Origin of the sequence: Klebsiella sp. KE9456 (genome assembly GCF_043832615.1) — a bacterium.
Classification (GTDB): Bacteria; Pseudomonadota; Gammaproteobacteria; order Enterobacterales; family Enterobacteriaceae; genus Klebsiella; species Klebsiella indica.
In genome coordinates, this window is sequence record NZ_JBDYQK010000001.1 from 345,227 (window position 1) to 402,897 (window position 57,671).

54 protein-coding genes and 1 CRISPR repeat array (1 of these 55 cut by a window edge) are annotated in these 57,671 nt (G+C 52.6%); of the genes, 40 read left to right on the forward strand and 14 right to left on the reverse strand.

The window, feature by feature from the left end; translation table 11 throughout:
• Positions 1 to 27 precede the first annotated feature (27 nt).
• The gene (gene queE, locus ABK821_RS01555) at positions 28 to 699 is read left to right on the forward strand and encodes a 7-carboxy-7-deazaguanine synthase QueE (RefSeq protein ID WP_138360064.1); all 672 of its coding nucleotides are present in this window, start codon (positions 28 to 30) and stop codon (positions 697 to 699) included.
• Between the two features lie 86 nt (positions 700 to 785).
• Here queE and queD read toward each other — a convergent pair whose 3' ends face one another.
• A complete protein-coding gene (queD, locus tag ABK821_RS01560; protein ID WP_138360063.1) occupies positions 786 to 1,148 on the reverse strand; it encodes a 6-carboxytetrahydropterin synthase QueD in 363 nt (120 codons plus the stop codon).
• A gap of 436 nt (positions 1,149 to 1,584) precedes the next feature.
• Between queD and cysJ the strand changes: the two genes are divergently transcribed.
• The 11 genes from cysJ to cas2e all read left to right on the forward strand — a co-directional run bounded on the left by cysJ (position 1,585) and on the right by cas2e (position 14,589).
• On the forward strand, positions 1,585 to 3,384 hold the full coding sequence (gene cysJ, locus ABK821_RS01565) for an NADPH-dependent assimilatory sulfite reductase flavoprotein subunit (RefSeq protein ID WP_138360062.1): 1,800 nt from the start codon (positions 1,585 to 1,587) through the stop codon (positions 3,382 to 3,384).
• Positions 3,384 to 5,096, forward strand: coding sequence for an assimilatory sulfite reductase (NADPH) hemoprotein subunit (gene cysI, locus ABK821_RS01570; RefSeq protein ID WP_138360061.1), 1,713 nt, complete (start codon positions 3,384 to 3,386; stop codon positions 5,094 to 5,096). Before cysJ ends, cysI begins: the two co-directional genes overlap by 1 nt.
• A 101-nt stretch (positions 5,097 to 5,197) precedes the next feature.
• Positions 5,198 to 5,932, forward strand: a complete 735-nt coding sequence (gene cysH, locus ABK821_RS01575; protein ID WP_138360059.1) for a phosphoadenosine phosphosulfate reductase — start codon at positions 5,198 to 5,200, stop codon at positions 5,930 to 5,932.
• A 72-nt stretch (positions 5,933 to 6,004) separates the two neighbouring features.
• Entirely contained in the window at positions 6,005 to 8,662 is a 2,658-nt protein-coding gene (gene cas3 / locus ABK821_RS01580; protein WP_395033808.1) for a CRISPR-associated helicase Cas3', read from the forward strand.
• 151 nt (positions 8,663 to 8,813) lie between these two features.
• A complete protein-coding gene (gene casA, locus ABK821_RS01585; protein ID WP_142502533.1) occupies positions 8,814 to 10,373 on the forward strand; it encodes a type I-E CRISPR-associated protein Cse1/CasA in 1,560 nt (519 codons plus the stop codon).
• Positions 10,370 to 10,921 (forward strand): type I-E CRISPR-associated protein Cse2/CasB, encoded by a 552-nt coding sequence (casB, locus tag ABK821_RS01590; protein ID WP_142502532.1) that lies wholly within the window; start codon positions 10,370 to 10,372, stop codon positions 10,919 to 10,921. Before casA ends, casB begins: the two co-directional genes overlap by 4 nt.
• 14 nt (positions 10,922 to 10,935) lie before the next feature.
• Positions 10,936 to 11,991: a type I-E CRISPR-associated protein Cas7/Cse4/CasC gene (gene cas7e / locus ABK821_RS01595; RefSeq protein ID WP_138360056.1), complete on the forward strand. Its 1,056-nt coding sequence runs from the start codon at positions 10,936 to 10,938 to the stop codon at positions 11,989 to 11,991.
• Between the two features lie 9 nt (positions 11,992 to 12,000).
• Positions 12,001 to 12,747 carry a type I-E CRISPR-associated protein Cas5/CasD gene (gene cas5e / locus ABK821_RS01600; protein ID WP_395033802.1) on the forward strand — a complete coding sequence of 249 codons (747 nt, stop codon included), beginning with the start codon at positions 12,001 to 12,003 and terminating at the stop codon, positions 12,745 to 12,747.
• Positions 12,729 to 13,379, forward strand: coding sequence for a type I-E CRISPR-associated protein Cas6/Cse3/CasE (gene cas6e, locus ABK821_RS01605; protein ID WP_138360054.1), 651 nt, complete (start codon positions 12,729 to 12,731; stop codon positions 13,377 to 13,379). Before cas5e ends, cas6e begins: the two co-directional genes overlap by 19 nt.
• The gene (cas1e, locus tag ABK821_RS01610; RefSeq protein WP_395033803.1) at positions 13,376 to 14,296 is read left to right on the forward strand and encodes a type I-E CRISPR-associated endonuclease Cas1e; all 921 of its coding nucleotides are present in this window, start codon (positions 13,376 to 13,378) and stop codon (positions 14,294 to 14,296) included. Before cas6e ends, cas1e begins: the two co-directional genes overlap by 4 nt.
• Complete coding sequence (cas2e, locus tag ABK821_RS01615; protein WP_138360052.1) at positions 14,296 to 14,589, forward strand: type I-E CRISPR-associated endoribonuclease Cas2e; 294 nt, start codon at positions 14,296 to 14,298, stop codon at positions 14,587 to 14,589. The genes cas1e and cas2e overlap by 1 nt, the downstream gene beginning before the upstream one ends.
• A 96-nt stretch (positions 14,590 to 14,685) precedes the next feature.
• Positions 14,686 to 16,728: direct repeats of the CRISPR family, unit length 28 nt; unit sequence GTGTTCCCCGCGCCAGCGGGGATAAACC.
• Positions 16,729 to 16,763: 35 nt separating this feature from the next.
• On the opposite strand, the gene ABK821_RS01620 is transcribed toward cas2e, so the two are convergent.
• Positions 16,764 to 17,852, reverse strand: coding sequence for an aminopeptidase (locus ABK821_RS01620; protein ID WP_138359865.1), 1,089 nt, complete (start codon positions 17,850 to 17,852; stop codon positions 16,764 to 16,766).
• 245 nt (positions 17,853 to 18,097) lie between these two features.
• Here ABK821_RS01620 and cysG point away from each other — a divergent pair, with 245 nt between their 5' ends.
• From cysG to rpoS, 13 genes are all read left to right on the forward strand, one after another.
• Entirely contained in the window at positions 18,098 to 19,504 is a 1,407-nt protein-coding gene (cysG, locus tag ABK821_RS01625) for a siroheme synthase CysG (protein ID WP_343178627.1), read from the forward strand.
• A 155-nt stretch (positions 19,505 to 19,659) separates the two neighbouring features.
• Complete coding sequence (cysD, locus tag ABK821_RS01630; RefSeq protein ID WP_015369979.1) at positions 19,660 to 20,568, forward strand: sulfate adenylyltransferase subunit CysD; 909 nt, start codon at positions 19,660 to 19,662, stop codon at positions 20,566 to 20,568.
• 9 nt (positions 20,569 to 20,577) lie between these two features.
• Positions 20,578 to 22,005: a sulfate adenylyltransferase subunit CysN gene (cysN, locus tag ABK821_RS01635; RefSeq protein WP_138359863.1), complete on the forward strand. Its 1,428-nt coding sequence runs from the start codon at positions 20,578 to 20,580 to the stop codon at positions 22,003 to 22,005.
• Positions 22,005 to 22,610 (forward strand): adenylyl-sulfate kinase, encoded by a 606-nt coding sequence (cysC, locus tag ABK821_RS01640; protein ID WP_138359862.1) that lies wholly within the window; start codon positions 22,005 to 22,007, stop codon positions 22,608 to 22,610. Before cysN ends, cysC begins: the two co-directional genes overlap by 1 nt.
• Positions 22,611 to 22,663: 53 nt before the next feature.
• A complete protein-coding gene (locus ABK821_RS01645) occupies positions 22,664 to 22,990 on the forward strand; it encodes a DUF3561 family protein (protein WP_138359861.1) in 327 nt (108 codons plus the stop codon).
• Between the two features lie 140 nt (positions 22,991 to 23,130).
• Positions 23,131 to 23,448: a cell division protein FtsB gene (gene ftsB, locus ABK821_RS01650; RefSeq protein ID WP_138359860.1), complete on the forward strand. Its 318-nt coding sequence runs from the start codon at positions 23,131 to 23,133 to the stop codon at positions 23,446 to 23,448.
• A 19-nt stretch (positions 23,449 to 23,467) separates the two neighbouring features.
• On the forward strand, positions 23,468 to 24,178 hold the full coding sequence (gene ispD / locus ABK821_RS01655) for a 2-C-methyl-D-erythritol 4-phosphate cytidylyltransferase (protein WP_138359859.1): 711 nt from the start codon (positions 23,468 to 23,470) through the stop codon (positions 24,176 to 24,178).
• Positions 24,178 to 24,657: a 2-C-methyl-D-erythritol 2,4-cyclodiphosphate synthase gene (ispF, locus tag ABK821_RS01660; RefSeq protein ID WP_138359858.1), complete on the forward strand. Its 480-nt coding sequence runs from the start codon at positions 24,178 to 24,180 to the stop codon at positions 24,655 to 24,657. Before ispD ends, ispF begins: the two co-directional genes overlap by 1 nt.
• On the forward strand, positions 24,654 to 25,703 hold the full coding sequence (truD, locus tag ABK821_RS01665) for a tRNA pseudouridine(13) synthase TruD (protein WP_138359857.1): 1,050 nt from the start codon (positions 24,654 to 24,656) through the stop codon (positions 25,701 to 25,703). The genes ispF and truD overlap by 4 nt, the downstream gene beginning before the upstream one ends.
• Positions 25,684 to 26,445 carry a 5'/3'-nucleotidase SurE gene (surE, locus tag ABK821_RS01670; RefSeq protein WP_138359856.1) on the forward strand — a complete coding sequence of 254 codons (762 nt, stop codon included), beginning with the start codon at positions 25,684 to 25,686 and terminating at the stop codon, positions 26,443 to 26,445. Before truD ends, surE begins: the two co-directional genes overlap by 20 nt.
• A complete protein-coding gene (locus tag ABK821_RS01675; protein WP_138359855.1) occupies positions 26,439 to 27,065 on the forward strand; it encodes a protein-L-isoaspartate(D-aspartate) O-methyltransferase in 627 nt (208 codons plus the stop codon). Before surE ends, ABK821_RS01675 begins: the two co-directional genes overlap by 7 nt.
• Before the next feature lie 123 nt (positions 27,066 to 27,188).
• The gene (nlpD, locus tag ABK821_RS01680) at positions 27,189 to 28,301 is read left to right on the forward strand and encodes a murein hydrolase activator NlpD (RefSeq protein WP_138359854.1); all 1,113 of its coding nucleotides are present in this window, start codon (positions 27,189 to 27,191) and stop codon (positions 28,299 to 28,301) included.
• Between the two features lie 157 nt (positions 28,302 to 28,458).
• Complete coding sequence (rpoS, locus tag ABK821_RS01685) at positions 28,459 to 29,451, forward strand: RNA polymerase sigma factor RpoS (RefSeq protein ID WP_138359853.1); 993 nt, start codon at positions 28,459 to 28,461, stop codon at positions 29,449 to 29,451.
• Positions 29,452 to 29,476: 25 nt separating this feature from the next.
• Here the strand turns inward: rpoS and ABK821_RS01690 are convergent, their stop codons facing one another.
• Positions 29,477 to 29,938, reverse strand: coding sequence for a MarR family winged helix-turn-helix transcriptional regulator (locus ABK821_RS01690; protein ID WP_395033804.1), 462 nt, complete (start codon positions 29,936 to 29,938; stop codon positions 29,477 to 29,479).
• Between the two features lie 171 nt (positions 29,939 to 30,109).
• On the opposite strand from ABK821_RS01690, the gene ABK821_RS01695 reads away from it, so the two are divergent.
• Genes ABK821_RS01695 through ABK821_RS01705 form a run of 3 tightly spaced genes read left to right on the forward strand, consistent with a single transcriptional unit; the run spans position 30,110 to position 32,377 of the window.
• Positions 30,110 to 30,703 carry a non-oxidative hydroxyarylic acid decarboxylases subunit B gene (locus tag ABK821_RS01695; protein WP_138359851.1) on the forward strand — a complete coding sequence of 198 codons (594 nt, stop codon included), beginning with the start codon at positions 30,110 to 30,112 and terminating at the stop codon, positions 30,701 to 30,703.
• Complete coding sequence (locus ABK821_RS01700) at positions 30,703 to 32,130, forward strand: non-oxidative hydroxyarylic acid decarboxylases subunit C (RefSeq protein ID WP_138359850.1); 1,428 nt, start codon at positions 30,703 to 30,705, stop codon at positions 32,128 to 32,130. Before ABK821_RS01695 ends, ABK821_RS01700 begins: the two co-directional genes overlap by 1 nt.
• Before the next feature lie 10 nt (positions 32,131 to 32,140).
• A complete protein-coding gene (locus ABK821_RS01705) occupies positions 32,141 to 32,377 on the forward strand; it encodes a non-oxidative hydroxyarylic acid decarboxylases subunit D (RefSeq protein ID WP_138359849.1) in 237 nt (78 codons plus the stop codon).
• Between the two features lie 97 nt (positions 32,378 to 32,474).
• On the opposite strand, the gene mutS is transcribed toward ABK821_RS01705, so the two are convergent.
• The 9 genes from mutS to ABK821_RS01750 all read right to left on the reverse strand — a co-directional run bounded on the left by mutS (position 32,475) and on the right by ABK821_RS01750 (position 43,662).
• Complete coding sequence (mutS, locus tag ABK821_RS01710) at positions 32,475 to 35,042, reverse strand: DNA mismatch repair protein MutS (protein ID WP_138359848.1); 2,568 nt, start codon at positions 35,040 to 35,042, stop codon at positions 32,475 to 32,477.
• Between the two features lie 869 nt (positions 35,043 to 35,911).
• A complete protein-coding gene (locus tag ABK821_RS01715) occupies positions 35,912 to 37,099 on the reverse strand; it encodes a YgeY family selenium metabolism-linked hydrolase (protein ID WP_138359847.1) in 1,188 nt (395 codons plus the stop codon).
• Positions 37,100 to 37,125: 26 nt separating this feature from the next.
• Positions 37,126 to 38,325, reverse strand: a complete 1,200-nt coding sequence (locus ABK821_RS01720; protein ID WP_138359846.1) for a diaminopropionate ammonia-lyase — start codon at positions 38,323 to 38,325, stop codon at positions 37,126 to 37,128.
• Positions 38,326 to 38,348: 23 nt separating this feature from the next.
• Entirely contained in the window at positions 38,349 to 39,080 is a 732-nt protein-coding gene (locus tag ABK821_RS01725; RefSeq protein ID WP_138359875.1) for an amino acid ABC transporter ATP-binding protein, read from the reverse strand.
• 8 nt (positions 39,081 to 39,088) lie between these two features.
• Positions 39,089 to 39,745 carry an amino acid ABC transporter permease gene (locus tag ABK821_RS01730; protein ID WP_206665966.1) on the reverse strand — a complete coding sequence of 219 codons (657 nt, stop codon included), beginning with the start codon at positions 39,743 to 39,745 and terminating at the stop codon, positions 39,089 to 39,091.
• Between the two features lie 23 nt (positions 39,746 to 39,768).
• On the reverse strand, positions 39,769 to 40,545 hold the full coding sequence (locus ABK821_RS01735) for an ABC transporter substrate-binding protein (RefSeq protein WP_138359845.1): 777 nt from the start codon (positions 40,543 to 40,545) through the stop codon (positions 39,769 to 39,771).
• A gap of 32 nt (positions 40,546 to 40,577) precedes the next feature.
• Positions 40,578 to 41,525, reverse strand: coding sequence for an N-carbamoyl-D-amino-acid hydrolase (locus ABK821_RS01740; protein ID WP_138359844.1), 948 nt, complete (start codon positions 41,523 to 41,525; stop codon positions 40,578 to 40,580).
• 17 nt (positions 41,526 to 41,542) lie between these two features.
• Positions 41,543 to 42,421 carry a MurR/RpiR family transcriptional regulator gene (locus ABK821_RS01745; RefSeq protein WP_138359843.1) on the reverse strand — a complete coding sequence of 293 codons (879 nt, stop codon included), beginning with the start codon at positions 42,419 to 42,421 and terminating at the stop codon, positions 41,543 to 41,545.
• Positions 42,422 to 42,819: 398 nt separating this feature from the next.
• Positions 42,820 to 43,662: a MurR/RpiR family transcriptional regulator gene (locus ABK821_RS01750; RefSeq protein WP_138359842.1), complete on the reverse strand. Its 843-nt coding sequence runs from the start codon at positions 43,660 to 43,662 to the stop codon at positions 42,820 to 42,822.
• A gap of 156 nt (positions 43,663 to 43,818) precedes the next feature.
• On the opposite strand from ABK821_RS01750, the gene ABK821_RS01755 reads away from it, so the two are divergent.
• Genes ABK821_RS01755 through ABK821_RS01775 form a run of 5 tightly spaced genes read left to right on the forward strand, consistent with a single transcriptional unit; the run spans position 43,819 to position 48,877 of the window.
• Positions 43,819 to 44,877, forward strand: a complete 1,059-nt coding sequence (locus ABK821_RS01755; RefSeq protein WP_241675611.1) for a spermidine/putrescine ABC transporter substrate-binding protein — start codon at positions 43,819 to 43,821, stop codon at positions 44,875 to 44,877.
• 35 nt (positions 44,878 to 44,912) lie between these two features.
• Entirely contained in the window at positions 44,913 to 46,049 is a 1,137-nt protein-coding gene (locus ABK821_RS01760) for an ABC transporter ATP-binding protein (protein ID WP_138359841.1), read from the forward strand.
• A complete protein-coding gene (locus ABK821_RS01765; protein WP_138359840.1) occupies positions 46,042 to 46,932 on the forward strand; it encodes an ABC transporter permease in 891 nt (296 codons plus the stop codon). Before ABK821_RS01760 ends, ABK821_RS01765 begins: the two co-directional genes overlap by 8 nt.
• The gene (locus tag ABK821_RS01770; protein WP_138359839.1) at positions 46,922 to 47,764 is read left to right on the forward strand and encodes an ABC transporter permease; all 843 of its coding nucleotides are present in this window, start codon (positions 46,922 to 46,924) and stop codon (positions 47,762 to 47,764) included. Before ABK821_RS01765 ends, ABK821_RS01770 begins: the two co-directional genes overlap by 11 nt.
• Positions 47,765 to 47,776: 12 nt before the next feature.
• The gene (locus ABK821_RS01775) at positions 47,777 to 48,877 is read left to right on the forward strand and encodes a P1 family peptidase (RefSeq protein ID WP_343178623.1); all 1,101 of its coding nucleotides are present in this window, start codon (positions 47,777 to 47,779) and stop codon (positions 48,875 to 48,877) included.
• A gap of 273 nt (positions 48,878 to 49,150) precedes the next feature.
• Here the strand turns inward: ABK821_RS01775 and ABK821_RS01780 are convergent, their stop codons facing one another.
• Complete coding sequence (locus ABK821_RS01780; protein WP_308564485.1) at positions 49,151 to 50,389, reverse strand: MFS transporter; 1,239 nt, start codon at positions 50,387 to 50,389, stop codon at positions 49,151 to 49,153.
• A 150-nt stretch (positions 50,390 to 50,539) separates the two neighbouring features.
• On the opposite strand from ABK821_RS01780, the gene ABK821_RS01785 reads away from it, so the two are divergent.
• The gene (locus tag ABK821_RS01785) at positions 50,540 to 51,181 is read left to right on the forward strand and encodes a TetR/AcrR family transcriptional regulator (protein ID WP_241675610.1); all 642 of its coding nucleotides are present in this window, start codon (positions 50,540 to 50,542) and stop codon (positions 51,179 to 51,181) included.
• Between the two features lie 438 nt (positions 51,182 to 51,619).
• On the opposite strand, the gene ABK821_RS01790 is transcribed toward ABK821_RS01785, so the two are convergent.
• On the reverse strand, positions 51,620 to 52,942 hold the full coding sequence (locus ABK821_RS01790; protein ID WP_343178621.1) for a CapA family protein: 1,323 nt from the start codon (positions 52,940 to 52,942) through the stop codon (positions 51,620 to 51,622).
• Between the two features lie 198 nt (positions 52,943 to 53,140).
• Here ABK821_RS01790 and ABK821_RS01795 point away from each other — a divergent pair, with 198 nt between their 5' ends.
• From ABK821_RS01795 to ABK821_RS01820, 6 genes are all read left to right on the forward strand, one after another.
• Positions 53,141 to 53,932, forward strand: coding sequence for a transporter substrate-binding domain-containing protein (locus ABK821_RS01795; protein ID WP_138359835.1), 792 nt, complete (start codon positions 53,141 to 53,143; stop codon positions 53,930 to 53,932).
• 6 nt (positions 53,933 to 53,938) lie between these two features.
• Positions 53,939 to 54,607 (forward strand): amino acid ABC transporter permease, encoded by a 669-nt coding sequence (locus ABK821_RS01800; RefSeq protein ID WP_343178620.1) that lies wholly within the window; start codon positions 53,939 to 53,941, stop codon positions 54,605 to 54,607.
• 11 nt (positions 54,608 to 54,618) lie between these two features.
• Positions 54,619 to 55,350: an amino acid ABC transporter ATP-binding protein gene (locus tag ABK821_RS01805; protein ID WP_138359833.1), complete on the forward strand. Its 732-nt coding sequence runs from the start codon at positions 54,619 to 54,621 to the stop codon at positions 55,348 to 55,350.
• A 686-nt stretch (positions 55,351 to 56,036) separates the two neighbouring features.
• Positions 56,037 to 56,564, forward strand: a complete 528-nt coding sequence (locus tag ABK821_RS01810; RefSeq protein WP_138359832.1) for a fimbrial protein — start codon at positions 56,037 to 56,039, stop codon at positions 56,562 to 56,564.
• Positions 56,565 to 56,645: 81 nt separating this feature from the next.
• Positions 56,646 to 57,200, forward strand: a complete 555-nt coding sequence (locus ABK821_RS01815; protein ID WP_343178619.1) for a fimbrial protein — start codon at positions 56,646 to 56,648, stop codon at positions 57,198 to 57,200.
• A gap of 75 nt (positions 57,201 to 57,275) precedes the next feature.
• On the forward strand, positions 57,276 to 57,671 hold the 5' portion of the coding sequence (locus ABK821_RS01820; protein WP_138359830.1) for a fimbria/pilus outer membrane usher protein. 2,079 nt of this gene lie beyond the right edge of the window; the window shows 396 of its 2,475 coding nt (coding positions 1-396); the start codon lies at positions 57,276 to 57,278; its stop codon lies off the right edge, out of view.

Genomic DNA, 57,671 nt, shown 5'->3' on the forward strand with positions numbered 1-57,671 from the left:
CGCTCATAACCCCAGACAGAGATGATTATGCAGTACCCGATTAACGAGATGTTCCAGACCTTGCAAGGCGAAGGTTACTTTACCGGCGTTCCCGCCATTTTTATTCGTTTACAGGGATGCCCGGTTGGTTGCGCCTGGTGCGATACCAAACATACCTGGGATAAGCTTGCCGATCGGGAAGTGTCGCTGTTCAGCATTCTGGCGAAGACCAAAGAGAGCGATAAATGGGGCCCGGCAAGCGGCGAAGATCTGCTGGCGATTATTGGGCGTCAGGGCTGGACGGCACGTCATGTGGTGATTACCGGTGGCGAACCCTGCATTCATGATTTAACGCCGTTAACTTCTCTGCTGGAGCAAAACGGTTTTAGCTGCCAGATAGAAACCAGCGGCACCCATGAGGTGCGCTGTACGCCACATACCTGGGTGACGGTATCGCCAAAGGTCAATATGCGCGGCGGCTATAATGTGCTGTCACAGGCGCTGGAGCGGGCTAATGAGATCAAGCACCCGGTTGGTCGCGTGCGTGATATTGAAGCGCTGGATGAACTACTGGCGACGCTGAACGACGATAAGCCGCGCATCATTGCCCTGCAGCCTATCAGCCAGAAAGAAGAGGCGACCCGCCTGTGTATTGAAACCTGTATCGCGCGGAACTGGCGCTTATCAATGCAGACGCACAAATATCTGAATATTGCGTGATAAAAAATCGTTCCCGGCCTGCAACTGTTCCCATTTGTGTGCAGGCCGGATAAGACGCAGCGCGTCGCCATCCGGCAAACCCAAAATCACTCGCCGCGATAGACGCAGCCTGCGGTACAGGTTTCTTTAATCATTACCGCGCTGAGCAGCGGAACCACCGGTTTGACCTGCTGCCAGATCCATTTTGCCAGCACCTCGCTGGTTGGATTGGACAGACCGGGAATGTCATTCAGATAGTAGTGATCCAGACGATCGTAAGTCGGCTTAAAGGCGGCTTTAAGCTCGGCGAAATCCATGATCCACCCGGTATGGGGATCGACCTCACCGGTAATCTCCAGACGCACCATAAAAGAGTGGCCGTGCAGGCGACCGCACTTATGGCCTTCCGGTACATGCGGCAGACGGTGAGCGGCTTCGAAGGTGAAATCTTTAAACAGCGTGGTGGACATCTTTTATTCTCAATATGGCAAAAAACCGCCGTAGGGTACCGGAAAGCACATTTTTTATCATTAACTAAAATGTCCCTGAGCAGAAAGTCATCGCGTTTACGCGGTTTTATTGAAATAACTCTTTATATTTCATGTTGTTATTTAATCGATTTTGTTGTTAATAACTATAACTAAAACAGGTTAGTCCATTTGGTTATTTGTTATTTCCATCCCTTCTTTAATTGTTACTATCAGCACCGTTAACCTTATTGCTCGTCATACTTCGAGCTGCATGTGCGTTGGCAATAATTCGACCCATCTCAGGGCCTCGCCCGGACGACGTTGCCACAGTATCGCTGCCTGCAACCCGAATTATTTAGAGTAAATATATTCTCTTCTGTTTTATCGCGCTGACAGGGCGCGAATCACAGCTTTGCTTACTGGAACATAACGACGCATGACGACACAGGCCCCACCTTCCAATTTGCTACCGCTGAGTCCGGAGCAAATGGCTCGCCTTCAGGCGGCCACGACTGACTTCACGCCTGCCCAGTTGGCCTGGGTTTCTGGCTACTTCTGGGGGGCGCTGAACCAGCAGCCCGGCGCGGCGGTTGTCGCTCCAGCCCAGGCGGCAGAAGTGCCATCCATCACCCTTATTTCGGCATCGCAAACCGGTAACGCCCGCCGCGTCGCCGAAGCGCTGCGTGACGATCTGCAGGCCGCACAGCTCAATGTTAAACTGGTCAACGCCGGCGACTATAAATTCAAACACATTGCCGCCGAAAAACTGCTGGTCGTAGTGACGTCAACACAAGGCGAAGGTGAGCCGCCGGAAGAAGCCGTCGCGCTGCACAAGTTCCTGTTCTCGAAGAAAGCGCCGAAGCTGACCGATACGGCATTTGCCGTGTTTGGCCTGGGCGATACCTCCTATGAATTTTTCTGTCAGTCCGGTAAAGATTTTGATAGCAAACTGGCCGAACTGGGGGGCGAACGCCTGCTTGACCGGGTTGACGCTGATGTGGAATATCAGGCTGCCGCCGCCGAATGGCGCGCCCGCGTGGTTGAGGTGCTGAAGGCGCGCGCGCCTGCTGCTTCGCCGTCCCAACTGGCCACCAGCGGGGCGGTGAATGAGATCCACTCCAGCCCGTACAGCAAAGAAGCGCCGCTGACCGCGACCCTCGCGGTAAATCAAAAAATCACCGGCCGCGATTCAGAAAAAGATGTCCGTCATATTGAAATCGACCTCGGCGACTCGGGCCTGCGTTATCAGCCGGGCGATGCCCTGGGCGTGTGGTACCAGAACGATCCGGCGCTGGTAAAAGAGCTGGTGGAACTGCTGTGGCTGAAAGGCGATGAGCCGGTTACGGTAGAGGGAAAAACCCTGCCGCTTGCCGACGCGCTGGAGTGGCACGTCGAGCTGACGGTTAACACCGGTAACATTGTTGAGAGCTATGCCACCTTAACTCGCAGCGAGTCTCTGCTGCCGCTAGTGGGCGATAAAGCGCAGCTTCAGCATTATGCCGCGACCACGCCGATTGTCGACATGGTCCGTTTCTCTCCGGCACAGCTGGATGCTCAGGCGCTGATCGATCTGCTGCGTCCGTTAACCCCGCGGCTGTACTCTATCGCCTCATCCCAGGCGGAAGTGGAAAGCGAAGTACACATTACCGTTGGCGTGGTTCGGTATGATATTGAAGGCCGCGCCCGTGCTGGCGGCGCCTCCAGTTTCCTTGCCGATCGCGTTGAAGAAGATGGTGAAGTGCGGATCTTTATCGAACATAACGATAACTTCCGTCTGCCTGCCAACCCGCAGACGCCGGTGATCATGATTGGCCCAGGCACCGGCATCGCGCCGTTCCGCGCGTTTATGCAGCAGCGCGCGGCGGAAGGCGCAGAAGGCAAGAACTGGCTGTTCTTTGGCAACCCGCACTTTACCGAAGATTTCCTTTATCAGGTGGAGTGGCAGAGCTACGTCAAAGAGGGCGTACTGACCCGCATTGACCTGGCCTGGTCCCGCGATCAACAACAAAAAGTCTATGTTCAGGACAAGCTGCGCGAGCAGGGGGCTGAACTGTGGCGCTGGATTAACGATGGCGCCCATATTTATGTCTGCGGCGACGCGAATCGCATGGCAAAAGACGTTGAGCAGACGTTACTGGAAGTGATTGCCGAATACGGTGCGATGGACGCCGAAGCGGCGGACGAATTTTTAAGTGAGCTGCGCGTTGAGCGCCGTTATCAGCGAGATGTCTACTAATGAGCGAAAAACATCCAGGCCCGCTGGTGGTCGAAGGTAAACTGGCTGACGCCGAGCGTATGAAGCTGGAAAGCAACTATCTGCGCGGCACCATTGCAGAAGATTTGAACGACGGCCTGACCGGTGGTTTTAAAGGCGACAATTTTCTGCTGATCCGTTTTCACGGCATGTATCAGCAGGATGACCGCGATATTCGCGCCGAGCGTGCGGCGCAGAAGCTGGAGCCGCGTCATGCGATGCTCTTGCGCTGTCGCCTGCCGGGGGGCGTTATCACCACCAAACAGTGGCAGGCGATTGATAAATTCGCCGGTGAAAATACGATTTACGGTAGCATTCGTCTGACTAACCGCCAGACTTTCCAGTTTCACGGCATTCTGAAGAAGAACGTGAAGCCGGTACATCAGATGCTGCACTCCGTTGGGCTGGACTCGCTGGCCACCGCCAACGATATGAACCGTAATGTGCTCTGTACCTCTAACCCGTATGAGTCCCAGTTGCATGCGGAAGCCTACGAATGGGCGAAGAAGATCTCCGAGCACCTGCTGCCGCGCACTCGCGCTTATGCAGAGATCTGGCTGGATCAGAAAAAAGTCGCCACCACGGACGAAGAACCGATCCTCGGTCAGACTTATCTGCCGCGTAAGTTCAAAACCACCGTGGTGATCCCGCCGCAAAATGATATCGATCTGCACGCGAACGACATGAACTTCGTGGCGATTGCTGAAAATGGCAAGCTGGTGGGCTTTAACCTGCTGGTCGGTGGCGGCCTGTCTATCGAGCACGGGAATAAGAAAACCTATGCCCGTACGGCGAGCGAGTTTGGCTATTTGCCGGTGGAGCACACTCTGGCGGTGGCGGAAGCGGTGGTAACCACCCAGCGCGACTGGGGCAACCGGACCGACCGTAAAAATGCGAAAACCAAATATACTCTGGAACGCGTGGGCGTTGAGACTTTTAAGGCGGAAGTAGAGCGCCGGGCGGGCATCAAGTTTGAGCCGATTCGCCCGTATGAATTTACCAGCCGCGGAGACCGTATCGGCTGGGTGAAAGGCATCGACAATAACTGGCACCTGACGCTGTTTATTGAAAATGGTCGTATCCTCGACTATCCGGGGCGTCCGTTGAAGACTGGCCTGCTGAAAATTGCGAAGATCCATAAAGGGGAATTCCGCATTACGGCGAATCAGAATTTGATCATTGCCAGCGTTCCGGAAGAACAGAAAGCGAAGATCGAAAAGCTGGCCCGTGACCACGGCCTGATGAACGCCGTGACTCCGCAGCGTGAAAACTCGATGGCTTGCGTATCGTTCCCGACTTGTCCGCTGGCAATGGCCGAGGCAGAGCGCTTCCTGCCGTCATTTATTGATAAAGTCGAGGCGGTGATGAGCAAGCATGGGGTCGGCGATGAGCATATCGTTACCCGCGTCACCGGCTGCCCGAACGGCTGCGGTCGCGCGATGCTGGCGGAGGTTGGTCTGGTAGGGAAAGCGCCGGGGCGTTATAACCTGCACCTTGGCGGCAACCGCAGCGGGACGCGTATTCCGCGTATGTATCGGGAAAATATTACCGAGTCGGAAATCCTCGACTCTCTTGACGAACTGGTAGGGCGCTGGGCGAAAGAGCGCGAAGCGGGTGAAGGCTTCGGCGATTTTACGGTGCGTGCGGGCATTATTCGCCCGGTGCTCGACCCGGCCCGGGATTTCTGGGAATAACGTGCATCGCCGGATGGCGGCATAAATACCTTATCCGGCCTACGTAGACGGTAGGCCGGATAAGCGTAGCGCCATCAGGCAAGGCAAACAGTGAGGAACTTATGTCCGTACTCGATCTAAACGTGCTTAACGAATTACCGAAGGTCGATCGTGTTTTGCAACTGGCGGAAACCAATAGTCAACTGGAAAAACTGAGCGCGCAACAGCGTGTCGAATGGGCGCTGGAAAATCTGCCGGGCGAATATGTGCTCTCTTCAAGCTTTGGTATTCAGGCGGCGGTGAGCCTGCATCTGGTTAATCAGGTACGTCCGGGTATTCCGGTCATTTTGACCGATACCGGCTATCTGTTCCCGGAAACCTACCAGTTTATCGACGAGTTAACGGATAAGCTCAACCTGAATCTGAAGGTCTATCGGGCGAAGGAGAGCGCGGCCTGGCAGGAAGCGCGCTATGGTAAGCTATGGGAGCAGGGCGTTGAGGGCATTGAGAAATACAATGACATCAACAAGGTTGAGCCGATGAACCGGGCGCTTGCAGAGCTGAAGGCGCAAACGTGGTTTGCTGGCCTGCGCCGGGAGCAGTCCGGCAGCCGCGCGCATTTACCGGTTCTGGCGATCCAGCGTGGCGTGTTTAAAGTGCTGCCAATCATCGACTGGGATAACCGCACCGTTTATCAGTATCTGCAAAAGCACGGCCTGAAATATCATCCTCTGTGGGATCAGGGCTATCTGTCGGTGGGCGATACCCACACCACCCGCAAATGGGAGCCGGGAATGGCGGAAGAAGAGACGCGCTTCTTTGGTCTGAAAAGAGAGTGCGGATTGCACGAAGGTTAATGTGAGTCCCGGCGCTGCCGGGATTTTTTTGTGTATATTAAGGTCTTCCTGATTAATGGAGTGATCTTGATGATGTTTAATTATTGGGGGAAAGCCCGGCGAGGGGATGATGAGGGAGGTGATGATTATCACTTACTGTGCTGGCATTCTCTGGATGTGGCGGCAGTTGGTTACTGGATGGTGCAGCATAATATCCATAATATCGCTGATTATCTTAAGAAAATGGGCCTGGATGACAGGGCTCAGGCAGCGCAGTTTTTTGCCTGGTTATTATGCTGGCATGATATCGGGAAATTCGCGCATTCTTTCCAACAGCTTTATATTCATGACAATCTTAACTCGCAGAATGACAATATAAAAAATTATGAGGCCATCCCGCATGCCACCCTGGGATATTGGCTGTGGAATGATTATCTGAGCGGGTATTCTGAACTTCTCCCAACATCTTCTCTTGCAGCCCGCAAGTTGAAGCGCGTCATTGCACTTTGGATGCCGCTTACGACCGGGCATCATGGGCGTCCACCGGCTTTGGTCGCGGAGCTGAAAAATTTTCGTCAGCAGGATAAAGAGGCGGCACGCGATTTTCTTGCCAGCATAAAATCGTTATTTCCGCTGTTTGAGATCCCTGAATTTTGGGATGACGATGATAGTATTGCTCTCTTTAAACATCTGTCATGGTTTATTTCAGCGACGATAGTGTTGGCTGATTGGGTCGGTTCTTCAACCCGATATTTTCCACGAATCGCTAAACCGATGGCTATTGAGTCATACTGGCGGCACCATGCGCTGGTGAAAGCAAAAATAGCCATTTCTGTTTTCCCGCCTTCTTCTGAAGTCGCGCCTTTTTCTGGTGTAAATGCGTTATTTCCTTTTATCCGGCATCCAACCCCGTTACAACAAAAAGCGCTTGAGCTGGATATTAATCAACAAGGTCCGCAATTATTCATTCTTGAAGATGTGACCGGTGCCGGGAAAACGGAAGCCGCGCTTATTCTGGCTAACCGCCTGATGGCCGCAGGAAGGGCGCAGGGCCTCTATTTTGGCTTGCCGACGATGGCGACGGCGAATGCTATGTTTGAGCGTCTGGCGGAGAGCTGGCTGGCGCTATACCAACCACATTCACGGCCCAGCCTGGTCCTGGCGCATAGCGCACGTGGATTAATGGCGCGTTTTAATCAGTCAATCTGGTCGGGCGATTTATCGGGTTCAGAAGAACCTGATGATCTTCAGCCTGACAGTCAGGGATGCGCGGCCTGGTTTACTGACAGCAATAAAAAAGCGCTGTTGGCCGAAGTCGGTGTTGGTACGCTCGATCAGGCGATGATGGCGGTGATGCCGTTTAAGCACAATAACCTGCGGATGCTGGGGCTGAACAAGAAGATTCTGGTCGCCGATGAGATCCATGCCTATGACGCTTATATGTCGCGAATTCTGGAGGGATTGATTGAAAAGCAGGCCAGTGACGGCAATACCACTATTCTGCTTTCCGCCACCCTATCTCAGCAGCAGCGGGACCGGCTGGTTGCCGCTTTTGCTAAAGGAACAAAGCGTCAGATTGAAGCGCCATTACTGGGTTATAGCGATTATCCCTGGTTAACGCAGGTCTCTGGTTCGCAGGTGATTTCGCAATATGTGGAAACCCGTAAAGAGGTTCAGCGCAGCGTCAAAGTGGCCTGGATACATAGCGAACAGGAGTGTATTGAACACATTGAGAAGACCGTAAGTCAGGGGAAATGTATTGCGTGGATACGCAATTCCGTGGATGACGCGATCCGTATCTATCGTCAACTGCTTGGCAGGGGGGGTATTCCGGCCGAAAACCTATTGTTATTCCATAGCCGCTTTGCTTTTTATGACCGTCAGCGAATTGAAAATCAGGCGCTGGCTCAGTTTGGTAAAAAAGGTGGGACGCAACGTAGTGGAAAGGTGTTGATCGCCACTCAGGTTATTGAACAGAGCCTGGATATTGACCTTGATGAAATGATCTCTGATTTAGCGCCTGTGGACTTGTTGATTCAGCGGGCGGGACGATTACAGCGTCATATTCGGGATTGTCATGGCTTATTGAAATTATCCGGACAGGATGAACGTGATGCGCCGGAGTTGCTGATTCAGGCTCCTGAATGGAATGACTCGCCACACGAGGACTGGTTTTCCAGCACCATGCGTAACAGCGCTTATGTCTATCCCGATCATGGGCGCCTGTGGCTCACTCAGCGTGTACTGCGTGAACAGGGGGAAATTCGCATGCCTCAGTCTGCCCGATTGCTGATCGAGTCGGTCTACGGCGAAGAGGTCAATATGCCGGAAAGTTTTGTGCAGACAGAGCAGGTGCGGGAGGGAAAATATTACTGCGACCGGGCATTTGCCGATCAAAACCTTATCAACTTTGCACCTGGATATAGCCCGGAAAGCAGCGATTTTTTACCGGAAAAATTGTCGACGCGCCTTGCTGAAGAGTCCATCACCCTATGGCTGGCGAAAATTGTCGATGGCGTTGTTACGCCTTATGCGTCAGGCGAGCACGCCTGGGAAATGAGCGTGCTGCGGGTACGCGAGGGATGGTGGAATAAACATCGTGAAGATTTTACGTTGCTTGACGGTAAGCCGTTTCGGCAGTGGTGCGTTGAGCAGCATCAGAATCAGGAGTTTGCGATGGTGATTGTGGTATCTGATTCTGAGACGTGTGGTTATTCAATGCATGAAGGGCTGATCGGAAAGGCAGATTAACGACACAGAATTGCACTGACAGGCTTTCGTGATCTGTCGTTTGATGATTCACCTGGGCAACAAGCTGACAGTGAGTTTTCAACTGTCAGTCCGTTAAAACTCAAGGGAACACTTTTGCGCCATGGACTGGCGCATCAGGTAAGGAAAAGGCATGTTTCCGATAAATTTAATTTCAACACCCTGGCTTCCCGTTCGTTTCAAAGACGGTTCCATTGGCAAACTGGCGCCAGTCAATCTGACAGATGAAAACGTGGTAGATGTCGCCGCCACGCGAGCGGATTTGCAGGGCGCAGCCTGGCAGTTCTTGCTGGGATTATTACAATGCACTGTCGCGCCGAAAAACAGTGCTCGCTGGGAGGATATCTGGTTCGACGATGGATTGAGCGCAGAAAAACTTCGTCAGGCGCTGGAACCGCTAGAGTCTGCCTTTCAGTTTGGTGCCGATACACCCTCTTTTATGCAGGATTTTGAACCCATAGGTGGCGAGAAAGTTTCAATCGCCTCATTGCTGCCGGAAATTCCTGGGGCGCAAACCACCAAATTTAATAAAGACCATTTTGTTAAGCGCGGCGTCACGCAGCACTTTTGCTCGCACTGCGCGGCGCTGGCGTTATTTTCGTTGCAGCTTAATGCGCCATCGGGCGGTAAAGGTTATCGAACCGGGCTGCGAGGCGGCGGGCCGATGACCACGCTTATCGAATTGCAGGAGTATCAGAGTAACCGGCAAACGCCTCTATGGCGCAAGCTATGGCTCAATGTTATGCCGCAGGATAGCGGTGGATTACCTTTGCCGGAGCAGTGCGATGCATCAGTCTTTCCCTGGTTAGCCGCCACCCGCACCAGTGAACTGGCAAATGCCGTCACAACCCCAGAACAGGTCAATCCGCTGCAGGCCTATTGGGGGATGCCAAGACGTATTCGTCTTGATTTTGCATCCACTCATTCAGGCTCTTGCGATCTCTGTGAAACTCACAGTGATGAACTGCTGAGTTCGATGACCGTAAAAAACTACGGCGTTAATTACGCGGGTTGGGTACACCCACTGACACCTTATCGCCTGCCGTTAAAAGAAGGTAGTGAACGCTATTCCGTCAAACCGCAGCCGGGCGGCCTTATCTGGCGGGACTGGCTGGGATTGAGTCAGGAAGGTACATCAGAAAATAACCGAGAATACCCGGCTCAGGTTGTTAAAACGTTCGCTACGCATAACCTTAAGGATATCAGGATTGGATTGTGGGGCTTTGGCTATGATTTTGACAATATGAAAGCCCGCTGCTGGTATGAACATCACTTCCCGCTGTTATTAACCGAAAACATTATCCCCGATCTGCGGCAGGCGGCGCAAACGGCATCGCGTCACCTCGGCCTGCTGCGTAGCGCATTAAAAGAGGCCTGGTTCTCTGATGCCAAAGGCGCACGCGGTGATTTCAGCTTTATTGATATCGACTTCTGGCATCTTACTCAGGCCTCTTTTCTGGAACTGGTTCGCGATATTGAGAGCGGCCAGAGCACAGAAAAAAGACTGAGCCAATGGCAAAATGATATCTGGTTATTTACCCGCCGCTACTTTGACGATCACGTTTTTACCAACCCCTATGAGGGTACCGATCTCAAACGCATCATGACCGCGCGTAAAAAATATTTCACCAAGTCGGCGGAGAAGCTGAACGCGAAAGCCGCCAAAGCGAAAAAGCAGGAGGCTGCTGAATGAGTATTGTGGAAGACGACCATAAGGCCACGTTGCGCCGATGGCATGAAGAGTTACAGGAAAAACGCGGTCTGCGTGCCAGCCTGCGCCGCAGCAAAACGGTGAGTGAAGCCTGCCTGTCAGAAGGATTTCGTTCCCTGCTGATGCAGACTCACACGTTATGGAAAATAGAAGGGCAAGAGTGGCGTTTTACCGCGCTGGCGATAACCGCGGCGCTGGCCGCACATGTTAAATCTATTGTTAAAGAGCCGAATTTTGCTGCGCAGTTAGGCCAGATGACCGGCAATAACCCGGTGATGTCCGAACTGCGCTTTTCCCGGCTGTCTGCGGTGAAAACGCCTGATGAATTGCTGCGTCAGCTACTGCGTGCGGTTCGGCTGCTTAATGGCGCGGTGAATCTTCCGTCACTGGCAGATGACATCTTTTGCTGGTGTCGGGAAAACGACGAACTGCTTAACCATATCCGCCGCCGCCAGCGGCCAACTGAATTTATCCGTATCCGCTGGGCGCTGGAGTATTACCAGGCCGGTGATGCCAACAACGACGATTAATAAGGGACTCTCAGATGACCACGTTTATTCAACTGCATTTACTGACCGCATATCCGGCTGCCAACCTGAACCGTGATGACACCGGTTCGCCGAAAACGGTCGTGCTCGGTGGCGCGACGCGTCTTCGCGTTTCTTCACAAAGCCTGAAGCGCGCCTGGCGCACATCCGAACTTTTTGAACAGGCTCTTGCCGGAAATATTGGTATTCGTAGCGGACGTATTGCGCGTGAGGTGGCGAAAATCCTGACGGAAAACGGCATCGATGACAAAAAGGCCGTCGAGTGGGTAAAACCGATTGCGGACTATTTAGGTAAAGCTAAAACGGAGAAGAAACCGAAAGAACCATTGACCAATGCTGAAACCGAGCAACTGGTGCATATCAGTCCGGCAGAGTTCGATGCGGTCATGGCGCTGGCGCATCGCTTGGCTGAAGAAAAACGAGCACCGAAAGAAGAAGAACTTTTGCTGCTGCGTCGCGATCGCATGGCAGTCGATATTGCCATGTTTGGCCGTATGCTGGCAAATAAACCGGAGTTCAATGTGGAAGCCGCGTGTCAGGTTGCGCATGCATTCGGCGTCAGTGAAACCATCGTGGAAGATGATTTTTTTACCGCGGTAGACGATCTGCGTAAACCTTCTGAGGATGCTGGCGCGGGGCATCTTGGTGAAGCCGGTTTCGGCTCGGCTCTGTTTTATACTTATATTTGTATCGACAAAGACCTGCTACTGAAAAATCTGAACGGCAATGAAGAGCTGGCGAATAAAACGCTGCGCGCTTTTACCGAGGCCGTGCTGAAAGTCTCGCCAACCGGCAAACAAAATAGCTTTGCCAGTCGTGCTTATGCGTCCTGGATGCTGGCGGAAAAAGGAACCGATCAACCTCGTTCACTGGCGGCGGCGTTTTACAACCCGATCAACGGCACCAACCAGCTGGAGGCCGCGATAAAACGCATTACTGAAATGCGCGAGAATATAAATACGGTTTACGAACAACGGACAGAATCCGTCGGTTTTGATGTGATGAATGGAAAGGGAAGCATCAAAGAGGTGCTGGATTTTATCAGCGCGTAAGGGGCTACTATGAGCCAGTATCTGATTTTTCAGCTTCAGGGGCCAATGGCTTCATGGGGCGTGGATGCCCCCGGAGAGGTGCGCCATAGTCATGAGTTACCCACGCGTTCGGCGCTACTGGGACTACTGGCGGCAGCCCTGGGGATTCGTCGCGATGAAGAAAAACGTCTGAACGAGTTTAATCATCACTACGCATTTTTGTTATGTGCCAGCAGGGAGCCTCGTTGGGCGCGGGATTACCATACTGTCCAGATGCCGAAAGAAGTGCGTAAAGCCCGTTATTTCAGTCGTCGTGAAGAGTTAAGCGATCCTGAACTGCTGAGTGCGCTGATCTCCCGTCGGGATTATTACACCGACGCCTGGTGGATGGTGGCGATAGCGCAAACCTCCGGTGCGCCATATTCGCTGGAGCAACTACGAGATGCGTTACAACATCCGGTATTCTCTCTGTATCTGGGGCGTAAAAGCCATCCTCTGGCATTACCGCTTGCGCCCTTGCTGCTGGAAGGTTCCGCCCCGGATGTGCTGAGTGATGCGTATGATCAGTATCGGGAGAAGTTCAACAGGCTAAAAATTCCGTTAGCGGAATTACAGCCTCAGTGCTGGTGGGAGGGCGAACATGAAGGTCTGGAAGCCAATAAAGTCTTACGTCGTCGTGACAGGCCAATGAGTCGCCAGCAGTGGACGTTTGGCGAACGCACCGTTAATCAAGGCGTGCTGCTCATCAAGGAGGAACCGTGTATCTCGCAAAAATAACGCTGCATACCAGTAAGCTTTTACCATCACAACTGCTGAAATTAGTGGATCGCGGAGAATATGTGATGCACCAGTGGCTTTGGGAGCTGTTTCCCGGAAGAGGCGAACGGCAGTTTCTTTATCGTCGAGAGGAGCTTCAGGGAGCATTTCGTTTCTTTGTGCTTTCTCAACAACCACCGGCTGAGAGCGATATTTTCGATATCGAATATCGTTCGTTCTTAGCGACCTTAAGCCCGGGTCAAACGCTGCGTTTTAGCCTGCGAGCCAATCCAACGATTTGTAAAGCAGGTAAACGTCACGATCTGTTGATGGAAGCAAAACGTCAGGTGAAAGGGAAGAACGAGGACCTGGATATCTGGCAGCATCAACGGCAGACGGCGCAAGACTGGCTGGCGAAACAAGGGAAACAGAATGGATTTTCGCTCAGTGAAGTGAGTGTGGATGCGTATCGGCAGCAGCAGATTGTTCGGGCGAAGTCCCGGCAGATGATCCAGTTCAGCAGCGTGGACTATTCTGGCCTACTGGTGGTTAACGACCCAGCGTTATTTCTGCAGCGTCTGATTCAGGGATATGGGAAAAGCCGGGCTTTTGGCTGCGGGCTAATGCTGATTAAACCTGGAGACAAAGGGTGACTTATGTACCGCTCAGTCCCATTCCACTGAAAGATCGTACATCAATGATTTTCCTCCAGTATGGGCAGATTGATGTCCTGGATGGTGCATTTGTGTTGATCGATAAGACGGGGATACGTACTCATATTCCGGTAGGGTCTGTGGCCTGTATCATGCTGGAACCGGGGACTCGGATTTCTCATGCGGCAGTGCGCCTGGCGTCAACGGTAGGAACACTACTGGTGTGGGTAGGAGAGGCCGGTGTCCGGGTTTACTCTTCCGGGCAGCCCGGCGGTGCGCGGGCAGACAAACTGTTGTATCAGGCGAAATTGGCGCTGGATGATGATTTACGTCTGAAAGTCGTGCGTAAAATGTATGAACTCCGTTTTCGTGAGCCGCCGCCTGCGCGTCGTTCTGTTGAGCAGCTGCGCGGTATTGAAGGTTCTCGTGTTCGTCAGACTTACGCATTGTTGGCTAAACAGTACGGAGTGAAGTGGCATGGCCGTAATTATGATCCTAAGGACTGGGAAAAAGGAGATGTGGTGAACCAATGTATCAGCGCTGCAACTTCATGCCTGTACGGGATTTCAGAAGCGGCAGTATTGGCGGCGGGTTATGCGCCGGCGATTGGTTTCATTCATAGTGGCAAGCCCCTTTCATTTGTTTATGACATCGCTGATATCATCAAATTTGAATCAGTGGTCCCGAAAGCATTTGAAATTGCTGCACGTGCTCCTTCCGAACCCGATCGTGAAGTCAGACTGGCCTGTCGTGATATTTTTCGTAGTACCAGGCTCACCGGAAAGCTTATCCCTTTGATTGAAGAGGTTCTCGCTGCTGGTGAGATTGAGCCACCGAAACCTGCGCCAGATATGCTGCCTCCCGCAATTCCTGAACCGCAGTCACTTGCTGATAATGGGCATAGAGGGCACGGTTAATGAGTATGGTGGTTGTTGTAACGGAAAATGTCCCCCCACGTTTGCGAGGACGACTTGCTATATGGCTCCTGGAAATCCGGGCTGGCGTATACGTAGGCGATGTCTCAAAACGTGTGCGAGAAATGATCTGGCAACAGGTTACCCAGTTGGGAGGTATTGGAAATATTGTTATGGCCTGGGCAACAAACACTGAGTCTGGTTTTGAGTTTCAAACCTGGGGGGAAAACCGTCGTATTCCGGTAGATTTGGATGGCTTGAGGTTGGTTTCTTTTCTTCCCATTGAAAATCAGTAGGTTACCTGCTCTTTAATAAGGTGGAGTTGTTACTAATAGGTTGGTATATTGTTTATTTCTAAAAAATCCTATAGAAAACAGATATATAAATTTAGTGTGTTCCCCGCGCCAGCGGGGATAAACCGGTTATAGTTCAAAACGATATGATGAGTGAATCGTGTTCCCCGCGCCAGCGGGGATAAACCGGACGGTTGTTGTGCCGGGGCGGGCTGAACCGGCGTGTTCCCCGCGCCAGCGGGGATAAACCGTATGGCTGCCATTTTTCTGCATCAGCGCCTGGGTGTTCCCCGCGCCAGCGGGGATAAACCGGCCAGGTACTCCTCGCGGGAGTTGTATTGCGTGTGTTCCCCGCGCCAGCGGGGATAAACCGTTTATCTGTACAGTATAGCAGGCGAGTAAAGAGTGTTCCCCGCGCCAGCGGGGATAAACCGCGCATGAAGCCACAAAGCATGCAGAAGACAATGTGTTCCCCGCGCCAGCGGGGATAAACCGGATGGGGCAAAAAATTAGCGCAAGCTGGCATCGTGTTCCCCGCGCCAGCGGGGATAAACCGCTGTCAACGCGGGATCAGCCTTCAGTGACTCCGTGTTCCCCGCGCCAGCGGGGATAAACCGGGCACCCACGCCCGCCACCATCGCGCCCCCACGTGTTCCCCGCGCCAGCGGGGATAAACCGTTACTTGGTGCTTTGGTCACATGTATGAACAAGTGTTCCCCGCGCCAGCGGGGATAAACCGTGGTGACGCTGGAAGGGGAGGTTCATGCGGCAGTGTTCCCCGCGCCAGCGGGGATAAACCGGTGTAATTGAAGTTTGTCGCGGCAGTGCAGCCGTGTTCCCCGCGCCAGCGGGGATAAACCGTTGCCCGCGTGGTCCTCCAGTTCCATATCGAAGTGTTCCCCGCGCCAGCGGGGATAAACCCAGAGCATCTCTAATGGCTCCGATCCGCTACTGGTGTTCCCCGCGCCAGCGGGGATAAACCTTGCTCACGTTAGAACTGATCGTGTTAATCGCAGTGTTCCCCGCGCCAGCGGGGATAAACCGGATAAAGAGGTTAAAGAGGCCCTCAGCGGAATGTGTTCCCCGCGCCAGCGGGGATAAACCGTGTATATCCGAGTGGCCAGGAAAAACGGGAAAGTGTTCCCCGCGCCAGCGGGGATAAACCGCCGTTGATTCTCTGACGACGACCGTCAACCAAGTGTTCCCCGCGCCAGCGGGGATAAACCGGTTATCCGATTCAGCATACCAGCGCGATCCCGGTGTTCCCCGCGCCAGCGGGGATAAACCGTCGGTCAGCAGCCAGGGCAACACGTTCACCAAGTGTTCCCCGCGCCAGCGGGGATAAACCGGAGTATACTGGTAACGGCGTTTCGGCAGTATCGTGTTCCCCGCGCCAGCGGGGATAAACCGCCAGGCGAGGGAGTCGAGTGTTTTTGAGCGCAGTGTTCCCCGCGCCAGCGGGGATAAACCGGTGCGGCATGGTTTCTGATGAAGCTACAAACCGTGTTCCCCGCGCCAGCGGGGATAAACCGCTGCGACGATACGGCGCGTGGTGGTGTTCAGGGTGTTCCCCGCGCCAGCGGGGATAAACCGTATTGCGAAGTTCGTACCCAGGGAGCGCTCTCGTGTTCCCCGCGCCAGCGGGGATAAACCGGTTCAGCTCGCAAACTCGGGCACCGCACCAACGTGTTCCCCGCGCCAGCGGGGATAAACCGATTTTATCAAAAAGCGCATCTCTACTGAATGTGTGTTCCCCGCGCCAGCGGGGATAAACCGGCAGCATGAGATCGTCAATCTGGCCGGGGAAAGTGTTCCCCGCGCCAGCGGGGATAAACCGGCCAGCAAATCGGTGGAAGTGGCGCCGTCGTCGTGTTCCCCGCGCCAGCGGGGATAAACCGTCAGGTTTTTATATCATCCACACTGACGGCCAGTGTTCCCCGCGCCAGCGGGGATAAACCGGCAGTTCGAGGTGATTGTTTCATCCGGCCCGTGTGTTCCCCGCGCCAGCGGGGATAAACCGATATTGAGCGTGGTTATATATTCCGCGTATTGGTGTTCCCCGCGCCAGCGGGGATAAACCGGGCTGTACGTTCGTGGAGGATTTCTACGATGAGTGTTCCCCGCGCCAGCGGGGATTATAGTCGCAAGACAGCAGGGGGAGACGCGGATAGGGTTTATCATTCGCCTTTGCGGGCGGGCTTTGCTGATAGCCTGTTTTGAGACGTTTTTTTCTCCGCTTTCGCCAGTTCTTTAACCAACGGCAGCATAATCCTCATGACATCGCGGCTGCGCTGCGCAATTCGGCCCGGCAGCGCTTTATCAATATGCTGCTGGTTATCCAGTTGCACATTATGCCAACTGGTGCCATTCGGGAACGAACGGGATTTGGCGCGCTGCTGATAACCATCTTTTCTTCCTAACGACCAGTTAGTGGCTTCCACGGACAGCACCGGGATGCCGGCTTCATCAAACACGCTGGCATCGTTACAGCAACTGGTACCTTTTGGGTAGGCAGGATTCAAACCGGGATTGCTGAATGCGCTAATACCTTTACTGTGCGCGATAGCCAGCGCCCGGTCGCGGGTTAGCTTACGCACCGAAGCTGGCGTGTTGCGGCCACTATTAAAGTAGAGCTTATCACCCACCACCAGATTATCGAGATTAATCACCAACAGCGTGTTTTTCTTCTCCGCGTCGCTCATGCGTTTCAGCAGGTTTTGCGCGCCAAGACGGCCTTCCTCTTCGCCGCTGGTAGCGATAAAGCGAATACCGTAGCGAGTAGGGACATTTTTTAGCTTTTCGGCAAGTTCCAGCATTACGCCAATCCCCAGCGCATTATCATCGATACCCTGTAGCGTCAGGCCACCGAGGTTATTTTCGACATCGGCATCGCTCTGCGGCGCGTAGGTATCAAGGTGCGCCATGATGATAATCTGTTGGCGATCTTTACCCTCATGCGCGGCGATAACCGTGCTGCCGGTGGCGTTTTGCCAGTTTTGGCGTTTATCGTTGTCGGTGTAAATATAACGGGTATTAAAACGGCGAATATCGCTCTTATAACCCATATGCATGAACTGCTGACGCAAATAATCTGCTGACAGCATCTCGGCGGGCGAGCCGGTCATTCTTCCGGGGAAAAAAGTGGCGATATGACGAGCTTGTGCATTGGCGGTTTCACCCAGGGCGCTCATTGCCGGGGCGGCGAAGAAGACAAAACCTGCGCCTAACGCCAGAGGGAGAAGGCGATGGCACAATGCGGAAAACATAGTCGGTCCTTAAGCACATAAAACAATTTTTCCCGCGTAGTATGAAACTGTGACCGTCGTTAAACAATTTCAATTGCGCTTAAATGGCGGAAAAATCGCATGTTAAGCACTTTTTGATATTTGCTTTTCCAGCTCGTTATTCCTTTGAGTAACAACTCATTCCATTTCGTCATTTCATTTGCTCTGAACCGCACCCTATAGTCGCCCTATTGTGATTGTAAGAGAGTTTTTGTGTAGTGGATTACTTGCCCTTGTTCGCCGAATTGAAAGAAAGATCCGTACTGGTTATCGGCGGTGGCGAGGTTGCCGCTCGCAAAATTACGTTTCTGTTACGTGCGCAAGCGAAGGTCCGGATTATTGCGGAAGCGTTGATTCCGGAACTGGCCAAGAAGGTTGAGCGCCAGGAAATTCAGTGGCAAGCGAGCGCATTTGAAGAGCAGCAGCTCGATGACGTTTTCCTGGTGATTGCCGCGACTGAAGATGATGACCTGAACCAGCGCGTCGCCGCCGCGGCTAACGCGCGCTATCGGTTAGTCAACGTGGTTGATAACCAGGCGCTGTGCTCGTTTATATTTCCTTCAATTGTCGATCGTTCTCCGCTGCTGGTGGCTATCTCTTCCAGCGGGAAGGCGCCGGTGCTTTCCCGCATTCTGCGCGAAAAAATAGAGGCGTTGCTGCCGGGCAATCTGGGGCGGCTGGTCGAAACGGCGAGCAACTGGCGCCACCATATTAAAATCCATCTCAAAACCACCGCCGAACGCCGCCGCTTTTGGGAGCGCGTGTTTACCGGCCGCTTTGCCAGCCTGATGCTGGCAGGCAACGAAGCCGAGGCGAAAAAGGCGCTGGAAGACGAACTCAGGCAGCCGGGAAAGCGCACCGGTGAAATTATTCTTGTCGGGGCAGGACCGGGCGATGCCGGGCTGCTGACCCTGCGCGGCCTGCAGGCTATTCAGCAGGCGGATGTGGTGTTTTATGACCATCTGGTTACTCCGGAGGTGCGTGAGCTGGTACGCCGCGACGCCGAGACGATCTGCGTTGGTAAAAGCGCGTCTGGTGTTTCCGTACCGCAGCAGGAGATCAACCGAATGCTGGTGGTGGCGGCAAAAGAGGGCAAAACGGTAATACGCCTGAAGGGCGGCGACCCGTTTATTTTCGGTCGCGGCGGTGAAGAACTACAGGCTGCGGCGGCTGCGGGTGTCCCGTTTCAGGTTGTTCCTGGCGTTACGGCCGCGGCGGGGGCGACGGCGTATGCCGGTATTCCGCTCACTCATCGGGATTATGCCCAGAGCACCACTTTTATTACCGGTCACGATAGTGTGGAAAACGCCTCACTCGACTGGGCACGACTGGCGCAAAGCGGACAGACCCTGGCGATTTACATGGGCAGTCTGAAAGCGGCGCAAATCAGCGCGCATCTGATCGCCCATGGTCGCGATCGCAATACCCCGGTAGCGGTGATCTCTCGCGGAACTCGCGCCGATCAGCAAACGAAGACCGGCATATTACAACAACTGGAACAGCTGGCGGAAGACGCTCCGATTCCCGCTCTGCTGGTGGTGGGCGAAGTGGTGCAATTACATCAACAGCTCGCCTGGTTTCAACACGCAACGACGGCAGAAGGGTTTAACTCTTCTGTGGTAAATCTGGCTTAGTCCCGGCGCGACAGGCTATTTTATTTGCCATTTTGGCTCCGGGCAGTGCTCGTAATCCTCACGTACTTTTGTACGCTCCGGTTGCTGTGCGCTGTCCGTAACCAAACTGGCTGCAACAATAACGCCTGTTGCACCAGGCCTTATAAGGAACGGTTATGGACCAAAAACGACTCACTCACCTGCGGCAACTGGAGGCGGAAAGCATCCATATCATTCGCGAGGTGGCCGCCGAATTCTCTAACCCGGTGATGATGTACTCCATCGGTAAAGACTCCAGCGTAATGCTGCATCTGGCGCGTAAAGCGTTTTATCCCGGAACCCTGCCATTCCCGCTGCTGCATGTTGATACGGGCTGGAAATTTCGCGAAATGTACGAGTTCCGTGACCGTACCGCGAAAGCCTACGGCTGCGAGCTGCTGGTGCATAAAAACCCGGAAGGGGTGGCGATGGGGATTAACCCGTTCGTTCACGGCAGCGCCAAGCATACCGATATCATGAAAACCGAAGGGCTCAAGCAGGCGCTGAATAAATACGGCTTTGACGCGGCGTTCGGCGGCGCGCGCCGCGATGAAGAGAAATCCCGCGCCAAAGAACGAATCTACTCTTTCCGCGATCGCTTCCACCGCTGGGACCCGAAAAATCAGCGCCCGGAACTGTGGCACAACTATAACGGCCAGATTAACAAAGGCGAAAGCATCCGCGTCTTCCCGCTCTCCAACTGGACCGAGCTGGATATCTGGCAGTACATCTATCTGGAAAACATTGAAATCGTTCCGCTGTATCTGGCGGCAGAACGCCCGGTGCTGGAGCGTGACGGCATGCTGATGATGATCGACGATGATCGGATTGATTTGCAACCTGGGGAGATGATCAAAAAACAGATGGTGCGCTTTCGCACCCTCGGTTGCTGGCCGCTGACCGGCGCGGTGGAGTCTAATGCGCAAACGCTGCCGGAGATCATCGAAGAGATGCTGGTCTCTACCACCAGCGAACGACAGGGGCGCGTGATTGACCGCGACCAGGCAGGCTCTATGGAGCTGAAGAAACGTCAGGGTTATTTCTAAGGAGCCGCCATGAATACCACTATTGCACAACAAATTGCCGATGAAGGCGGCGTAGAAGCCTATCTGCACGCTCAGCAGCACAAAAGCCTGCTGCGTTTTCTGACCTGCGGCAGCGTTGATGATGGTAAAAGCACCCTGATTGGCCGACTGCTGCACGATACCCGACAGATTTATGAAGATCAGCTGTCATCGCTGCATAATGACAGCAAGCGTCACGGTACTCAGGGCGAAAAACTGGATCTGGCGTTGCTGGTGGACGGTCTGCAGGCCGAGCGTGAGCAGGGCATCACTATCGACGTGGCTTACCGTTATTTCTCTACCGAGAAACGTAAATTTATTATCGCCGATACGCCCGGGCACGAGCAGTACACCCGTAACATGGCGACCGGCGCGTCAACCTGCGAGCTGGCAATCCTGCTGATCGATGCCCGTAAAGGGGTGCTGGACCAAACCCGCCGTCACAGTTTTATCTCCACGCTGCTGGGGATCAAGCACCTGGTGGTGGCGGTGAACAAAATGGATCTTGTCGATTTTAGTGAAGAGATCTTTAACACCATCCGCGAAGAGTATCTGACCTTCGCTGAGCAACTGTCGGGCAACCCGGATATTCGTTTTGTGCCGCTGTCGGCGCTGGAAGGGGACAACGTCGCCAACCAGAGCGATAACATGCCGTGGTACAGCGGTCCGACGCTGCTGGAAGTGCTGGAAACCGTCGAGATTCAGCGAGTGGTGGAAAGTCAGCCGCTGCGTTTCCCGGTGCAGTACGTCAACCGCCCGAACCTCGATTTTCGCGGTTTTTCCGGTACGGTTGCGTCCGGCAACGTGACGGTCGGACAGCGCCTGAAGGTGCTGCCATCGGGCGTGGAATCTCGTGTCGCGCGCATTGTCACCTTTGATGGCGACCTGGAGCAGGCCGGAGCCGGGGAAGCGATTACTATCGTGCTGGAAGATGAGATTGATATTAGCCGCGGCGATCTTCTGGTGGATGCGTCGGTATCCCTGCCTGCGGTACAAAGCGCCAGCATTGATGTGGTGTGGATGGCGGAACAAGCGCTGGCTCCGGGTCAGAGCTATGACATTAAAATCGCCGGTAAGAAAACCCGCGCCCGTGTTGATAGGCTCCGCTATCAGGTTAACATCAACAACCTGACGCAGCATGATGTCGAATCGCTGCCGCTGAACGGGATTGGTCTGGTGGATCTGACCTTCGACGAACCAATGGTGCTGGATAAATATCAGGATAATCCGGTGACCGGCGGGCTGATCTTTATTGATCGTCTCTCTAACGTTACCGTGGGCGCAGGCCTGGTGCGTGAAACGCATGCACAGGCGCCGACGGCTGCGTCGCAATACAGTGCGTTTGAGCTTGAACTGAATCAACTGATTCGCAAGCACTTCCCGCACTGGGATGCGCGCGACTTGCTGGGGGGCAAGTAATGGCCGGGCATGATGAAAATATCGTCTGGCATGCTCATGCGATAACGCGGGAAGATCGTGAAGCGCTGCATGGGCATAAGGGGGCGGTGGTCTGGTTTACGGGACTTTCCGGTTCAGGAAAATCAACGGTTGCTGGCGCGCTGGAAGAGGCGCTTCACAAACTGGGGGTCAGCACCTGGTTGCTTGATGGTGACAACGTGCGCCACGGTTTGTGCAGCGATCTTGGATTCAGCGATGATGACCGCAGAGAAAATATTCGCCGCGTGGGCGAAGTGGCGAAGCTCATGGTTGAGGCCGGCCTGGTCGTCCTGACGGCATTTATTTCTCCGCATCGCGCGGAGCGGCAAATGGTGCGCGAGCGCTTAGGCGAAGGGCGTTTTATCGAGGTTTTTGTCGACACGCCATTGGCCATCTGCGAAGCGCGGGACCCGAAAGGCTTGTACAAGAAGGCGCGGGCCGGACAATTGCGTAACTTTACCGGTATTGATTCAGTGTATGAATCTCCGGAGCAGGAAGACGTTCATCTCGACGGTCAACAATTGGTAACAAATTTGGTGCACCAACTATTAGACCTGCTCCGGGAGCGCGATATTATCAGATCCTGAAACGGCAGCGGCATCATTGATGGGTGCCGGTCGCCAGGTCAACAGGATTTATTATGCGCAATACCCAGAACATCAGTATTATTCGTTCAGAGCCGCCACCGGCAGTCAACGATGAGACCAACTGGTCTCTATCGGGGGCCGCCGTGGGGTTTATTTCATGGCTGCTCGCACTGGGTATTCCCTTCCTGATTTATGGCAGTAACACGCTTTTTTTTCTCCTCTACACCTGGCCGTTCTTTCTGGCGTTAATGCCGGTTGCCGTCGTGGTCGGCATCGCGCTGCATTCACTGCTGAACGGTAAACTTCAGTACAGCGTCTGTGCGACGTTGTTAACCGTCGGCCTGCTGTTCGGCCTGCTGTTCCTCTGGTTACTGGGTTAGTCCATTTTTCGAATGAATCTGGCCTGGGTATCAACGGTAAAAATGTGGTACAGTCCCCGCGTTACGCGGCGTCGTCCGCGCGCCCGGGTAGAGTACTCGCGCGAGTTATGGGATGATGATGCCGTTTTTCAGGGGGCAGAATGGGTAAATTAACGCTGCTATTATTGGCTTTGCTGGTCTGGCTTCAGTACTCGCTGTGGTTCGGCAAAAATGGTCTGCATGACTATAGCCGGGTTAATGACGATGTCTCCGCGCAGCAGGCAACTAACGCTAAATTAAAGGCTCGCAACGATCAGTTGTTCGCCGAAATTGACGATCTCAACGGCGGTCTGGAAGCGATCGAAGAGCGTGCGCGCAATGAACTCAGTATGACCCGCCCGGGCGAAACGTTTTATCGTCTGGTACCGGATGCGTCAAAACGCAACCAGGCGTCGGGGCAACAGCAGAATAATCGATAAACAGGCCCAGGATTACAACATGGCAGCCACTTTTCCGGGCGTTTGCGCCGTGGTGCCGGCAGCCGGTTTTGGCCGCCGCATGCAAACGGAATGCCCTAAACAATATCTCTCAATCGGTAACAAAACGATTCTCGAACACGCGGTCGCCGCGCTGTTGGCAAACCCGCGTATACGGCGGGTGGTTATTGCCGTCAGCCCTGGCGATGTGCGCTTTAGCCAATTACCGTTGGCCAATCATCCACAAATTACCGTTGTTGATGGCGGTACGGAACGTGCGGATTCCGTCCTCGCGGGCCTGCAGGCGCTTGTCGAGGCCGACTGGGTGCTGGTGCATGATGCCGCGCGTCCCTGCCTGCATCAGGACGATCTCAGCCGCCTGCTGCAACTCTGTGAAACCAGCCGCACGGGCGGCATTCTGGCTGCGCCGGTTCGCGATACCATGAAACGTGCGGAGCCGGGAAAGTCGTCTATTGCCCACACGGTTGAACGCAACGATTTATGGCATGCGCTGACGCCGCAATTTTTTCCTCGCGAACTGCTTGTCGATTGCCTGACGCGCGCGCTTAATGAAGGGGCGATCATTACCGATGAAGCCTCGGCGCTGGAGTACTGCGGCTTCCATCCTGAACTGGTTGCCGGGCGCGCAGATAATATTAAAGTAACGCGCCCGGAAGACCTGGCGCTGGCTGAATTTTACCTTACCCGTTCCCGACACCAGGAGAAGGCTTAATGCGAATTGGACACGGTTTTGACGTACACGCTTTTGGCGGTGAAGGCCCAATCATTATCGGTGGCGTGCGTGTACCTTATGAAAAGGGGCTGCTGGCGCATTCTGATGGCGATGTCGCGTTACACGCGCTGACCGACGCGCTGTTGGGCGCGGCGGCGCTGGGGGACATCGGTAAGCTGTTCCCCGACACCGATCCGGCCTTTAAAGGCGCCGATAGCCGTGAGCTGCTGCGCGAGGCGTGGCGCCGGATTCAGGCAAAAGGTTATACCCTCGGCAACGTAGACGTCACCATCATCGCTCAGGCGCCGAAAATGTTGCCGCATATTCCGCAGATGCGCGTTTTTATTGCGGAAGATCTCGGCTGCCATATGGATGATGTTAACGTCAAAGCGACGACTACCGAAAAGCTGGGCTTTACCGGGCGTGGCGAGGGCATCGCCTGCGAAGCGGTGGCGCTGCTGCATAAGGCGGAGAAATGATAGCGTTTGACGAACTCACTTATCTGCACGGTAAACCGCTTAGCCAGGGGCTGTTGAAAGCGAACCCGGAAGATTTTGTCGTGGTTGAGGATCTCGGCTTTGCGCCTGACGGTGAAGGCGAGCATGTGCTGGTGAGGATTCTGAAAAACGGCTGTAATACGCGTTTTGTTGCTGATGCGCTGGCGAAGTTCCTTAAAATTCATGCACGTGAAGTGAGTTTTGCCGGGCAAAAAGACAAATATGCGGTCACTGAACAGTGGCTGTGCGCCAGAGTGCCGGGGAAAGCGATGCCGGATCTGAGCAAATTTCAGCTTGAAGGCTGCAAGGTACTGGAGTACGCGCGACATAAACGTAAACTGCGGCTCGGGGCGCTAAAAGGCAACCAGTTCACTCTGGTGCTGCGCGAAATCAGTGCGCGTGACGATGTCGAAAGGCGTTTACAGGCGATTGCCGAACGCGGCGTACCGAACTATTTCGGCGCCCAGCGCTTTGGTATCGGCGGCAGTAACCTGCTGGGGGCTCTGCGCTGGGCCGAGAGCGGCGCGTCGGTGCGCGATCGCAATAAACGCAGTTTTTGGTTGTCGGCGGCCCGCAGCACATTGTTTAATCAACAGGTTGGTATTAGATTAAAAAAAACGGAATTTAATCAGGTTGTTGATGGCGATGCGCTACAATTAGCGGGGCGCGGAAGCTGGTTTGTCGCGACTGCGGAAGAACGGGCGCAACTCCAGGCGCGCGTGGACAGCCGTGAGCTGATGATTACCGCGGCGCTTCCGGGGAGCGGTGACTGGGGGAGCCAGCGGGATGCGCTGGCCGCTGAACGGGCGGCGGTGGCCGAAGAGACGCAATTACAAATGCTGCTGGTGCGTGAAAAAGTGGAGGCGGCCCGCCGGGCAATGCTGCTTTATCCGCAGCAGATGCGCTGGAACTGGTGGGATGACGTTACCGTTGAACTGCGTTTCTGGCTGCCTGCGGGCAGCTTCGCCACCAGTGTGGTAAGGGAGCTTATCAATACAACGGGTGACTATGCGAATATTGCTGAGTAACGACGACGGGATTCATGCGCCGGGCATTCAGGCCCTGGCAAAGGCCTTACGGGAATTCGCTGAGGTTCAGATAGTTGCACCCGATCGTAACCGCAGTGGCGCGTCGAATTCCCTGACTCTGGAGTCCTCGCTACGCACTTTTACCTTTGACAATGGCGATATCGCTGTGCAGATGGGCACGCCAACGGACTGCGTTTACCTTGGCGTAAATGCTCTGATGCGGCCGCGTCCGGATATTGTCGTCTCGGGCATTAACGCCGGGCCTAACCTCGGTGATGATGTGATCTATTCCGGTACCGTGGCCGCTGCGATGGAAGGCCGTCATCTCGGCTTTCCGGCGCTGGCCGTTTCGCTAAACGGCTATCAGCATTATGACACCGCAGCCGCGGTCACCTGTTCGATTCTGCGGGCGTTAAGGCGGGAGCCGCTGCGTACTGGTCGTATTCTTAATATCAACGTACCGGATTTGCCCCTTGAGCAGATCAAAGGTATTCGCGTCACCCGCTGCGGCAGCCGTCATCCCGCCGACCAGGTGATCCCGCAAAAAGATCCGCGCGGCAACACGTTGTACTGGATTGGCCCGCCGGGCGAAAAGTACGATGCCGGGCCGGATACCGATTTTGCCGCAGTAGATGAAGGCTATGTTTCTGTCACGCCGCTGCATGTTGATTTAACGGCCCACAGCGCGCATGAGGTGGTTAGCGGTTGGCTGGATCGCGTCGGGGTTGATACACAATGGTAAGCAAACGTGTTGAAAGTCTTCTCAATCAGCTTCGCGCTCAGGGCATTGCCGATGAGCGCGTGCTGGACGCTATCGCGCAAGTACCGCGCGAAAAGTTCGTTGATGAAGCCTTTGAACATAAAGCGTGGGAAAACACGGCGCTGCCAATAGGGCAGGGGCAAACTATTTCGCAACCCTATATGGTGGCGCGAATGACGGCGCTTCTGGCGCTGACGCCGGAATCACGGGTGCTGGAAATTGGCACCGGTTCTGGCTATCAGACGGCGATTCTGGCGCATCTGGTGCACCATGTTTGCTCGGTTGAGCGGATTAAGAGTTTACAGTGGCACGCCCGCCGTCGCCTGAAACAACTTGATTTACATAATGTTTCAACCCGTCACGGTGATGGATGGCAGGGTTGGCAGGCACGCGCGCCGTTTGACGCGATTATCGTCACTGCTGCGCCGCCAGAAATTCCGTCCGCACTGCTGGCGCAACTGGATGATGGCGGCGTGCTGGTGCTGCCGGTAGGCGAAGCGCATCAGTTTCTGAAGCGGGTCCGTCGCCGCGGCAACGAATTTATGATTGATACTGTCGAAGCGGTGCGTTTTGTTCCTCTCGTTAAAGGGGAATTGGCCTGAACCCGGATTATTCCAGGTTTTTTTGCTTGTATTTAGGCATAGTGTGGGCGCATTTTTCGTGTCCTGGCCGGGCGCAGTCCGGTGAGTAAGAGATTGGCAGTTAACATATTCCTGGGGGGATAAATGAGCGCGGGAAGCCCAAAATTTACCTTAAGCCGCATTGCGGCTTTATCACTGGTGTCACTCTGGCTGGCGGGTTGTAGCAGCGCTAATCGTTCTCCTGCGCCGGTTAGTTCGGTTGGCGGCGCTTCGTCTTCCAGCACTAATTCCGGAATGCTGATTACCCCGCCATCAAAAAGCGGTTCTGCCATTGTTCCACAGGCGCGCCCGGTACAGACGCAGTCGACCCGGATTCAGCCGATGGCACAGGAGCCGGTGCAGACGGTGAACGGCCGGATTGTTTACAACCGCAAATATGGCGATATTCCGAAAGGTAGCTACACCGGCGGTAGCACCTATACCGTTAAACGCGGCGATACATTGTTCTATATTGCGTGGGTTACCGGAAACGATTTCCGCGACCTGGCGCAGCGCAATAATATCCCGGCACCGTATAGTTTGAGCGTTGGTCAGACGCTACAGGTCGGCAATGCTTCAGGCCAGCCGATCACCGGCGATAACGCCGTCGCCCAGGCCAGCGCGAAGGCCAGCGGCGGTGGGATGCTGACTACAAAATCTGCACAAAATTCCACCGGAGTGGTTGCGTCGCAGCCAACTATTACGTATTCTGAATCCTCAGGTGAACAGAGTGCTAATAAGATGTTGCCGAATAACCGGCCTGCGACGACGACCGTCGCGCCAGTAACGGCACCGACTGCCAGTACAACGCAATCGACTGCAAGCAGTATGTCAACCAGTTCGCCGATCTCTTCATGGCGCTGGCCGACTGAGGGCAAGATTATCGAGAACTTTAGTGGAGCCGAAGGCGGAAACAAAGGTATCGATATTGCAGGCAGTAAAGGGCAGGCTATTGTCGCGACCGCAGATGGGCGCGTCGTCTATGCCGGTAACGCACTGCGCGGTTACGGTAATCTTATTATCATCAAACACAACGATGATTACCTGAGTGCCTACGCTCACAACGATACTATGCTGGTCCGGGAACAACAGGACGTTAAAGCGGGGCAGAAAATCGCTACCATGGGTAGCACCGGAACCAGCTCAACAAGATTACATTTTGAAATTCGTTACAAGGGGAAATCCGTCAACCCGCTGCAGTACTTGCCGCAGCGATAATTTGGCAAAGTACGGATACGTTCAGCATCTGTAAAAGGCGCCAGGGCGGTCGCGAGTGCCCTTTTTACCTGGGTACTTCAGGGTATCGTCCGGGCGTCGTTTGAATGATGTTTAGCGAAGGTGCTTTGCTCAGGGATCACGGGTAGGAGCCATCTTTATGAGTCAGAATACGCTGAAAGTTCATGATTTAAATGAAGACGCGGAATTTGATGAGAACGGAGTCGAGGTTTTTGACGAGAAAGCCTTGGTTGAAGAGGAACCCAGTGATAGCGATCTGGCCGAGGAAGAGCTTCTTGCGCAAGGGGCCACCCAACGGGTGCTTGATGCGACGCAGCTCTATCTGGGTGAGATTGGTTATTCCCCACTGTTGACGGCTGAAGAAGAGGTTTATTTTGCCCGTCGAGCACTGCGTGGTGATGTTGCATCACGCCGCCGGATGATTGAAAGTAATTTGCGTCTGGTCGTTAAGATAGCCCGTCGTTACGGTAATCGCGGTCTGGCCCTGCTGGATCTGATCGAAGAAGGTAATCTGGGGCTGATTCGCGCCGTTGAAAAATTTGACCCGGAACGTGGGTTTCGTTTTTCAACTTACGCGACATGGTGGATTCGTCAGACGATTGAACGGGCGATTATGAATCAAACCCGTACCATTCGTTTACCCATTCATATCGTCAAAGAGCTGAACGTCTATCTGCGTACCGCCCGTGAATTGTCCCATAAGCTGGACCACGAACCCAGTGCGGAAGAGATAGCCGAACAACTGGATAAACCGGTTGATGACGTGAGCCGTATGCTGCGTCTGAACGAGCGCATAACCTCGGTGGATACGCCGCTGGGTGGCGATTCGGAAAAAGCGCTGCTGGATATTCTGGCCGATGAGAAAGACAACGGTCCGGAAGACACCACGCAGGACGATGATATGAAACAGAGCATCGTCAAATGGCTGTTTGAACTGAACGCCAAGCAGCGTGAGGTGCTGGCGCGTCGCTTTGGTTTGCTGGGTTATGAAGCCGCGACGCTGGAAGATGTTGGCCGTGAAATTGGCCTGACCCGCGAACGCGTGCGTCAAATCCAGGTTGAAGGCCTGCGCCGCCTGCGGGAGATCCTGCAGGGGCAGGGGCTGAACATCGAAGCGCTTTTCCGCGAGTAAGATACCTTTCTTAAAAAAGGCTCAATCATGCGATTGGGCCTTTTTCTTTTTTGTCGATCTGGTCGCACGCATTCATCTGATCTTTCGTTATCATTTTTTGAATGAGGCTGGAGAACAGCAGACGTTCTTCCTTGCTTAGCCGATCCAGAAACGCTTCATCAACGCCATTACCCAGCGGTATTGAGTTTGCCAGCAGCGCTTCACCTTCTGCCGTTAAATAGACAAACCGGCGGCGTTTATCCATCGGATCCTGTTCGCGACGAACCAGCCCGCGGCTCTCCATACGGCTCAGCATTTCTGCCAGCGTCGCCTTAGTGCTTACCGCTGCTTCCGTTAACGTCACCTGTTCAATACCTGGCTGCTCCGCGATTGAACGCATCACCGCATATTGCGGTTTGGTGAGGTCAGGCAGGGCCTGCTGCCAGCGGGCGGTGTGCTGCTGAAAAAGCTGGCGTAACAGATGGAATGCTTCGTTTCTTAACTCCATGACCACTCCGTAATAAACCCGTTAGTTCTATGATAGCCGTTCGGCGGGGCTTTTAGTTGTATTTCCTGTATTGATTAAAAATGCGATCGTCCACAAAGCAACTTGCGTCGATATCCTGGCAAGCGTAGTTTTAATAAAAATGTTCGTATACGAACGATGTGTGAGGTAACGATGAAACTGATTGTCGGGATGACGGGGGCGACGGGGGCGCCGTTGGGGGTGGCATTGCTCAGGGCGCTTCGTGAAATGCCGGAAGTGGAAACGCATCTGGTGATGTCAAAGTGGGCCAAAACCACCATCGCTCTGGAAACGTCCTGGAACGTTCGCCAGGTCGCAGAGCTGGCCGATTTCTCACATAGCCCGGCAGACCAGGCCGCGGTCATCTCATCAGGTTCATTTCGTTGCGACGGGATGATTATTATCCCCTGCAGCATGAAAACGCTGGCCGGTATTCGTGCCGGTTATGCTGAGGGACTGGTTGGGCGCGCGGCGGATGTGATGTTGAAAGAGGGGCGTAAGCTGGTGCTGGTACCGCGAGAAATGCCATTGAGCACTATCCATCTGGAAAACATGCTGGCGCTGTCACGCATGGGAGTGGCGATGGTGCCGCCGATGCCCGCTTATTACAACCACCCTGAAACCATTGAGGACGTTACAGACCATATTGTCACGCGGGTGCTGGATCAGTTCGGACTGGAGTATCACAAAGCGCGCCGCTGGCAAGGGTTACGGGCGGTAGAGAAGTTTTCACAGGAGAATGAATAATGGCTTTTGATGATTTACGCAGCTTTTTGCAGGCGCTGGACGAGCAGGGGCAACTGCTGAAAATTAGCGAAGAAGTTAACGCGGAGCCGGATCTGGCCGCCGCGGCGAACGCCACCGGGCGAATTGGCGATGGCGCTCCGGCCTTGTGGTTTGACAATATCCGCGGCTTCACCGATGCCCGCGTGACGATGAATACCATCGGTTCCTGGCAGAATCACGCAATCTCACTGGGATTACCGCCGAATACACCGGTGAAAAAGCAGATTGACGAGTTTATTCGCCGCTGGGACACATTCCCGGTGACGCCGGAGCGTCGGCCGAACCCGGCCTGGGCGGAAAACAGTGCTGACGGCGAGGACATTAACCTGTTTGATATTCTGCCTCTGTTCCGTCTGAACGATGGCGATGGCGGTTTTTATCTCGATAAAGCCTGCGTGGTTTCACGCGATCCGCTCGACCCGGACCACTTTGGTAAACAGAACGTCGGCATCTACCGCATGGAAGTGAAGGGGAAGCGTAAGCTGGGCCTGCAACCGGTACCAATGCACGATATCGCCCTGCATCTGCACAAAGCGGAAGAGCGTGGCGAAGATCTGCCGATTGCTATTACGCTCGGTAACGATCCGATCATCACTCTGATGGGCGCCACGCCGCTGAAATACGATCAGTCGGAATATGAAATGGCGGGCGCGCTGCGCGAAAGCCCGTATCCAATCGCCACCGCGCCACTGACCGGCTTTGATGTGCCGTGGGGGTCAGAAGTGATCCTTGAAGGGGTGATCGAAAGCCGTAAGCGTGAAATTGAAGGGCCGTTTGGCGAGTTTACCGGCCACTATTCTGGTGGGCGCAATATGACGGTAGTGCGCATCGACAAAGTGTCTTATCGAACTAAACCGATTTTTGAATCGCTCTACCTGGGGATGCCGTGGACTGAAATCGACTACCTGATGGGACCAGCGACCTGTGTGCCATTGTATCAGCAACTGAAGGCGGAGTTCCCGGAAGTGCAGGCGGTTAACGCCATGTATACCCACGGTCTGCTGGCGATTATCTCGACCAAAAAACGCTACGGTGGATTTGCCCGCGCGGTCGGCCTGCGGGCAATGACTACGCCGCACGGTTTGGGGTATGTGAAGATGGTGATTATGGTTGATGAGGATGTCGATCCGTTTAACCTGCCGCAGGTGATGTGGGCGCTGTCATCGAAAGTTAATCCGGCAGGAGACCTGGTACAGTTGCCGAATATGTCGGTGCTGGAGCTTGATCCGGGCTCAAGCCCGGCGGGGATCACCGACAAGCTGATCATTGACGCGACGACGCCGGTTGCGCCGGATAATCGTGGTCACTATAGCCAGCCGGTACGTGACTTACCGGAAACCAAAGCCTGGGCTGAAAAGCTGACCGCCATGCTGGCCAACCGTAAATAAGGAGTTGCAGATGATTTGTCCACGTTGTGCTGATGAGCATATTGAAGTGATGGCGACCTCGCCGGTAAAAAATATCTGGACGGTATTCCAGTGCCAGCATTGTCTGTACACCTGGCGTGATACCGAACCGCTACGCCGTACCAGCCGCGAACATTATCCGGAAGCCTTCCGTATGACGCAGAAGGATATTGATGAGGCGCCGATGGTGCCGAGCATTCCCCCTTTGCTGGCGGAAGATAAGCGCTAAATAAACAAGCCGGATGGCGGCTAACGCCTTACCCGGCCTACACATTTTGATATTTTTAGCAGGCCCGGTAAGCGAAGCGCCACCGGGCATTTCTGATTTACACCAGACTTTTCAACCGGTAGATCCACTCCAGCGCCTGACGCGGCGTCAGAGAGTCCGGGTCGAGGTTCTCCAGCGCTTCAACGGCTGGCGAGGCTTCTTCCGCGACCGCCAGCAGTGACATCTGGGTCCCATCCACCTGCGTGGCGGCTGCGTTGGGTGAAATGCTTTCCAGCTCGCGCAGTTTCTGGCGCGCACGTTTAATTACCTCTTTCGGCACGCCAGCCAACGCGGCAACCGCCAGTCCGTAGCTCTTGCTTGCTGCCCCGTCCTGCACGCTGTGCATAAAGGCGATGGTATCGCCATGCTCCAGCGCGTCCAGATGCACATTCGCGACGCCTTCCATTTTCTCCGGTAACTGGGTTAACTCGAAGTAGTGAGTTGCGAACAGGGTCAGTGCCTTAATCTTATTCGCCAGACTCTCCGCACAGGCCCATGCCAGAGACAGGCCGTCATAGGTCGAGGTGCCGCGGCCAATTTCATCCATCAGCACCAGACTGTGTTCGGTGGCGTTATGCAGAATATTGGCGGTTTCGGTCATCTCCACCATAAAGGTTGAGCGACCGCTGGCCAGGTCATCCGCTGCGCCAACGCGAGTGAAGATACGATCAACAGGGCCGATTTCTACTTTCTCAGCCGGCACATAGCTGCCGATATAAGCCAGCAGCGCAATCAGTGCGGTTTGCCGCATATAGGTACTTTTCCCGCCCATATTCGGGCCGGTAATAATCAACATTCTTCGTTGTGGCGCGAGATGCAGCGGGTTGGCGATAAATGGCTCTTTCAGTACCTGCTCAACCACCGGGTGACGGCCTTCGCTGATACGAATACCGGGTTTATCGCTAAACGTAGGGCAGCAGTAGTTGAGCGTTTCCGCGCGCTCGGCGAGGTTCACCAGCACATCAAGCTCTGCCAGCGCGCTGGCGCTCTGTTGCAGGTCGCCAAGATGTGGCAGCAGTATATCGAACAGCTCGTCGTATAACTGCTTTTCCAGTGCCAGCGCTTTGCCTTTAGAGGTCAGAACCTTATCTTCATACTCTTTCAGCTCAGGAATAATGTAGCGTTCGGCGTTTTTCAGCGTCTGGCGGCGGGTATAGTTTATCGGGGCAAGATGGCTCTGCCCGCGGCTGATCTGGATGTAGTAGCCGTGTACCGCGTTAAACCCGACTTTCAGCGTGTCCAGACCCGTTCGCTCGCGTTCGCGGATTTCCAGTCGATCCAGATAGTCGGTCGCTCCGTCAGCCAGTGCGCGCCATTCATCCAGTTCTTCGTTGTAGCCAGGGGCAATAACACCGCCGTCACGCACCAGGACCGGTGGCGCCTCAATGATGGCGCGCTCAAGCAGTTCTCGCAGTTCGCTGAATTCGCCCATTTTTTCACGCAGCATTTGTACCGGGGCGCTGTTAACGGTTTCCAGTTGCGCGCGCAGTTCAGGAAGTTGCTGGAAAGCGTGGCGCATACGGGCGAGGTCCCGCGGCCGGGCGGTACGCAGGGCAAGGCGCGCCAGAATACGTTCCAGATCGCCTACCTGACGCAGCACTGGCTGTAATTCGCCAGTGAACTCCTGTAGCGCGCCGATAGTTTGCTGACGTTCGATCAGAATTTTAGTGTCGCGGACTGGCATATGCAGCCAGCGTTTAAGCATACGGCTGCCCATCGGCGTGACGGTGCAGTCGAGCACTGAAGCCAGTGTATTCTCCACACCGCCTGCCAGGTTCTGGGTGATCTCCAGATTACGGCGCGTGGCGGCATCCATAATGATGCTGTCCTGCTGACGTTCCATCGTAATGGAACGAATGTGCGGCAGGGAGGTGCGCTGGGTATCTTTGACATATTGCAACAGGCAACCTGCCGCGCACAGTCCGCGTGGCGCGTTCTCTACGCCAAAGCCAATCAGATCCCGTGTACCAAATTGCAGATTTAATTGCTGGCGAGCGGTGTCGATTTCAAATTCCCATAGCGGACGGCGGCGTAAACCACGGCGGCCGTCAATCAGCGACATTTCGGCAAAATCTTCGGCGTACAGCAGTTCTGCAGGATTAGTGCGTTGTAATTCTGCGGCCATTGTTTCCCGGTCAGGCGGTTCGCTCAGACGAAAACGCCCGGAACTGATATCCAGCGTAGCGTAGCCGTAGCCTTTGCTGTCCTGCCAGATGGCGGCCAGCAGATTGTCCTGGCGTTCCTGCAACAGCGCTTCATCGCTGATGGTGCCAGGCGTAACGATGCGCACGACCTTGCGCTCTACCGGGCCTTTGCTGGTAGCCGGGTCGCCAATCTGTTCGCAGATGGCGACGGATTCGCCCTGATTGACTAATTTGGCAAGGTAGTTTTCTACCGCATGATGTGGGATACCCGCCATTGGAATCGGTTCACCAGCAGATGCACCGCGTTTGGTCAACGAGATATCGAGTAATTGTGAGGCACGGCGCGCATCATCGTAAAACAGTTCGTAAAAATCGCCCATGCGGTAGAACAACAGAATCTCCGGGTGCTGGGCTTTCAGCTTGAGATACTGCTGCATCATGGGTGTGTGGGCAGATATATCCTTGTCGATAGACTCTTGCATATTGATTTAACTCGTTTTTAAGTCTTTTGGCGCATCAAGAGGTCTCATATGAAACCGCTTTAAACCCATGTAAATCGATAAATTTGTATCACCGAAGTATACCGGAATCTGTCAGGCATACATTTTGCTTTACGGGCATACATCTTATGGCAATGACACTCAATCAGCCGATGATAATCAACACGTTATCTATCGGCATAAAACCAGGCGGCAACCAGCAAGGGTGAGTCATCTGTTTATCCCGTCGTGAACGAAAACACTATATTATCACTGACAACTACCGCGATTCACTCGTTGGTTTCGGCGTTGACATTAGCGCTGCGAAAAGGCGTTATATCATCAACGCCGGGTGCCTTTGTCAGGCAAACGACCAGCAACCGGTGGCAAGGTAGCGGTAAGAGAGAGTATCAGATCGACAATGGGTAATGTCTCAAATTTTGCCACTCTTGATCAGGCATACGAGACGACTCGTAAATTCGTATAAACGATTAAAGTTGAGCAAAAGAAATCGCCATGTGATTAAACGGAAGGCGGATACTGCTGAAATTACGGTTAGTGAAGTTTTGTGCAATACAGAAGCCATCTTCTGGGCAGAGTTAAACCTGCAACGTCTCTCCTCCGCGTTATCAGGCTTGAACGCAGACCCATTATGTCCTGCGCCCTCGGCCTTGATGATAGGCTTTGGGCACAATGACGATACCGAGACCCGTTACGGGACACCGCCCGGTAATATCTTGCTCAGCGATGTGATACCCTCTGAACAAATACGTTCCGACGCACAGAACATCAGTATGCTCTGCGCAGTCGGAATCGGGCGTTCTGCACGTGAAAGCCTCCGCAATCAAGCTGTCTCTAACGGCATCGGCGGCTCAACTTTCAGATTTAGTTAACGCTTTTGCCAACGCATAGTAACCCTGTGATGCGCCCAGCAGTTGTTTCACTTCGATGTATTCATCGATCACATGAGCTAAGTTCTCCCGTGATGGCCCGAAGCCGAGCGTTGGGATATTTGCTTCACCGGCATAATGGCTGCCGTTAGTGCAGAAAGAATAGGTGGTCACCTCTGGCGTCAGACCGGATTCACGCAAAGCGGTCAGAGCGGTTTGCACCAACGGGCTGGCCTCATCCATGATCCAACCAGGGAAAAACCGCATCGCCTGAATCTGTTCACCAGTCCAGCACGTTTCCTCTCCCTCAGCAAAACTCACTTTCGCCTTAAAATGTGGGTTATGTTCGGCGCACTGATCGAGCAACATCTGCAATGGCGCAAGCACGGATGCCGGTGTTTCTCCGGTGAGCAGACGACGGTCTGCTGTGGCCCGGCAATAGTCAGGAACCACGGAAGCGCCAGGCCAGGGGGAGGATTTAATATCCGTTACTTCCAGGATCCCTTTACCTAACTGCGGGTGTTGTTCCACGGGTAGTTTTTGCAACGCATTCAGTAAAGTAGCCATGCTATAGACCGCATTGATGCCGGTTTCCGGGTTGGCGGAATGGGCAGGTTTACCGAAAGTTTCCAGTAAGATTTCTGCGCGCCCGCGCTGACCAATCTTCAGATTCAGCTCGGAGGCTTCGCCAATGATCACCACATCCGGCTTCACATTCTGGCTGATCAACCGGCTGGCGACACCTTCAAAACACTCTTCATGTACAACACAGGAGACGTACAGATTTCCGGCAAACTGCCGGTTGCTATCGTGGGCGAAATTGCTAATGGCGGTCAGCATGGCGGCAACTGCTCCTTTCATATCGGAAGTGCCACGACCATATATTTTGTCATCGATAATCTCCGCGGAATAGGGGGAGTATTGCCACTGAGCGGCATTTACCGGAACGGTATCAATATGCCCATCAAACAGAATATGTCTGCCCGGCAGATGGCCTTTCATCATCCCGATAATATTGCCGTAGCGATCAATGGTGATCTCGTCGTAGCCCAGTTCCGTCATAATAGTGTGAATTTCATCCACGACCACTTTTTCCTGCCCGGAGTAACTTTGTTTCTGGATTAAACGCTGGCAGCAGGTGATAACCGTATTTTGGCGTTGTTGATTCATTCTTGTTCTCGAAGGTTAGATGGTGACTACAAGGAAAGCGTATGCTGGCCGCCCCAGACAATGTTGCGATAGCCGGCTTTGTCGGTATCGCCTTCGGTGCTGATTAGCAGAACGCGGGCGTTGTGATCCAGATCGAGCATTTGTGCCATTGATGCATAGTCCGGCTGCATCAGTATCCCCAGCGCACCGGCGCTGACCGCACCGGATTCTCCGCTGGTAATGGGCATATCGCCCGGGCAGGGCGCGGCTAACATGCGCATTCCGAGTGCTGCGACCTCGTCTTCACAGGAGAGAAAGGCGTAGCTGTTATCGCGAAGAATGGGCCAGGCGATCGTATTGGCTTCGCCACAGGCGAGACCGGCCATAATAGTCTCCAGCGCGCCGCTGACGGCGACGGTTTGTCCGTCGTTGCGCTGGACTGAACGGTAAAGGCAATCTGCCTGACTGGATTCAACAATGATCACTCTGGGCGCTTGTTCGCCCCAGCGGGCAATGGCTGCCGCCTGAATAGCGCCAGCAAACGCGCCAACGCCAGCCTGAACAAAAAGATGGGTGGGCAATTCAGTGAGCTGTTCTGCGATTTCAGTAATCAGCGTGCTATAGCCCTGCATGATCCACAAGGGGATCGCTTCATAACCGGGCCAGGCCGTATCCTGCATGATAACCCAACCTGCTTCCTCCGCCTGCTTTGCGGTAAGACGTACGGCATCGTCATAGTTCATCGGTACAATCTGCGCTGCCGCACCTTCCGCGCGGATCGCCTGTAAGCGTTCGGTGGTGGTGCCGGCGGGCATGTTAATGACCGCTTTTTGTCCTGACAGGCGTGCCATCCACGCCACGCCGCGCCCGTGATTGCCGTCCGTCGTGGTCGCAAAGGTTTGAGTTAGCGAAGGCTGATGGCGCAACGCTGCTTGTAGCTGGGGGAAGGTGAGCGATTGCTCCGTTAGCTCCAGTTGCTGCGCAAGGTGATTCGCCATCGCCCAGGATGCCCCCAGCGCCTTGAAGGCATTGAGGCCAAAACGGTGCGACTCATCTTTCACTTGTATCGTTTTTACTCCCAGCGTACGGGCGAGCAGTGGAAGCGGTGTTAGTGGCGTTGGGCGATAACCGGGAATGGATTGATGGAACGCGATAACATTTTTCAACACTGATGGCGTGAAGGCCGACAGCACATCATTGGGCGCTGAACGTGATGAGTTAACGACCGCGCGAATCAGATCTGTCATTGTCTCTCTCCTGGGGATTGTGGTTAATTTGCGTGACGATATACGCGGCGTAAAAAATCGCGGGTCCGCTGCTGTTGCGGCGCAGTAAATATCTGTTCTGCGGTGCCTTCCTCGACCACCATGCCTTGATCCATAAACAGAACACGATCGCCAAATTCACGGGCGAACGCCATCTCATGCGTGACGACCAGCATCGTCATGCCCTCTTTAGCCAAATTGGTCATTACCGACAGCACCTCGTCAACCAGCTCAGGGTCAAGCGCGGAAGTCGGCTCGTCAAACAGCATGACATCAGGATTCATGGCGAGCGCCCGGGCAATGGCCGCGCGCTGTTGCTGGCCGCCAGAGAGTTCTTTGGGGTAGCTGTGCACTTTGTCGGCAAGGCCGACGCGATCCAACAGGCTTAGTGCTCGTTGGCGGGCTTCGGCAACGGGCATTTTTTTGACGATGACTGGTCCGGACATAACGTTTTCCAGTACGCTTTTATGGGGAAACAGATTAAAACGCTGGAACACCATACCGATGTTCTGGCGCAACTGGCGCAAGGAACGTTTATCTCTTACCTCGTGACCGTTGACGATAATATTCCCGCCCTGGATTGGTTCCAGATGGTTAATACAGCGGAGTACGGTGCTTTTTCCTGAACCGCTCGGCCCGATCAGTACGACTTTTTCACCGGGGGAAACCAGTAAGGAAAATTGTTTTAGCACTTCGTGATCGCCAAAGCGTTTTGTGACCTGATGCATTTCAAGCATATAATGATTCATGAACGGGCCATCCTTTTTTCCAGTCTGGCTGCCACAATCATGAAGACCGAGTTCATGATCAGGTACAGCACCGCGATAGTGGTATAAACTTCGAAGGAACGAAATGTTGATGAGTTAATGCGATCCGCCACATGAAAGAGTTCCGATATCGTGACTAAAGAGACGATAGAGGAGTTCTTAATGGTCATTATGAATTGATTAACCAGTGCCGGAATGCATAACTTAATGGCCTGCGGCGCAATGATATGCCAGAGCGCTTGTGGACCATTCATTCCTAACGATTCAGCCGCCTCCGCCTGGCCTTTATCTACGGCTAAAATAGAACCGCGGATGATTTCCGTGATATAGGAGCCGGTATATAACCCCAGTCCTATAATACCGGCACTCATACTACTCATGGGCAGACCAATACTCGGTAAACCAAAATAGAGAATAAAAAGCTGAACCATAAAAGGAGTACCACGAAAAAACCAGACATACAGGAATGCTAACAGGTTCAGAAATTTATTGGTGGACAGGCGACATAATGAACCAATAATTCCTGTGGTCACCCCCAGTAATAAAGCCAATAGGGATACTTCCAGAGTCATTAAACAGCCCTGAAGCAATAATGGCATTTTGCTTAATACAACTTCATAATTCAGCGTCATCATTAGGATTTACCCTGGAAAGAAAGTTACTGCCCAATAATCCACTTTTTATAGAGGCTTTCAGCTTCACCATTTGCTTTTTGTTCAGCGATTACCGCATTAATGATGGATAATAAGGAAGTGTTACCCTTCGCTACGGCAATACCCAGTGCTGCCTCAGTAAATGGTTTACCAACAATTTTTACCTGTGGGAAGACTTTGTTCAGCTCAAGCTGATTTAATAAGTCGTTGATTGTTACATCAAGGCGGCCATTCGCGAGGTCCATGGTCTGCTGGGCAGTATCCTGATAGGTTTTAATCGTAAAGGGAATGTCCTTATTAAGCTGGTGCGCAATCTGTTCGCTCGTCGCACCGCTTTTTACCCCTACGGTTAGTCCTTTTAAAGATGCAGCATTTGTCACGGTCGTATTATCAGAACGGGTGACGAATACCATGCCTGTTTTTAAATAGGGCTGTGAAAAATCCGCCACTTTTTTTCGCGTGTCGGTGATGTACATGGCGGCAATAACCATATCGGCATGACCACTCTGTACCGATGGAATTAATGCGGTAAATTGCATATCTTCCACTTTTAGTTTGACACCGATTTTTTTTGCCACTGCTCTGGCAATATCAATGTCGTAACCAACTAATTGGTTGTTATCGTCATAATATTCGAAGGGTTTATAATTGCCAGTAGCGACAATCAGTGAGCCTCGCTGCTTTATTTTTGCCAGACCGTCATCAGCATTTGCCATTCGGGAGAGCATGGCCAGCAATATGAATGAAAAGGAGAACAGAAGAATCTTTTTAAGATGAAGCATAAAGTACCTCACAGTTTTAATGGATGGATAGTTTATGAGCGTAACGAACCGTCAGCGTTTAATGTCTCGCCCTTATATTGGATAATTTCTTTATAAGCGTGAGGCTGCCGATGGAGATCGAAATTAAAGGTAGTGCGTTTATAAATTTGACAAAAATCGAGATCACAATGGGCGACCACCACTTCGTCACCTTTCGTGATGCAAGCGGTGACAACTTCGCCTGATGGCGCGACGATACAGCTCCCGCCTATTTGCTCAATATTCTCTTCACAACCGGCTTTGGCAACACCGACTACCCAGCAGCCGTTATGATAGGCGCCAGCCTGTAATGAAAGTTGATTGTGAAACAGCGACAGATCGTCATGCAGCGGTGCCGGGGCATTATGTACCGGCGTGTTATAGCCGATGAACACCATTTCTACTCCCTGCAACCCCATAACCCGATACGTTTCCGGCCAGCGGCGATCATTACAAAGCGCCATGCCCATAACGCCATCAAAAGCGGTCCATACAGGAAAGCGATCGCCCGGTTCAAAATAACGTTTTTCCAGATGTTGAAAACGTCTCCACGGCTCATATTCTTTATGGCCTGGCAGATGAACTTTGCGATATTTCCCAATAATTTCAGCGTGCTTATCAACCAGAATTGCGCTGTTATAATAATGTGCGCAGCCATCTTTAGTCTCTTTTTCGGCATATCCCAAATAGAAACCAATACTCAACTCTTTGGCCAGTGAAAATAGCGGTTGAGTTTCTTTACTCGGCATCTCTTTTTCAAACCACTGGTCAATATCTTCTTTTTCCATATACCAGCGTGGGAAAAATGTCGTTAATGCCAGTTCTGGATAGACGATAATATCAGCAGCAAGCGCCTTGGCTTCCCGCATCATTTTCATCATACGGTTTATTACAGATGTGCGAGAGTCTTCGCGATTCACTGGTCCTAATTGACCAATGGCGACGTTTATATACCTTGGCATTGTTTTTCCTTTCGGTCTTAATCAATAAGATCACTCATTAACTGGTGATTTTGCTCTATTCTTTGCAATGTACGCTGGGATTGTTCTGGATAAGCAAAACTAATTTCGTTGGTCAGATAATTTACCATGCTCAGACCAGCAATATAAGAATTAAATGATGTGATGCTTTCATTTTGGCAACTAATTACCACTTCATATTCTGAGGTGACTGGCGATAATGTTTGATCGCTGAAGGCCACAATGCGCACGTTGTTTTTTTTGGCTATCTGTACGATGTGGGAAAGTAATTTAGTCCGGCGAGGGAAATCCATTAATATAAGAACATCCTGCGCTTTCATGCTGGCAAGGTTTTCCGCAAAGTGCCCGTCCCCTTTATTCAAAAGAGTGACATGCGATCGGATATTGGATAATAGTGCCTGGGCATAGCATGCCAGGGTATAACCATTACGAAACCCTGCAATCCAGACATGTGACGCAGAACCAACAATATCCACACACGTTTCCAGAGATTTTTGTTGCCCGGAAAGTAATAGCTGGTTTAAATTTTCCTGCTCTTGATAAATATGTTTTTCGAATCGAGACGTGGCGTCCAGATCCCGGTTTTCAGTTCGCGCCATTTGCGCCAGCGGTGAGTTTGTATTTTCGCGAAGGGGCAATACACTTTGGCGAAACTCATTAAAATCACTAAATCCCAGTTGGCGAAAACAGCGAGCGGCGGTAGATTTTGATACCCCTGCTTTTATTGCCAGTTCCGTCGCACTGTAATATCCCAGATGGTTTTGTTGTTCTAATAATACTGAAACAAATTTTTTCTCTGAGGGTGATAACATGCTATAGCGCTTGCGAATCACGGTCTCCAGTGACTGGCTATTTTCAGGTGCATCATTATTCTTCATTCTATTCCCTCAATCATTGGTACTGGTGTTTCATGATTAACTTAATTTTCGAACGGTTGTGCCAGAGATAAGCAAATGGTGTGCCATGATTTTTTTTATATTATTTTTCATGTTGTTATGATTTTTCGGGAGACTCACAGGCGAGATGTGCTGCACCAGGATAATGCCTGGTGCACTAAAAAGGCGTGTTAACTGGCAGGTGTGTACCATTATAGGGCAAGGGGGATTCGGGAAATTCGATGCTGCCTGTTATGTCAGAGGACTCATCATCTGCCCTTTATGTAAGTTGGATTTCTCGTGGTCGTACTCCTGACTTGCAGAGGGCACTGGCGTTGCTGTTGCCCGTGAACTCAATCTGTATGCGTTTTAACTTATCACCTGCCCGACACCTTAGGTTGTCAAGTTCGGTAGAGTTTCAGGTGTTTGACTCGGCTGTCGTAGAGTTCCAGTCTGTGTTGCAATTTGTCGCGGTTGCTGGCGGCGACGCAGTGCAGTAATACGTTCAGTGCGTAGGCTAATCCGGCGGTGGACTCCAGCATCAGACCGGTATTAGTGGTGATAGCCATAATATGTGGAGTGTTCATATATTTGGCAATGCCGTATTCATCTGTGAATACGACCAAATCGGTGTTTGTACGGTCTCCAATACAGTCGTTGGCGAATGCGATCCCCACATCGGCGTAGGGTGCGACATCAATCAGGATGACACAGCAGCGTTTGTCATGGCTGTCGATCCAGCGTCCCAACACGCCACCATAGAGGTCGAGAAACGTGACGTCAGGCCTGACCAACGAAAGGCGATTGGCGAAATCTTCTGTCAGACCGCGAATGGTTTGAAAACCACAGATGAAAACGTGCTCCGCCTGGCTGACACAATCCACTATATCCTGCCAGTGCTGGCTGTCGAGTTGTTCCCTAAACTTGACCAATGCGGCGATTTCCTGGTTCAGATGGAGGGTCAGATCGTCTGTTCTCGACTCGACCCGTTCCAGTAAGGTGGTATTAAGCAGAGAACGTACTCGTACCTCGTCACGCAGATCTTCTTTGAGTCCTTTCAATCCCTTGTAGCCCAGACGGCGCAGAAAGCGACTGACGGTGTTCGGACTCACGCCACTTTTTTGCGCAAGCGTTGCACCATTTTCGAACGCAATATTTTCAAGATTTGCCTTGATATAGGCCCACAGCGTCCATTCAGCTGGGGTGAGTTTACCGTCCAGCTGTTTCAGCCGTTCTTCGATCATCGGGTTACCTCGTTGATGATTAAGGTATAAAAATATCTTTTTCCATTTTTATGACATAAAAATGTCGTTTACTGCATCTGACATCTCTTAGTCTGGCATTAAAATTGCAAATTTCAATCGAAAGACATAATTATGTCAAAACCACGAGGAGAAGAAATGATGCAGACCAGATACAAGGTAGAACGGCTGAAGAATATCGCTCGCGGATTACTGCTGCTAGGTGCGCTAGGCTGCGGGGCAGCACAGGCGGCGGAAGAATTGCACTTGTATAACTGGGGTGATTATATCAACCCGGAGGTGTTGTCCCGATTTACTAAAGAGACAGGTATTGAGGTTAAGCTTGATACCTACGGCAGCAACGAGGAGATGCTGGCCAAAATCCAGGCTGGCGCCAGCGGTTACGACATCGTTTTTCCCTCAGTGCACATGCAAGATGCCATGGCCTCTCTGAAGCTGCTGGCTCGCACGGACATCAATCAGGCACCGGGATTTACCCATATCGATCCGCAGTTTTTACGGGCGAAAACCGATCCTAAAGGAGAATACTGCCTGCCGTACGCCTGGGGAACAGTGGGGATTTTCTATAATAAAAAGAAAGTGGACAAGCCTATTACGTCGTGGGAGGACTTCTTCGCCGAGGCAAAAAAAGGCAAGAAAGTGATTATGCTCGACGACATGCGGGAAACGCTGGGAGTCGGATTGATAGTCAACCATAAATCGGTAAACACCACCAACCCAGAGGATCTGAAGGTCGCAGCCGACTGGCTTACCGCCCGTAAGCCGCTGATCTCTGCCTTAACCTATGAAAGTGTACCGTTGGTGCAATCCGGCGATGTGGCAGCCGCTCAATATTTCGTTGGGGCGCTGATGTATGTGTCTCAGAATCCGGACGAACTGGCCTACGTCATTCCTGAAGAAGGCGCGACGATGTACCAGGAGGACATGTGTGTCCTGAATAGTGCACCGAACAAGGCGAATGCCAAAAAATTTATGGAGTTCTTTCTTCAGCCGGAAATAGCGGCACTGAATACGGCTCAGCAGATGAACGGCACGCCGAACCGCGATGCGGTGGCACTGTTGCCTGATGCGCTGAAGAACAACCCAGCGGCTAACCCACCAGCGGAGGTCAGGGCAAAACTCCAAATTTTCACTAATCTGGGCAAAGACCTGCGCCTGTATGATCGGGTGTGGACTCGCTTCCGTAGCGCTAACTGATCGTTTCCATATCCGCACACTGACCGGGATTGCCCATGTTGCATGAAAATAACTACCGTACGGTTGTTGCCCTGGAAAACGCCGTTAAATACTACCGCACACCCGAGGGACAGAGCGTTAAGGCCCTGGACGACATCAGTTTTTCAGTGCGAGACAATGAGTTTGTTACTTTGCTGGGTCCCTCCGGCTGCGGCAAAACTACCTTATTGCGGAGCATCAGCGGATTTGAACGCCTGGACAGCGGTGAACTGTTCATTCTCGGCGACAGAATGAATCAGGTACCGCCACACCGACGACCAGTGAATACGGTTTTCCAGAGTTACGCTCTGTTTCCTCATATGACAGTGGCTGATAATGTCGGTTATGGCCTGGATATCCACGGGGTACTGCGCCGGGAGCGTAACCAGAGAGTGGCAGAGACGCTGGAACTGGTGGGCATGCGCGGGATGGAGAAACGTCGGCCATCGCAGCTTTCAGGCGGGCAACAGCAGCGAGTCGCACTGGCACGAGCCATCATTAATCGTCCAACATTATTGTTGTTGGACGAACCGTTGTCAGCGCTGGACCGCAGCCTGCGCAAGACGATGCAACTCGAACTGAAGCGTTTGCAGAGCGAACTGGGTATCTCGTTCATCTTCGTTACTCACGATCAGGACGAGGCCCTGACGATGTCGGATCGCATTATCGTGCTGAACGGTGGAAAGATTCAACAAAACGCTGCGCCTGAGGCCGTTTACCATCAGCCTGCGAACCGTTTTGTCGCTGGCTTTGTCGGCGAAAGTAACCTGATTAGAGTAAGAGTGGATTGTAGTGAATCCGGCGTACTGCGACTGATCAGCGAGGCCGGGGAGATATTCCTGGTTGACGCCAACGGACCCTGGCGGGAGAGACAGACACTTTGGCTATTGTTACGACCACAGCATTTCCAGTTAACCCCTCCGGAGGATATCGCCCGTTATGGCGAGTTCCGCGGCGTGGTGGAACAAGTCATCTTTTTAGGTACGGATATTGAGATTGTCCTGCGTTCCTCGCAGGGGGAAGTCGTCAAGGCTTTGATCCGTGAAATTTCCGCCGGGCGGCGAGATTCGCTTTTTCCGGGTAACGTCGTCCATCTGTGGTACTCGATCGCTTCTGGTCGTTTGCTGCAGCGGGAGGAGGAAATCAATGCCTAAAAATAAAATGTCTCTTGCTCTGACGGGGTTGCTGACGCCCGTGACGCTGCTGCTGGGGATATTTCTGTTTATCCCCTTGACGATCATGGCGATTTTCAGTGTGCTGACACCTGGGCTGTATGGCGGTGTCGAATGGCACTTTTATCCAGATAACTATGGCCGCATTCTGGGCTGGGCGGATGGCATACTGGAGGAGTTCGATCCACTCTACCTGCATATTATCCTGACGTCGTTTCGTGTGGCGTTGATGAGTGCGCTACTGTCCCTGCTTATTTGCTATCCCATCGCCTTTTGGGTCAGAGGTAAGTCGCCGAGAGTGCGTAATTTCTTGCTTTTCCTCATTACGCTGCCATTTTTCGCCAGTCTCATCGTTCGACTGTATGCATGGGTATTAATTCTGCGGCCATCAGGATTTCTCAACGAAATCTTGCAGTTCTCTGGGTTGATGACGAAGCCACTGGATTTAATCTATACCGAACCCGCTGTGTTGATCGGTATGGCATATATCTACATTCCCTTTATGTTTCTGCCCATCTATGCAAGCGTCGAGAAGCTTGATCACCGACTGGTGGATGCGTCTTATGATCTCGGGGCCAACAGGGCGCAAACTTTCTGCAGGGTCGTCTTTCCATTGACCCTGCCCGGTGTGGTTTCAGGTTGCATCATGGTGTTCATTCCCAGTCTGGGGAACTTCATTGTGCCTTCACTGCTGGGCGGGGCGAAAGTGGTGATGATAGGCAGCTTAATCGAGCAGCAGTTTCTGGCCGCCCGTAACTGGCCGTTCGGCGCAGCACTTGCCATGCTGCTAATGTCAATGGTGCTGCTGGCACTGTTTCTCTATCTCTATCTGAGTAGTCGCTACGGGAGGCGTGATGCGCACTAATCTTCGGGCGAGTCTGGCCGCCTGGCTATTCAATGGTTACGGCACACTGTTTTTTGCGTTTTTGTATCTGCCGATCCTGCTCATTGTGATCTATTCGTTTAATGCCAACCCGCTCAACATGATGGTCTGGCAAGGATTCAGCGTTGACTGGTATCGATCGCTATTTGGGATGGATAATCGGCTGGCAGACAATGCGCTTTACATTGATTCAACGGCTCAGGTACTGCGAGCGTTGAAAAATAGTCTGTTTGTCGCACTGTGTACCACCGTCATCTCGACAACAATCGGCACGGCGACCGCATTGGCGCTGGCTCGCTACCGCTTTCGGCTGCATGGGTTCTACAATTTCCTGCTGTATGTTCCCATGATGATGCCTGATATCGTATTGGGCATCGCGCTACTGATCTTTTTCGTCAACGTGGGCGTGCCACTGGGACGGCTATCGATCATCATTGGTCACTGTACTTTCCTGTGTAGTTACGTTTTTCTGATCGTCAGTGCCCGACTGGCGGGTATGGACGGGCGGCTGGAGGAGGCGTCGGCGGATTTGGGCGCTAACGGTTGGACGACCTTCCGGCGCATCACTTTGCCCATGCTGACGCCTGGTATCGCTGGCGGGGCGCTGCTGGCCTTCATCATTTCGATGGACGATCTGGTGATTACTTATTTTATCGCAGGGGTTGATGCTACCACGTTACCGGTACAGATCTACGGCATGATCCGGCGGGGAATCAAGCCGGAGATTAATGCAATTGCCACACTATTGATTTTGGGCTCTCTGCTGATCGCCGCACTGGGCCTGTATTTGCGCAACCGACAGACGGCCAGGTAAAGGAAAAGGATAATGACTAAAGTTAGGGCGCGTCAGTTGGGGCTTAAATTTCCCGGTATAACGGGACGCTACAATGCGATTACCGATGTCGAAGGTGTGCTGGTGGGCTATCACACTATTGATGGTGTCAGTCGCGATGGCAAACGTATCAAAACAGGAGTGACAGCAATACTGCCCCGGGGGTACCAGTCAGAGCCCCAGCCGGTGTGGGCAGGCTGTCACGCACTTAACGGTAACGGTGAAATGACCGGTGGACACTGGATTCGGGACGGCGGCTATTTCGTTGGACCAGTATGTCTGACCAACACACATTCGGTCGGAATAGTCCATCACGCTGCGGTACGCTGGATCGTCGAGCATTATCACAACATATGGCAGTTGAATCACCTGTGGGCCATGCCAGTGGTTGCCGAAACCTATGATGGTGTCATTAACGACATCAACGGGCTGCACATCACTGAGGAAGATGCGCTCGCAGCGTTGAATAGCGCAACTGGTGGTATTCTGGCTGAAGGAAACATCGGCGGTGGTAATGGCATGATCTGTTACGGTTTTAAAGGAGGCACCGGTACTGCATCGCGCCGTTTTACGGTGGAGGGGAAAGACTATACGTTGGGTGCGTTAGTGCAGGCTAACTACGGTCAGCGAGAGTGGTTCGAACTGTTTGGCGTGCCGGTGGGAAAATTAATGCCCGAAGTACCTTCGGGACTGGAAAGAGAGCGTGGTTCTATTATCACGGTCCTGGCTACCGATGCTCCGCTAATGCCGCACCAGTTACAGCGCCTGGCCCGGAGGGCAGGGTTGGGGATTGCGAAATCCGGTAGCCCTGGAGGCAACAATTCTGGCGATATCTTTTTAGCTTTCAGCACTGCTAACGCTGCACCTTTGCCACAACTGGCGGGAATGCACCAGTCTTTCGAGTATCTGAACGATGAATGTTTCGATGCCCTCTATCTGGCTGCGGTGGAAAGCACCCACGAGGCGGTCATTAACGCGATGTTGGCCGCCGAGGACGCGGTGATGCAACGACCTGCGGGGATCTGTAAGGCCATTGATGCACAGGTATTATATCAGTTGATTAAGCAAATGAACCCTGCGGCAGTGGAGGCGTGACGCTGCTTTGGCGGGAATTGATGTCAATCCGTTCCCGGATAGCCAGGGCAGATTTTTTATATCATCCGAGAGTTCAGTCTTAACGAATATCGTGCATTCCTTTGCAATATCAACAGTTGTGGAAACAACCCATCTTCAGCGAGGGGGAAGACGCTCTGAAAGCCATACATCACAAGTTTTCTTGCTCATACTTAATGACTCCCCCGGAACTCTGATGATTAAACACGTCAGAAAAGAGAGGAAGGGGATAGGGTAAAAGAGAGCAGGAGCTTATCACCGCTGACCATCCTCAACCGGCCGCTCGATCCGGGACGTTGTTTTATCCACAATTGTGATGATGATGACGCCGGACAAAATCATAATCACAGAGACACCTGTCAGACATTCCCAGGAGTGGCGCCATTGCCCGCTCATTTCATGAAATTGCCCAACAACTATCGGGCCAAGAGAAGCCAGCGTGTATCCGATCCCCTGAACCATCGCCGATATCCGTCGATTATCATCAAGATCGGGCGATAGCTGCATGATGAGAGTAAAGATCACCACAAAACCACCGCCTTGGGCAATCCCACCAATGAAACACCATACTGGCCAGAGACGGGGGAAAAAAGACATAAAGAGAATCGATGCTCCCCAACATACCCCCATCGCGACCATCAGATAACCTGATTTGATATAACGGTTCAGCACAGGTACACCGAACGCCCCCAGCAGAGCCATTCCCTGAAATATGGAGGCGATCCCTCCCGCCGTCGCCGCGTGCATACCGCCATTTGTTATCAGATATGAAGGTAGCCACGCGGTGATGCCATAATAAATAAAGAGATGCGCCACAAAACCCGCGCTCAGTGCGGCAATCGCTATTTTTCTTATCCCGGAGACAGGATGCGAGGACTGTAGCGGCAATGGATTATATTCCGGCGAAATGCTGGTCGCAGGCGCGCTTCGCCGCTGTGAGTATAACCATAATACCAGCGCAAATAGGGGGAGCCATACCCAACTGGCCAGTGCAAATTGCCAGCCGGTAAAGAGTGCGATTGGGGCCGTCAAAGAACTTGTCAGCATAGTGCCAATATTAAGGGAGGAAGTGTAGATACCCGTTACCATACTCATGCGCTGACGGAAATCCCGGGCAATGATCATCAGACTGACAATGTTTCCTGCCGCTAAGGCGGCACCAAGAAGAAATGTGCCGGCCAGCATCCCGAGCGTTCCGGTATAGGGGCGAAACAAAATGCCGATAGCAGTGCCGACCAGCGTAAACCACATACTTTTATTAATCCCTATTCTGGCAATCAGCAGGGATGCCAGGGGGGTGAGAACCCCGAAACAAAGGACGGGAATACTGGTCAAAAGCCCTGACAACGTTGCATTCAGAGCCAGATCGTTACGTATTGACTGAAGAACGGGCGGAACAGCCGTTAGAGGACTTCGTAAGTTCATCCCCAGAACGACAAGCGCGAACAAAACCAGTAATGCTTTGTTAATATTGACTGCGGGGATCCGGGGCATTTTGTCTCACTTCCGGTATGTACAGGAGAACGATGAGAGCATCGTCTGACAATAATTTGCGGTCATTATATGACGCATGTCACAATATTAGATCAAAAATGACCTAAAGGTCAATTTTGTAATCGGGTCCGCAGGCAGGAGGAGAATGGTGTGAACAAGAGTTCAGGACGGACAGGTAAGAAACGAGGCCCAAGCCGATTAAAGACCGAAAAAACGCGTGAAACCATCATCAAAGCGGCGATGGAGGAATTCATCGAGCGTGGTTTTGCTGATGCGCGAGTCAGCGACATTTGTAAAAAAGCAGGGGTGGCCAAGGGGTCGGTATATAACTACTTTCAGACGAAAGAGAGTCTTTTCGAAAGCGTTTTGCAGAAGTTTATTGTGACAGCTCCTCTGGAACTTCAGTCTGAACCACGTCAGCAGGGAGAGAGCATCAAGCAATACCTGAAGCGTGTGCTTTTACCTGTCATAAAAACGCTGGAGTCATCGGGCCGGGCTCAAATTGCCAGACTGGTGATTACTGAAAGCACCCGTTTTCCGGCGCTGGCTAAAGCGTATTTACAGGACGTTCATGAACCGCTGATCGATACGTTGAGGCCGTTGTTGGAGACCGCATTCAGAGAGGGAGAACTCAGGTGTGACAAACTGGTCCAGTTTCCTCATCTCTTACTGGCGCCAAACTGGCTCGGGATGGTGCACAACGGTATGCTTGATCCGTCAAACCCTCTGGATATCGGTGAATTGTTTGAAGCCGGGCTGGATATGTTTTTTGACGAATACCCACAAGCTTAATATGATTTTCGTCGAAGAAATAATGCCTTTCATTGAGAGCGGAAGGCCTGGACAACATTCATTATAAAACTTCCCACGCAGAATCACGCTATTACCGCATCATATGGCCAATATTTTCATACATACATTGAATATGAAAGTGAAGTAAACACCGGTAAAACGGAGGGCGTTATTTGTGTAGCGGATATTACATGGTGACGTAATAACGAAAGACGCACGCTGGCTGAAATAGGGGGAACGGGTGGATTTGCCGTATTCTACTGTGCAACGTGTTATTGCCGCATTGAAAAAGAGAGCATCATTGAAACATCCTCCCCCATAAGGCATCAGGCCGGGTATCGCGGCTGTCAGCAAACCTGCCTTTCCCTTTACATTAAAAACCCGCCAGTGGCTTAGCGGTCAACTGGCGGGTTTGTTAAGGCCTGAAATCGTGCGTGCTTAAGAGAATTTAATTAAGCCGCTTTCCTGATCGTAGCTAAACCTGGTGCCGTAACGTTGACTCAACCGGGTAAGCAAACTGGCAATTTCTGCACCTTGTTGATGGGTGACCGTTTCCGGCAGACCACGAGAAAGAACACGTTCGCGGCTCATTCCCAAATCCAGAGGCAGTAACTGGCAGGCCAAACCGTCAGGGGTCACATCAAATATGGCGAGGGCGTTTTGAGAAAAACGCGCTTCGGCATTGAAACCGGTGAACTCGCCTGCGCTGTTTTTGGCGCGAGCGCGGTGTAGCTCAGAAGGGCGGGCATCCACCGCATGGCCATACGCCTGATACATCTCGGGCCCGATGATCGACTCGCCGGCTTCGAACTCCATCAGAAGGCTGCCGAGGTTATAGAAGATCGGCTTGCCGTTATAGATTTCAACACCGCGCATAAAGTGTGCCCCGTGACAGACAACCGTATCTGCACCAGCATCGACCGCCCGACGGGCAAAGCGTTCGATAAATTCCGGCGCCTCCGGAGAGTACCAGCTATCTTTATCCCCTTCATGGGTATGCAGGCTAACCAGGGTGAAATCACTCCGATTCGCCGCGTCGCGAATGCTACGCTCGTTGGCGACACAATCTTGCTCATTAAACCAGGTACGTACATGGGCTTTTTCGCCGCGCTCAATCTGCAGGGCGCTCTCGAACAACGAGCCGAATATGAATTCGTTTTCATCTTTTGGCGGCATCACTTCGACGCGCATACCCTCGCGGACGCTCTCATCAATCCCCAGCGAACGGGTGATGGCTTTGAGCTGTTCAAACTGGTCATCCGGTAAAACGTAAGCACGGCCCCAGCGCAGCGGGTTCAGGCCCGGGCGTGGCAGAGTGCCCGCGCCGCCGTTGGCCGCCAGAAACACTTCTGAGCGAGTGGAACCCAGCGCAACTACGCCGACACGCCCTTTGGCGGTGTCGAGGAAACGGGGAAGACGGGCATCATCCAGGTTACGCCCCAGGCCGCACGGGATCAGATTACGCGCTTCGGCGGCTTCCATCGTATCGATCACGCCTTCCCAGCCGAAATCGCCGGTATGATTGTTGGCAAAGGAGACCAGGCGGATATTTAAATCGACGAACTCATCCAGCGTAACGGGTTTTACGGCGGTAATATAACCGCGGCCCGCTGCTGGCGGGAGGTTCGGTTGCGGACAGCTAAATTCGGCATTGGCGAACACCGCGTCGGCGCTTTGTAATAATTCTACGATGCTGGAATCTAATCTTTTCGCCAGATTTCGGCTCGAAAACAATAAATCACCGCAAGCAATAATTCTCATACTAACCCTCTGGTTATTCTCGGTACTTGCCATTTTAATGGTAAGAATGATATCTCTGTCATGCAGAAATGGATTATTCCTGTATGTTATAAATAATTTCAAACAGGAATATAAGTTGTTCCTGAAGTGATTTAAACTGGCGTGCTTAAATTTAACACCACAACATCAATAATCACCCATGATGACAAGGGCATTACCATGTTTAATTTTAAATCAGGGATAATAACCACAGTACTTTTAAGTGCTTTCCTGCTGGCCGGTTGCGACGACAATAAGAAACCGGCCGCTAATGAAAAAGTACTGCATGTTGGCACCTTTGGCGTCAGTATCGGTTTTTCATACAAACAAAATGGCAAAGATTACGAAGGTTATGATATCGCTACCGTCAACGCCATTGCGAAAAAATTAGGCTACAGCCGTGTGGAGTTAACCACTGCGGATATGACCGGCCTCTTCGGGATGCTGGATGCGGGTAAGATCGACACCATTGCGAACCAGGTGGAAGTCAACGATAAGCGCCGTGAGAAATACCAATTTTCGCAGCCTTATATTTATTCCGGCGCCCAACTGGTAACCCGTAAGAACGATGATTCTATTCAAAATATCGCGGATTTAAAAGGTAAACGACTGGGTGTCGACGTTGGCAGCAGCAAAGAAAACTTTTTACGTAAGAATTACCCGGATGCCGGTATAGATATTCATACTTACGATGAACCAAGCGCTATTATTCAGGATGTCGCGCTGGGCCGTATCGATGCCTACATTATGGACCGCGCTGGCGCGCAATTGCTGATCGATAACTCCCGTTTACCGCTGAAAAAATCAGGTGACCCGGTTTACCGTTATCAGGAAGCGTTCCCGTTCGTGAAAAATGAAAAGGGCGATGCGTTGCGTAAAGCGTTTGATGATGCGCTCACTGCGCTGAAAGCGGACGGTACGCTGACAAAACTCTCTGAGCAGTATCTGAAACAGGATGTCAGCAAGGAATAATAAGAGATGAATTTTAATCTGAGCTTTATGCTGGAAGCTTTTCCAACGCTGCTCAGTTACCTGCCTGTGACCTTGTTTCTGGCGATAACCTCTATGGTTATCGCCTCGGTCATGGGGATGGTGCTGGCGTTGATTATCCGTAACCGTATTGTAGTTCTGACGCAGTTTGCTGAAGTCTATATTTCGTTTTTCCGTTCCGTGCCGACACTGGTAACGCTGTTCATCTTTTACTTTGGTATCCCGCAGTTGTTTCCGGGGATCAGCATGATGAACGCCATTTCCGCCACCATTATTGCTCTCAGCTTTAAGACCGCCGCAAATCTGGCGGAGGAGTTCCGGGGGGCGATGAACTCGGTCGACAGGGGGCAGATGGAAGCCAGCCTGTCCGTGGGATTGTCCCGCTGGCAAGGCTTTCGCCGTATCGTTCTGCCGCAAACGGTGCGTATTGCTGTGCCGGGGATGAGCAACTACCTGATTATGTTGATCAAAGAGTCATCCCTGGCGTTTACCGTTGGCGTGACCGATATCTTTGCGCAGACCAAAATTCTTGCCAGTAACTCATTTCGCTTTCTGGAGAGCTACCTGGCGGTAGCGCTGATCTACTGGGCCGTGACCATCCTGCTGACGTTGCTACAAAAATCGATTGAGCATCGTCTCAACCGCCCGTACCGCTGAGGAACCGCGCTATGCTGAAAATCCGTCATTTGCATAAATCATTTAATGGCAATCCGGTACTGAAAGACATCTCCCTGGAGATCGCGCAGGGGCAGGTGGTGGCGATTATTGGCCCTTCTGGTTCCGGTAAATCGACTCTTCTGCGTTGTATCAATTTACTGGAAAAGCCGGAGAGCGGTACGCTGGAAATCGCGGATCAGGTGATTGATGCGCGGAAATTTACCCGTCAGCAAGAGACTGCGTTACGGGCCCACACCGGAATGGTCTTCCAGCATTACAACCTGTTTAAGAACAAAACGGCGCTGGAGAATATTACCGAGGCGCTGATCATCGGTAAAAAAATGCCGAAGGCACAGGCCAATGAAATCGGGATGGCGTTGCTGGAGCGAGTGGGTCTGCGTGAAAAAGCCGACAGCTACCCGGCGATGTTATCCGGCGGTCAGCAGCAGCGTGTGGCTATTGCCCGTGCGCTGGCGGTCAAACCGAAAGTGATCCTTTTTGATGAACCCACATCGGCGCTGGATCCTGAGCTGGTCAATGAAGTGCTGCAGGTCATCCGCTCGATTGTCGATCATCAGACCACGCTTATCCTGGTGACGCATGAGATGTCGTTCGCCAGGGATGTGGCCGACAGGGTTATTTTTATGGCTGACGGCGTGATTGTGGAAGATAGCTCCGCAGAGAATATGTTCACTCAGCCGCAACACGAACGTACCCGCAAGTTTTTGCAGTCCATTCGATGACCGCATGATCGACTATTCATCGCTGCGATTGCCCGGCGAAACGGCGCGTTTTTATTTTCGCCAGCTCCTGACCAGTGAGCGGTTCCGCTCACTGTCAATATGGGGATAGCCTTCATACCGGTTGCCTGTGAGCGGCATGGGGCCTTTGCTTACCCCATGCCTCCCGGTATTTTCTGCGAGCCGCCGCTGCGCGAACCGCTTCATCTGGCTTGCGCCAACATCACCTGAAAAAAAACATTCATGCCGGTAAATGCGAGTGAACGATGCCGCTTCACTGATTTTTTGGCTCTCGACAATATTAATTGCGAATTTTTTGTTAATGGGTTGTAATATATGTTGTGATTGCTTTGCGTTTCTCTGTCATTAATCCGGTTTATTAGTTGCTTTTCGTAATTTGTTTTTAGGATATATCCCGCCTTCTTGCGAGTTAATTTTCTGATGCGCTGTGGCTCGCGAGTTTAAATGTTTTTTTAATTCTCTTTCCAATATATTCCTTTAGGCTTTGGAAATGATTTGATATGTTTTTGCGGTCAAGGGAAAGACTCAATGTAATTAAATTCTGAAGGGTGGGATTTAATTATTAAAAGGGATTTTCGGTGATGCGGAGGGCAGCAGGTTGTGTATAACGCTACAACTTTATTGCTCTTTACTTTTTAGGATAAAAATTTAAAACGCAGGAATTTTCTATGAAACTGAATAAAGTTGCTATGGCTGTGGCATTAACTGCTGCGCTGGGCTCTATGTCTGTACTGGCTGATAGCACTACCGGCAAGATTGAACTCTCGGGTGAGCTGGTAAATACCGCATGTGGTCTGGCACCGTCGTCCAGCCCGGTAACCGTTGATTTTGGTCAGGTTCCTGTTTCCCTGCTGCAGGGCGGTGGTCAGGCAACTGAAACCAAAAACATCGAACTACAGTATTGCGATACCACCGTTGCCGGCAGCGCTGTTGTTTCCTATAGCCCGTCCACAGTGAATCCGAACGATAGCACTCTGGCGGCGTTCACCTCCGGTCAGGCAACTGGCGCGGGCATTGGCCTGAAAGACAGCGCCAGCCAGACTGTTGTCTGGGGTCAGCCGACCACGGCGGTTACCCTGGTTGATGGTGCCAACACCATTCCTTTCGTGGCATTCCTGAAAGCAGAAAGCGGCGCTACGACTGTAACAGCAGGCGCATTCCAGTCAACGATCAATTTCACTATCGATTATCAATAATCGACGCTGAATTATCGTGCGCGGGGAGGTGTTCTCCCCGCAATATTTGAGGGACAGGCCAGATAATATAGGATTCTGAGTATGGTTAAGGATTCAGAGAAAAAGCGGCTGATAACGTTATTCGTATCGGTATTGCTCTTTTCCGGACATGCTTTGAGTACTAATTCTACGCCCGGGCAACTGGCGCTTTCTGGCGAGCTGGTCGCGGCTGCCTGCGATATCGATCCGGCCTCGCGAGAACTGTGGGTGGAATTTGGCAACGTATCCGCTCGCGACATTAATATGAACCGGGAAAGTCAGCTTATTCGGCCTTTTATGGTGCGCTTAGTCGGTTGTCAGTCTTTCGGCAGTCAAAATCAGTCAACGCCTGGTGCATATGCCACCATAACCTTTACAGGAAATGCGTCGTCGCAGGATCCCACCGTATTAATTCCCGATGGCGAGGGGAAGGGGTTTGGCATACAGATTCGCGATCGTCATGGAGAGGTTTTAACCTTCGGGGAACCCTCTTCGGGATATCTTCTGAGTGATGAGAATAATACGCTGAGATTCACCGCTTCATTGGTTCCGGTTCAGCAACATATTAAGGCTGGGGAGTTTTACGCCGTCACTCGCTTTTTTATGGATTATAACTAGAAACAAACCAGTTATTCATATTTTAGCTTGTTTGTTGTGCACGATATTTTACTGAATGATTCGGGATGAATAGTCATGTCAGCAGAACAGAAAATAAAAATAAATGTAATCCTCTCTCAGATAATGATCTTCTGCTGCGCGTCTATGTCTTACGCTTCAACGGATGTGGAATTTAATACTGACGTGCTGGATGCCGCTGACCGCAACAATATTGATTTAAGCCGCTTTGCTACCGACAATTATGTTCCGCCAGGCGACTACCTGTTGGACATTAAAATTAATGGTCAGGCCGTAGGGCAGCACAAGGTTCGTTATCTGCCCTCTAAAGATGGTAAGCGCACCCAGGCCTGTATTAACGGCGAAGTCGTTTCAAGGCTGGCCCTGAAAGAAGAGGCGCAACGGAAGGTAGAGCAACCGTTTCAGGATTGTTACAACGTACTGACCATTCCAGGCTCCAGCCTGAATAACTAT

Bases quoted from the DNA above. Each gene is read 5' to 3' on its own strand.
- queD (WP_138360063.1), bottom strand. From the start codon at position 1,148: ATGTCCACCACGCTGTTTAAAGATTTCACCTTCGAAGCCGCTCACCGT.
- ABK821_RS01645 (WP_138359861.1), top strand. From the start codon at position 22,664: ATGCGCAATACCCAGAACATCAGTATTATTCGTTCAGAGCCGCCACCG.
- cysN (WP_138359863.1), top strand. From the start codon at position 20,578: ATGAATACCACTATTGCACAACAAATTGCCGATGAAGGCGGCGTAGAA.
- cysC (WP_138359862.1), top strand. From the start codon at position 22,005: ATGGCCGGGCATGATGAAAATATCGTCTGGCATGCTCATGCGATAACG.
- ABK821_RS01810 (WP_138359832.1), top strand. From the start codon at position 56,037: ATGAAACTGAATAAAGTTGCTATGGCTGTGGCATTAACTGCTGCGCTG.
- ABK821_RS01715 (WP_138359847.1), bottom strand. From the start codon at position 37,099: ATGAATCAACAACGCCAAAATACGGTTATCACCTGCTGCCAGCGTTTA.
- ABK821_RS01790 (WP_343178621.1), bottom strand. From the start codon at position 52,942: ATGAGAATTATTGCTTGCGGTGATTTATTGTTTTCGAGCCGAAATCTG.
- cysJ (WP_138360062.1), top strand. From the start codon at position 1,585: ATGACGACACAGGCCCCACCTTCCAATTTGCTACCGCTGAGTCCGGAG.
- ABK821_RS01800 (WP_343178620.1), top strand. From the start codon at position 53,939: ATGAATTTTAATCTGAGCTTTATGCTGGAAGCTTTTCCAACGCTGCTC.
- ispF (WP_138359858.1), top strand. From the start codon at position 24,178: ATGCGAATTGGACACGGTTTTGACGTACACGCTTTTGGCGGTGAAGGC.
- casA (WP_142502533.1), top strand. From the start codon at position 8,814: ATGTTTCCGATAAATTTAATTTCAACACCCTGGCTTCCCGTTCGTTTC.
- ABK821_RS01620 (WP_138359865.1), bottom strand. From the start codon at position 17,852: ATGTTTTCCGCATTGTGCCATCGCCTTCTCCCTCTGGCGTTAGGCGCA.
- ABK821_RS01720 (WP_138359846.1), bottom strand. From the start codon at position 38,325: ATGACAGATCTGATTCGCGCGGTCGTTAACTCATCACGTTCAGCGCCC.
- ABK821_RS01760 (WP_138359841.1), top strand. From the start codon at position 44,913: ATGTTGCATGAAAATAACTACCGTACGGTTGTTGCCCTGGAAAACGCC.
- mutS (WP_138359848.1), bottom strand. From the start codon at position 35,042: ATGCAAGAGTCTATCGACAAGGATATATCTGCCCACACACCCATGATG.
- nlpD (WP_138359854.1), top strand. From the start codon at position 27,189: ATGAGCGCGGGAAGCCCAAAATTTACCTTAAGCCGCATTGCGGCTTTA.
- ABK821_RS01735 (WP_138359845.1), bottom strand. From the start codon at position 40,545: ATGCTTCATCTTAAAAAGATTCTTCTGTTCTCCTTTTCATTCATATTG.
- ABK821_RS01780 (WP_308564485.1), bottom strand. From the start codon at position 50,389: ATGCCCCGGATCCCCGCAGTCAATATTAACAAAGCATTACTGGTTTTG.
- cysH (WP_138360059.1), top strand. From the start codon at position 5,198: ATGTCCGTACTCGATCTAAACGTGCTTAACGAATTACCGAAGGTCGAT.
- ftsB (WP_138359860.1), top strand. From the start codon at position 23,131: ATGGGTAAATTAACGCTGCTATTATTGGCTTTGCTGGTCTGGCTTCAG.
- ABK821_RS01765 (WP_138359840.1), top strand. From the start codon at position 46,042: ATGCCTAAAAATAAAATGTCTCTTGCTCTGACGGGGTTGCTGACGCCC.
- ABK821_RS01745 (WP_138359843.1), bottom strand. From the start codon at position 42,421: ATGAAGAATAATGATGCACCTGAAAATAGCCAGTCACTGGAGACCGTG.
- cas2e (WP_138360052.1), top strand. From the start codon at position 14,296: ATGAGTATGGTGGTTGTTGTAACGGAAAATGTCCCCCCACGTTTGCGA.
- cas7e (WP_138360056.1), top strand. From the start codon at position 10,936: ATGACCACGTTTATTCAACTGCATTTACTGACCGCATATCCGGCTGCC.
- ABK821_RS01815 (WP_343178619.1), top strand. From the start codon at position 56,646: ATGGTTAAGGATTCAGAGAAAAAGCGGCTGATAACGTTATTCGTATCG.
- queE (WP_138360064.1), top strand. From the start codon at position 28: ATGCAGTACCCGATTAACGAGATGTTCCAGACCTTGCAAGGCGAAGGT.
- ABK821_RS01750 (WP_138359842.1), bottom strand. From the start codon at position 43,662: ATGATCGAAGAACGGCTGAAACAGCTGGACGGTAAACTCACCCCAGCT.
- cas3 (WP_395033808.1), top strand. From the start codon at position 6,005: ATGTTTAATTATTGGGGGAAAGCCCGGCGAGGGGATGATGAGGGAGGT.
- ABK821_RS01705 (WP_138359849.1), top strand. From the start codon at position 32,141: ATGATTTGTCCACGTTGTGCTGATGAGCATATTGAAGTGATGGCGACC.
- cysI (WP_138360061.1), top strand. From the start codon at position 3,384: ATGAGCGAAAAACATCCAGGCCCGCTGGTGGTCGAAGGTAAACTGGCT.
- ABK821_RS01730 (WP_206665966.1), bottom strand. From the start codon at position 39,745: ATGATGACGCTGAATTATGAAGTTGTATTAAGCAAAATGCCATTATTG.
- ABK821_RS01775 (WP_343178623.1), top strand. From the start codon at position 47,777: ATGACTAAAGTTAGGGCGCGTCAGTTGGGGCTTAAATTTCCCGGTATA.
- ABK821_RS01805 (WP_138359833.1), top strand. From the start codon at position 54,619: ATGCTGAAAATCCGTCATTTGCATAAATCATTTAATGGCAATCCGGTA.
- ABK821_RS01675 (WP_138359855.1), top strand. From the start codon at position 26,439: ATGGTAAGCAAACGTGTTGAAAGTCTTCTCAATCAGCTTCGCGCTCAG.
- ABK821_RS01690 (WP_395033804.1), bottom strand. From the start codon at position 29,938: ATGGAGTTAAGAAACGAAGCATTCCATCTGTTACGCCAGCTTTTTCAG.
- ABK821_RS01795 (WP_138359835.1), top strand. From the start codon at position 53,141: ATGTTTAATTTTAAATCAGGGATAATAACCACAGTACTTTTAAGTGCT.
- cysD (WP_015369979.1), top strand. From the start codon at position 19,660: ATGGACCAAAAACGACTCACTCACCTGCGGCAACTGGAGGCGGAAAGC.
- surE (WP_138359856.1), top strand. From the start codon at position 25,684: ATGCGAATATTGCTGAGTAACGACGACGGGATTCATGCGCCGGGCATT.
- ABK821_RS01695 (WP_138359851.1), top strand. From the start codon at position 30,110: ATGAAACTGATTGTCGGGATGACGGGGGCGACGGGGGCGCCGTTGGGG.
- ABK821_RS01770 (WP_138359839.1), top strand. From the start codon at position 46,922: ATGCGCACTAATCTTCGGGCGAGTCTGGCCGCCTGGCTATTCAATGGT.
- casB (WP_142502532.1), top strand. From the start codon at position 10,370: ATGAGTATTGTGGAAGACGACCATAAGGCCACGTTGCGCCGATGGCAT.
- ABK821_RS01700 (WP_138359850.1), top strand. From the start codon at position 30,703: ATGGCTTTTGATGATTTACGCAGCTTTTTGCAGGCGCTGGACGAGCAG.
- truD (WP_138359857.1), top strand. From the start codon at position 24,654: ATGATAGCGTTTGACGAACTCACTTATCTGCACGGTAAACCGCTTAGC.
- ABK821_RS01740 (WP_138359844.1), bottom strand. From the start codon at position 41,525: ATGCCAAGGTATATAAACGTCGCCATTGGTCAATTAGGACCAGTGAAT.
- ispD (WP_138359859.1), top strand. From the start codon at position 23,468: ATGGCAGCCACTTTTCCGGGCGTTTGCGCCGTGGTGCCGGCAGCCGGT.
- ABK821_RS01725 (WP_138359875.1), bottom strand. From the start codon at position 39,080: ATGCTTGAAATGCATCAGGTCACAAAACGCTTTGGCGATCACGAAGTG.
- rpoS (WP_138359853.1), top strand. From the start codon at position 28,459: ATGAGTCAGAATACGCTGAAAGTTCATGATTTAAATGAAGACGCGGAA.
- cas5e (WP_395033802.1), top strand. From the start codon at position 12,001: ATGAGCCAGTATCTGATTTTTCAGCTTCAGGGGCCAATGGCTTCATGG.
- ABK821_RS01755 (WP_241675611.1), top strand. From the start codon at position 43,819: ATGATGCAGACCAGATACAAGGTAGAACGGCTGAAGAATATCGCTCGC.